Below are 57671 nucleotides of genomic sequence, written 5' to 3'. Positions count from 1 at the left end.
ATTGCATGCTTATATACCATTTGGCTTACTGTATTTTTCAAAAGGATAACAAACTGATCAAATGACTCCACCTGACCTTGCAGTTTGATGCCATTTACAAGGTAAATAGATACTGGGATACGTTCTTTTCTTAAAGCATTTAAGAATGGGTCTTGAAGTGATTGACCTTTAGCCATTTGTGATCCTTACTCTTATTATTATGTTTTTTATTCTTTAGGAATACTCTCACTATTTGACGAGTGTATACTATTCAAGCAAAAATATGTACCCAATTTTAACGAATATACGGCAAAATCAAATCGATATTTTTTGAATCGCCAGTTTCCAATGAAATAGCGCCTTCCCAGCCACGTAGCCATGTAATTTGACGTTTAGCAAGTTGCCTTGTAGCAATAATGCCCTTTTCTCGCATTTCGTCATAACTAAACACGCCATCGAGATATTGCCACATTTGACGATAGCCTACACTACGAATCGCTGGCAAATCTAAATGTAAGGCTTTATTTTTTCGCAAGTTCTTCACTTCTTGCTCAAAGTTGTTCTGTAGCATCAGATCGAAACGTTGCTCAATTCTCTTATGAAGCAATGCGCGATCCTCAGGCATCAAACTAAATTGCACAAAATCATAGGGCAATGGTTCTGGTTTTATGCCCTGCAAGGCTGTCATTGTTTTACCTGTTAATGCATATACTTCCAAGGCTCGCATTATTCGCTGAGGGTCGTTTTGATGTATTCGAGTGCCACTTTCGGGGTCTATTTCTTTTAATTGTTCGTGTGCCGCTTCCAAGCCATGCTCGTCGATGAATAATTGAATCTGAGCGCGCGTTTTCTCATCCGCATTTGGTAAGTTCGACAAACCTTTTATCAAACCATTGAAATACATCATTGTACCGCCGGTTAGGATCGGCACTTTTCCTCGGCTAAGAATATCTTCGATACAGGCGATTGTATCTTTGCAAAATTCAGCTACAGAGTATGATTGCTCAGGCTCAACAATATCTATTAGCCAATGTGGGATCCCCGCCTGCTCTTCCAAGCTGGGTTTAGCCGTGCCAATATCCATATGGCGGTAAATTAACGCAGAGTCGACACTGATAATCTCCCCATTTACAGCCTGAGCCAATTCAATAGCCAGTGCGGTTTTTCCTGAAGCGGTAGGGCCCATGATGGTTACCACCTTAGGCAATGCTTTGTCATTTTCAATTTGCGCCGCTATCGTTTCACTCATACTAGTTTGTGTCTGTCGAAAAATGTATCGCTGGGACCGCATTGCTCTGTGCAAATCGCTCTATTAATTCTAGCTGCTGAGTTTGTGACAAGGATTGTAAGCAATTTGCAAGCTCTGCATAGGTGAATTCATGAGATTGTGCCCAGCAAAAACAAATAAACTGTAGTAAATGCTCACCATTATTAAAAGCATGTTCAGAGTCCAGAAGCATAGGCAAAATGGAAACCCACGGTAATTGTCTTAGGCTTGCCGGCACTTGTTTTAATATCCACTTGCCAGCATGTAATTGAATATCAAAACCGAGTTCTTCCAATAGACTTAATCTCTTTTGGCGTGCTGACTCAAGCGTTTGACTCTCGGCGCTCTGCTGAATTCCGGCGACATCTCGTTTAACTGAAACTGGCATGAGTAATGGTTGCTGAACACCCGAAGACTGAATTTGCTCATAAAATACCTTAGCCGGTACATAAAAAGCAGGAAGGAAAACAACTGTTTCACCGCGCACAAATACCAATTGCTTTGACTCGGTGAGCAAAAATGAGAATGGCGTATTATCAAGACTAGCTTCACCTTGAGCATCAGAATGACTTGTGCTCATGAGGTTTTGATATTGCTTAGCCGCCCCCTTATTCACTTCACCATTGCCATGGAAGGCTCTACCCGCATATGAGCTAGTTTTATTCTCAAAGCCTTTGGCCTGAGGCGAGTAAGTTGAAGGTGAGGGGCTTCTTTGCAAAGGGGCAATGTAACTCGTGTCCGGTGCTCCCCCTTGTGGTTGCTGGTAAGCATGTTTTGGGACTTCGTATAAGGAAGTCACATTGCTGTTTTCCGTATCACTCTCGTCGCTTGGATCAAACTCAATAGCGTCTGTTGAAGCACTCATCAATAATGCATCAGAAATACTCTTATAGATAAGATCATGCACTTCTCGGCTGCGATGGAATCGAACTTCATGTTTCGCAGGGTGCACGTTAATATCCAACTCTTCTGGGGGCATCGTAATAAATAGAACAAATGCCGGATAGGTTTGCGAATCAATCATGCCTTCAAATGCTTGGCGAATCGCATGCAGAATTACTCTATCTTTCATCATGCGGCCATTAACAAAGCTATATTGCAAATCGTTAGTGCCACGCCCCTGACCAACAGAGTTACACCAGCCAGTGACCTTCACGTTTTGATATTCACCCTGCACACAGATACTTGATTGTACGAAAGCGTGACCACAAACTGCAGCTATTCGTTTATCTTTTAATTCAGGTGTGACGGCTGGAAAGCGATGCACAACTCTACCGTTATGCTTCAGAGTAAAACCCACTTCGAAATGACTTAAGGCGATACGTTTAAAAATTTCATCTACATGCTGAAATTCAGTTTTCTCTGCTTTTAAGAATTTGCGGCGCGCTGGTGTATTAAAAAACAAATCAAGTACTTCAACAGATGCACCTTTTGGATGCGCTGCTGGGTTGAGTTGAATTTCCATCTCCCTACCTTCGCAATGTGCCTGCCAAGCCTCGCCTTGTTCGTCTGTTTTTGATGTCAATGTTAATCGACTGACAGAACTAATACTGGCTAGCGCTTCGCCACGAAAGCCCAAACTAGTAATCGACTCTAAGTCGTCGATATCCTCAATTTTACTGGTTGCGTGTCGGCTTAACGCCAAGCTCAGTTCTTCTTTTGGAATGCCCTTGCCATTATCGCGAATCAGCATGCGTTTGTGGCCGCCTTTATCAATTTCGACCAAGATATCAGTGGCACCTGCGTCGATGCTGTTTTCTACTAATTCTTTTATGACAGATGCGGGTCGCTCAACCACTTCGCCAGCGGCAATCTGGTTCGCAAGTCGAGCGGGTAGTATTTTAATAGTCAATGCAAGATCTTCGCTTAGTTAATAGGCTGGAATAGTCAGTACTTGCCCTATTCTTACTAAATCGCCCTTAATACCATTTGCTTCTCGCAAACGGTCTAAATCGACATTATAGCGCTTCGCCAACAAAGAAAGCGATTCACCACTCTTAACTTTGTGCTGTTTCGGCTGATTATCGCGTTCAATGGACCACAAGGTACCCTCTGGCGGGGCGTTTCTGAAAAAGAGTTTAATAGACTTGAACAATGAATCGGCCAACTGCTGACGGTACGCTCGCCAATTTAAGTTTTTCTCTTCTTGAGGATTAGAAATAAACCCAACCTCAACCAGAATGGAAGGTGTTTCAGGTGCTGTTAACACGGCAAAACTCGCACTTTGCGGCGTCTTTTTATGCATTCTCGTTACTTTCTTCATTTCTTTTATGACTTTGTTACTCACGTCATAGCTTGAAGCCCGCGACAAATCCATCGACATGTTGAAAATTGTTTCTGCGAAATAACGCTCAGTATCTCGGTCACCGATCACGTTTGCCGCCGAGCCTAGCAATTCAGAGTTTCTTTCTGTTCTTTCTAATAGTCTACCCAATTCACTGTCTGCTCGCCCTTTGGACAAGACCCAAACTGAGCCGCCTCTTGGCTGCGGCGATGAATATGCGTCAGCGTGAATTGAAACGAGCAGGTCAGCACTTTCTTTTGTGGCAAAGTCAGGGCGATCGTTTGGGCTAATATAATAGTCACCGGTTCGCGTCATTACCGCTCTTAAACCTGGCTCATCATTAATGCGTTTCTCAAGCATTTTACTGATACTTAAAGTGATGTTTTTCTCGTAGGTACCCTGAGGTCCAATAGAGCCTGGGTCGACACCACCGTGCCCAGCATCGATGACAATCACAATATCTTTATCGCGTTTTGGCGCAGCTTTGTTTGTCGCAACAGCAATTGGATTGGGGTCCTTTAAATCAATTACGATTCGGTGACCAAAGTCAGCGCTGGGTTCTAAGGAAAACAGCTCGGAATTCACCTCTTTGTTTAACTCAATAACCATACGCATATCAGTTGCCAACTTAGGCCTTGAGTGACGCATTTTTTTAATCAGATTGCTGGTGTTGTCGACTGTTTTAAAGTTGAATTCACGATTGGTGTTTTTGAAATCAACCACAAGCCGCTCGGGGGACTGCAACGTAAAGAAGGAATATGCTGTTTGCTGGGAAACATCAATAACAATGCGAGTGTTCTCATTGTTCGGAGAAATTCTTATGTCAGTAATATTAGATTGTGCTTGAGCATACGAGGCCAGACTAACGAAAAACGCTAGGATGATACTCACTACTTTGCATGCAACTACATTTTTGTTCATTGTATTTTATTATTCTTATTGTACCAACATCCACAGCCTAAGGTTAACACAGTATCGAAACATACAGAATGACCTTACTGACTTCCTTTATCCATGCACTTGGGCTACTCATGCTCTTTTACCGTACACTCGTTCCATCCATGCAGTCCCTAGAGACTTAAACTAGCGGCCCTTGAAACAATAAAAGATCTTTTACGCCTCTTTCATCGAACTAATTATGCACTCACCAGCTTCAGACTTGGCGAGAAACTCAAATTGTCTACTTTCGTCACCTTGGCCACTTTCACTATCAATCTTTATATCTAACTCAATATCCGGCTTAGCAAGTAAGCCCCAACCTTTTTCTGCCCATTCAATTAGGCACATACTGTTTTTGCTGAAATAGTCCCTAATTCCCATAAACTCGAGCTCTTCAGCGTCCGCCAATCGATAGAGATCAAAATGAAATAGCTTAATATCGTCTATTTCATATGGCTCAACTAAAGCATAAGTTGGGCTTTTCACACTACCTACATGGCCTAAAGCTTGAATTAAATGGCGCGTAAAGGTCGTTTTACCCGCCCCCAAATCACCATTTAGGTAGACAGTAAGCCCTCCTAAACCCGTTTGCTTTAGTGTCGCTGCCATTTTTTGGGCAATACTTTTAGTATCATCTTCTGAATGAGCTACAAATTTGTTCTTGATCATAGTGCCGATAGACTCTTAACTACTCGTTAATTAACATGCGCACTGTATCAAATAAATCACTTGCTAGCATGCCTCTTTGCCCCTGACTTTCAGCAACTATATCGCCAGCCTTCGCGTGTAAAGATACACCATATTGGCAAGCCAAATGCGTTTCTACGCTTTGTGCCATTAATGAACCAATAATGCCGGTTAATACATCACCCATACCTGCTGTTGCCATGCCTGGGTTGCCATGCCTGCAAACCCAAGAGTTCTGCTCGTCGTCTATAATGGTTCCCGCCCCTTTTAGGACACAAGTTGTGTGATATCGTTCCGCAACTTGACGCGCAAATATGAACCGATTGTTTTCAACCTCTTCAATACTCACACTTAACAATCGAGCTGCTTCACCGCTGTGCGGGGTCATTACGCAATCATCAATGTTAATGAAAGCCGCTGTACTTGCCATGATATTTAATGCATCGGCGTCGATAACCATAGGTTTTGGATGAGTCTGACAATAGTGTAATACTGTATCGTAGGTAGCCTTCGCCCAATCATCCTGACCTAAACCAGGACCAATGACGATGCATGTTGCCCACTCCAAGGCTTCATCTAAACCCGAAGTTGTCACCATAATTTCAGGCCGGCCAGCGCTAATTTGTACTTTCGAACTTTCGTGTGCAAACACTTTAACTAAGCCAGTACCGCTGCGTAATGCTGCTTCAGCACTGAGTCGAATAGCGCCCGCCATACCTGCATTGCCACCTACACATAGTAAGCGCCCATACGTGCCTTTGTGGCTGTGCACAGGTCTAGGTGCTAATCCTTTAAAATGTGCAATATCCAATGCGTTTGCGTCACTGCGCGCCAGTTCTGCAAACGCTTTTCCTATACCGAGATCTTCAAATACAAGCTTCCCACAAGACTGTTTCCCTGCGCCAGTGGTTAAGCCCAACTTAATACCGATAAAGGTAATCGTCATATCCGCCTGAATACAACGACCTAATGATTCGCCGGTATCTGCATCTAAGCCACTTGGTAAATCGATACTAACCACCGGCACCTGAGAATTATTGATAGCGTCAATAACATCGGCAAACTCGTTGCGAATGATGCCCACAATGCCGATACCTAATAAAGCGTCGATGATCAAGTCACAGCGCTCTAGCATTTTGATATCAAAAGCTTCGACCTTGCCGCCATTATCGAGCCAAGCTTTTTGCGCTCGAGCGGCATCACCGACTACTTCACGACTTGGGTCAATTGCACACAAAACGACCGACTTACCTGCATTTACAGCATTTAAAGCGGTAATGTAGCCATCTCCAGCATTGTTCCCAACTCCGACTAATATAAGATAGTTGTGTGCAATGGGCATAAATGAAACGCAACGTTCAAATACAGCTTTTCCTGCTCTTTGCATGAGCTCAAATTTAGAGACCCCTACTTTTGCAGCTGCTTCTAATTCCAAATGCTTAACTTGGTCAGCACGATAGAGTTTCTGTGTTAGACTTGGGGCTGTATTTTTATGCAACATGTGAATGTGTCCGTAGAAAATGTCCGTTATTAATTCAATAGATTTAAACCAGCTCCGAGACAATATCAAGACTTGGGGTAAGGCGCTAGGTTTTCAGCAAATAGGAGTCAGTGATGTTGATCTGAATCAGCATGCGAAGGCGCTGAAAAATTGGCTTGAAAATGGGTATCACGGCAATATGTCTTTTCTTGAACGTAATATTGATAAACGCCTTTCACCTAGCGAACTTGTTCCTGGCACCTTGCGTATTATCAGCGTTCGCATGGACTACCTGCCGCCAGACGCTTCATTTGCGAGTAACTTAAAATCATCCTCAACTGCCTATATTAGCCGCTATGCTTTGGGTCGCGACTATCACAAAGTGATTCGTAAGAAGCTACAAAAATTAGCAGAACAAATACAAGAATATACTCAAGATCTGTCATTTCGCCCGTTTGTTGATTCAGCGCCTGTCCTAGAACACGCCATTGCAGAGAAGGCAGGCATCGGATGGACAGGTAAGCACTCACTTACCATCAATAAAGAAGCGGGATCCTATTTCTTTCTTGGTGAATTATTTATCAATTTGCCCTTACCGGTCGATAAAGCTGTTGAGGAAAATTGTGGTAAATGTACCGCCTGCATTTCCATCTGTCCTACTCAGGCCATTGTCGCTCCTTATATCGTTGATGGTCGTAAATGCATCTCATATTTAACCATAGAAAATGATGAAGCGATTCCAGTCGTTTACCGCAAGGCGATAGGAAATCGCGTCTATGGTTGCGACGATTGTCAACTAATATGCCCTTGGAATAAATATGCAGAAGTCACCAAAGAAAAAGATTTCTTTGCCCGTCAACACATGCACAATCGTTCCTTGTTAGATTTGTTTCGTTGGTCTGAAGAGGAGTTTTTAGTGAATACTGAAGGCTCCGCTATAAGGCGAATTGCTTATCACAGATGGAGACGTAATCTCGCTGTGGGTTTGGGAAATCAAATACCCCAAAGTTATGAAGAAGCGCAAGAGTTACGCTCGGAACTACGCAGGGCGCTTGAAATAATAGAAGCTTCTGAACAAGAAAACTCAAAAGATAAGAACGCGGAATTAATGGTCGCTGAGCATATCCAATGGGCTTTAGATGAACTTTCGATTTATGACGCAGACTATGCTTTTGAAGATAGTTTAAAAATAGCCGAGATAAATGTGGCTGAGAGAAATATAGCCGAGAGAAATAAAGCGGAGAATAAAAACGTTAAAACGTCTGTTGGAAAAACTGAGAGCTTAGTAGGCAGTCGTAAAACCGAAAGACTGATCCGCAGTATTGAAAAAGGCATGCCAAAACACAAATAAAAACGTCGACTACTTAGAAAAATAGTCGACGTTTTTGTAGCTCAGGTTTGATACCACCCTAGGCTGTTTTATTTGTGATATTGCGCACTGTATTTATGAACCGCATCAACAAACACACCGGCATTCTCAGGTGGTACGTCTAAGTGGATGCCGTGGCCTAAGTTAAATACGTGACCTTCACCTTCACCGAAGCCAGCAAGGATATCTTTCACTTCTTGCTCTATGCGCTCTGGTTGTGCATACAAAATTGAAGGGTCCATATTACCTTGAAGCGCTACTTTGTCACCTACACGAGCTTTTGCATCTGCAATATCAATCGTCCAATCTAAGCCCAAAGCATCACAACCTGTAGCCGCAATTGCTTCAAGCCACATACCGCCATTTTTGGTGAATAATGTGACCGGTATTTTCTCACCTTCGTAAACTCGGGTTAATCCAGCAACAATCTTCTCCATATACTGCAAAGAGAAAAGTTTATAATCGCGCGGACTTAACACGCCGCCCCAAGTATCGAAAATCATGACAGACTGAGCGCCTGCCGCGATTTGCGCGTTAAGATATAGAATGACAGAGTCGGCAAGTTTGTCTAGTAAGGCATGCAAAACTTGTGGTTCGGCAAAAGCCATTTTTTTAATCTTAGTGAACGCTTTGCTTGAACCGCCTTCCACCATATAGGTAGCTAAAGTCCACGGGCTTCCAGAAAATCCAATAAGCGGCACTTCGCCTTTTAAATTCTTGCGAATGGTGCGAACTGCATCCATTACGTATTTTAATTCAATTTCTGGATCGGGCACTGGTAATTTGTCCACACCGGCTTTATCCACTATCGGTGACTTGAACTTAGGGCCTTCGCCAGTTTCAAAATAAAGGCCTAAGCCCATTGCATCTGGAATCGTCAATATATCTGAAAACAGGATCGCTGCATCGAGAGGAAAACGGCGAAGCGGCTGCAAAGTCACTTCACACGCCAATTCGGGATTAGTGCACAATGCCATGAAGTCACCGGCTTCCGCACGAATTTCTTTATACTCAGGCAAGTAGCGCCCGGCTTGGCGCATCATCCACACAGGAGTGACGTCAACTGGTTGTTTTAAGAGCGCGCGTAAATATCTATCATTTTTTAATGGGGTCATGCTTTACTCATTGTGAAATTTGAAACTGACTCGATAAGAGATTAGTACTTCAGACTTAGGCGCTTGAGATCAGCCTTTGCCTACACTTTATCTATTCCAAGCAAACTTACATCCTATTATACCGACTTTTTTTGCATTCTTTTTCGCGTTTCTTCAATTAATCTTCCTGCAATCGAATATTTTGGTGGCACATTGGGTAGATTATCGATATCAAACCAATGCGCTTCAATAATTTCCTCACCATCCACTTGTATATCGCCGCTATCGAATTCCGCCAAGTAACCAACCATCAAAGAGTGCGGGAACGGCCATGGCTGGCTATTAAAGTACTCTACGTTTTTCACTTTTAGGCCAACTTCTTCAAACACTTCGCGATGCACAGCTTCTTCCAATGTTTCACCACTTTCTACAAAACCCGCTAAGGTAGAAAAGAACCCAGACTCTTTCTGGCGCTCGCCCTGTGCAAGCAAGATTTTATTCCCATTGCGGATTGCCACAATGATGCAAGGAGAAACACGCGGGTAGCAACGGTGATTACATGTGTGACAATGCATCGCCATTTCCCATGAAACACGGCTCATTCGTGAACCACATCGCCCACAGAACTGATGAGTTCTTAAAAAGACGGCGTATTGCCATGCCTGAGCAACATGTTGAAAGTCGGCTTTTGGCATTGTCATAACAACTTCACGCAAACTAATTGAACGCACAGATTCATGTTCAAGAATTTCTTTTTGCATATCGACAAGGTGATGCTCAACATCATCATTGCTGTGGATGTGCACTGCTTGCTTGGCGTATTCAGCAAATATTTCTTCGGCAAGATCGGCGAGTAAATGAATACCGGCGCTTAAGTCAGCTTCCGCTGGCACTAATAATCTGTCATTAGAAAAAATAAAATAGCGTTTGGTTTTTATCATGGACCGCATAGCTAACCTTCTTATTGCTCAGACAGTGTGATGAGCATTCGTTTAAGGGTGCTAAAACTATATTAATATCTGTGATTTTGCAAAGGTAAGTGCATCCTAAAAAAATGATTAATTAGATTGCAGAAATGCACAGTGTTCATAAAAGTTGTGTTAAATAAATGTCTCTTATTTACTATTGTCGAAGCGCACTCCGGTGTTATACTCTGCGCTGTAATTCAAATGTATTAAAAAATGCTCAAAACAGGAAAATAAACTTGGTCTTATCCAAACAAAATCAAGCACTTTTGGTTAAAGCAAAGTCATATTGCGAAGTGAAAGGGGCCCGTCTCACGCCGCTTCGTGAGCGTGTATATGAAATTCTTTTAAATCAAGAAAGTGCAATTGGTGCCTATGATTTATTAGACGAATTACGCAAAACTGAAGACAATGCTAAACCTCCTACGGTTTATCGAGCTTTAGATTTTTTCCTTGATTTGGGCCTTGTGCACAAAGTCGAATCCACTAATGCATTTATGGCCTGTCATCACTTCGGCTGCAGTCACCCGGTGCAGTTTCTTATTTGCGATACCTGTGGTGATGTTCAAGAAATTCAAAGCGCTGGTGTGAAGGAAACGCTCGAAGCTCAAGCCGAGCAGAACGATTTCATGATCGTCCGTCAAACCATTGAAGCGCATGGCGTTTGCCAAAAATGCCAATAGAAAAAGTGAGTGTCTCATTTTTGCGACTAAAGTCGGTAAAAAACCTACAATACCCTCCATTTGTTGCGAAATATCAATAAAATCCTTAAAGATCCGAAGCTTTGGTTGGAATCGCTTGTAATTTAAGCGATAATTACATCGCTATAACAACAATACTTATTTGGATAAAAAGGAAGTCATAAAATGAAACGCTCAATGCTTTTCACAGCAGTTGCAATTGCAACAATGTCTGCAAACACGCAAGCTCAAGAAGCTCCATCCTACGAAAACTGGGTTGGTGGTTTTGCTCAGTATTACGCTCCAGATTCAGATAAGCCTGAGCCTTTGGGTTATTTAGACGACGGTAAAACATTAGGTGGCGAATTAGGTTTTCGCTTCGATCCTAACTGGGGTATCCGTTTCGAACTTTCTCGCATATTTCTTGACATGGTAGGCCCTAACCGTCCAGGTTTTGGTGATGACGGTGTTATGTTGGGTGCTGATGCAATGTACTTCTTAGACAATGAAGCAGCCTATTTCTTCGGTGGTTTACGTGAACAGTCTATTGAAGATAACTATCGCATGATGAGCTACGGTGTTGGTAAACACTGGGAAGTTAGCGAAAACGTACGCGTTATCACTGAATTAGCGGGTTACCGTGATTTCGGTCAAGCTTACAACGAATATAGCGCTAAGCTTGGTTTAGCTTATATCTTCGGCCAAACTAGTTCTGCTCCAGTGCGCAAAGATTCAGACAACGATGGCGTTTATGACGCTGTAGACCGTTGCCCTGCTTCTCCTGCAGGTACAGTTGTTGATGCTACTGGTTGTAGCGTTGATATGGATAAAGACGGTGTTTTAAACTCTGTTGACCAATGTCCTAACACTCCTGCTGGCGCGAAAGTGTCTGCGAACGGTTGTGAAATCAAAGACGCTGATAACGATGGCGTTTTAGATATTAACGATTCATGCCCGAACACACCTGCTGGTACTGAAGTAAATGCCAAAGGCTGTGCAGTAGACTTAGATAAAGACTCTGATGGTGTGTTGGATAGTAAGGACAAGTGCCTTGATACACCAATGACTGACAAAGTTGATGCCGATGGTTGTAGTGTATTAGTAGAAAAAGAAGTGTCGATCGCAATTGACGTTCTATTCGCTAATAACAGCAGCAAAATCGAAAACCCAGATTCACAAGAGTTTGTAGAGTTTGTTGAATTCATGAACCGTTACGGTAATACAATCGCTGTTATTGAAGGTCATACTTCATCAGTAGGTCGTGCTGAATACAATCAGTTCCTTTCACAAAAACGTGCCGACGCTGTTAAGCAAATGCTCATCACCAAATATGGTCTTGACGGAACTCGCTTACAAGCACAAGGTTTCGGTGAAACACAATTGAAAGATCCTGCTAACACAGCAGAAGCACATAAAATTAACCGTCGCATTGAAATTAAAGTTTCAACTAAAGTAAAAACTAAAGCGGCTCGTTAATTTCGTAACAAATTACTTTAAGTAATACATGCAGACGCCAACTTTAATAGTTGGCGTTTTTTTTACCTTTAATAATAGCTCGTTAAATAATGGCTCATTAACGTCTTTTTCAATAAAAGCCCATCGCTCGTCACCCCTTCTCCGTTGAAACAGAATAATCCAAGCTCTAAATACTTTATGCCAGTCTAATACCTTAGTCACATTGTCGACAAAACAAGCCTTAAAACTTGACCAAAGCACCTATAACGTCTATATTGTCGACAATTAAGGCAGATAGACAAATTTAATGAGCTCATTTACCGAACAGGCTATCACTGGTGCAGACAAAACCTTTTTCCAACTGAGAAAAGACATTGTGGAAGGTGAGATTATTGCTGGTAGTAAATTGAGTGAGATGGAATTGTCGACAAAGTATGGTGTTAGTCGAGCTGTCGTTCGAGAAGCTATTAACCGCCTGGAAAGCTGTCATCTGGTTGAACGAAAACCGAATGTGGGTGCAAGAGTAGTTGCCTTAACGCCACAAGGACTTATTCAACTATACCAAGTGAGAGAATCCTTAGAAGGAATGGCTGCAAGATTAGCAGCCAAAAACATGAGCGACGATGAAATTAAAGATCTGAAGGGTTTGCTAAATAGTCACTTTGAAGAAGTGAAAGGAAGCGAAACTTATTATCAAGAAGCTGGTGATGTCGACTTTCATTATCGCATCATTGTTGGCAGCAAGAATGATCACCTTATATCGTTACTCATTAATGGCATCTATCACCTAATTCGCATGTACCGAGTGCAGCTAGGCATGACAGGGCCACGAGTCACCACGGCTTTTGATGAACACAAGAATATTGTGCAGGCCATCAGTAATCGCGATGAAGAACTAGCAGAGATGCTAATGCGTAGGCACATTCTTTATTCAAAGCAAAATATTGAAGCTAGGCTAAAATAAGATAGCTTGTCAGTTTTTAATTTTCATTTTCTTTATAAAGAAACTGATAAATAAACTTATAAATAAACTTATAAATAAACGAGGCAAACATGAGCGCAGGTAAAAAATTTCGTCAGGCACTTGCTGACAATACTCCCCTTCAAATAGTAGGTACTATTAATGCTTACTCAGCAATGATGGCAAAGAAAATCGGTCACCAAGCAATTTACCTTTCAGGCGGCGGCGTAGCGAATGCTTCTTACGGTTTGCCTGATCTAGGCATGACTTCTTTGAATGATGTACTCGTTGATGTTAACCGTATTACCTCTGCTTGCGACTTACCATTATTAGTAGATATAGACACTGGTTGGGGCGGCGCATTCAACATCGCAAAAACGATCCGCGATATGGAAAAAGCAGGCGCAGCTGCTGTGCATATGGAAGACCAAGTTGCTCAAAAACGTTGTGGTCACCGACCGAATAAAGCCATTGTTAGCACTGAAGAAATGGTAGACAGAATAAAAGCGGCCGTTGACGCTCGCATTGATCCTGACTTCTTCATCATGGCTCGTACTGACTCATTCGCTCAAGAAGGCCTTGAGGCTGCTATTGAGCGTGCAAAAGCTTACGTTGCCGCGGGTGCTGACGGTATTTTTGCAGAAGCTGTGAAAACAGAAGAACATTATCGCGCATTCGCCGACGCCTTAGACGTTCCTATTTTGGCTAACATAACCGAGTTTGGTCAAACTGAACTATGGAACAAAGAGCAATTGGGAGAATGGGGTGCTGCAATGGTCCTTTACCCACTGAGCGCTTTCAGAGCAATGAATAAAGCCGCAGAAATGGTGTACACATCCATTCTTGAAAAGGGCGATCAAAAAGCCGTAGTTGATGCGATGCAAACTCGTATGGATTTATATGACTACCTTGGCTACCACGATTATGAGCAAAAGCTAGACGCTTTGTTCGCAGAAAACAAAAATCTTTAATTTAGACCGATAGAATTTACGGAGACAAAAAAAATGGCAAAAGTACTTAGTGGCGCAGGATTACGCGGTCAAGTAGCTGGTAAAACAGCCTTATCAACAGTGGGTCAATCAGGTTCAGGACTCACTTACCGTGGTTATGACGTAAAAGATCTTGCTGAAAAATGTCAATTTGAAGAAGTTGCTTACCTAATTCTAAAGGGCAAATTACCGACACAGACTGAACTTGATGCATATAAAGTAACTCTGAAAGGTATGCGCGGACTACCAACAGCACTAAAAGAAGTGTTAGAACGCATTCCTGCTGACGCTCATCCAATGGACGTGTTAAGAACGGGTTGTTCTATGCTTGGTAACTTGGAGATGGAAGCTGACTTCACTCAGCAAGATCAAGTAACTGACCGCATGTTAGCTTGTTTCCCAAGCATCATTTGTTACTGGTACCGCTTCTCGCATGATGGTGTACGCATTGATGTTGAAACGGATGATGATTCAATCGGTGCGCATTTCCTACATATGTTGCATGGTGAAAAGCCAAACGAATTGCATGAGCAAGTGATGCATGTTTCTCTTATTCTATATGCAGAGCATGAGTTCAATGCATCTACATTTACAGCTCGCGTTTGTGCTTCTACCTTGTCTGATATGCATTCTTGCATTACAGGCGCTATCGGTTCACTTCGCGGACCATTGCATGGCGGCGCGAATGAAGCAGCAATGGAAATGATTGAAGGATTCACGTCTGCAGATCATGCAGAAAAAGAAATGATGGGCAAACTAGAACGCAAAGAGAAAATCATGGGCTTTGGCCACGCGATTTACTCTGATTCTGACCCACGCAACGATATCATCAAAGCATGGTCTGAAAAGTTGTCTAAAGATGTCGGCGATACAGTACTTTATGCAGCATCAGTAAGATGTGAAGAAGTAATGAAGCGCGAAAAGGGCTTATTCTGCAACGCAGATTTCTTCCATGCATCTGCTTACAACTTCATGAAAATACCAACGAAGTTGTTTACACCTATATTTGTAATGTCTCGCCTAACTGGTTGGGCAGCACACGTAATGGAGCAGCGTGCGGACAACCGCATTATTCGTCCATCGGCAGACTACACCGGTGAAGAATTGCGTCCTGTTGTTGCAATTGAAAACAGATAGTCGTTGCGCATAATTTATCTCATTAAAGGCTCTCGTAAGAGAGCCTTGCAAGCCAGACATTAGTTGTTAACAGCCAATGAACTCCTCTTCGAGGTATTATCAAAACGCACTCACCAGTGAGTTCATAAGCAAAAGATAACAAACCAACCATAGGATTTGTCATGAACTACGATTACAGAAAGCCCCTACCAAACAGTCAACTTGACTACTTTGATACACGACAAGCCGTGAACGATTTAAAAGCCGGTGCATACGAAACCTTACCTTATACATCAAGAGTATTGGCTGAAAACTTAGTCAGAAAATGCGATCCAGCAATGCTCAAAGATTGCCTTAATCAGATTATTGAACGTAAGCGTGATTTAGATTTTCCTTGGTTTCCAGCTCGCGTTGTATGTCATGACATACTAGGGCAAACCGCACTTGTCGACTTAGCTGGTTTACGTGACGCCATTGCTGCAAAAGGTGGCAATCCTGCACAAGTAAACCCAGTTGTGCCTACTCAACTCGTTGTTGACCACTCTTTAGCAGTAGAGTACGGCGGAAATGACAAAGATGCTTTTGCAAAAAATAGAGCAATCGAAGATCGTCGTAACGAAGACCGTTTCCATTTTATTAATTGGACTAAGACAGCATTTAAAAATGTTGACGTGATCCCTCAAGGTAACGGTATCTTACATCAGATTAACTTGGAACGTATGTCGCCAGTCATTCAAGCAAGAGACGGCGTCGCATTTCCCGACACTTTAGTAGGCACCGACAGCCATACACCGATGGTAGACGCACTTGGCGTTATTGCAGTCGGTGTTGGTGGTTTGGAAGCAGAAAGCGTGATGTTAGGTCGTGCTTCATACATGCGATTACCAGATATCATTGGCGTTGAATTAACTGGCAAACCACAACCTGGGATCACCGCAACCGATATTGTTTTAGCTTTGACTGAATACTTGCGTGCGCAAAAAGTGGTTTCTTCTTATTTGGAGTTTTACGGTGAAGGTACCAAACACCTAACTTTGGGTGATCGCGCGACTATTTCTAATATGACACCTGAATATGGCGCAACAGCGGCTATGTTCTACATTGACAGACAAACTATCGACTATTTAACACTGACTGGTCGTGAAGACGATCAAGTTAAGTTAGTTGAACAGTATGCGAAAGAAACAGGTTTATGGGCTGACGATTTAGAGACAGCTGAATACGAACGCGTACTCAGTTTTGATTTGTCGTCTGTGGGACGCAACATTGCTGGTCCGTCGAACCCTCACAGCCGCGTTTCTACCGCTGATTTAGCCTCAAAAGGCATCAGTGGTATCGTGGAAAATGAAGAAGGCAAAATGCCTGATGGTGCGGTTATAATCGCGGCAATTACCAGTTGCACGAACACCAGTAACCCACGCAATATGATTGCTGCCGGCCTCATTGCGCGCAATGCGAATAAGCTAGGTCTATTGCGTAAACCTTGGGTGAAGAGTTCATTGGCACCAGGTTCAAAAGCGGTACAACTGTACTTAGAAGAAGCTGGGCTATTACCTGAACTAGAGAATCTCGGTTTTGGCGTTGTTGCCTTTGCATGTACATCATGTAACGGCATGAGTGGTGCACTCGATCCAAAAATTGCTGAAGAAATTAAATCGCGTGATTTATACGCAACTGCTGTCTTATCGGGTAACCGTAACTTTGATGGCCGTATTCACCCACAAGCAAACCAAGCATTTTTAGCAAGTCCACCGTTAGTTGTCGCATATGCTATTGCTGGCACGATCCGCTTTGATATAGAAAAAGACGTACTTGGCAAAGATGCGGACGGAAACGATATTCGCCTTAAAGATATCTGGCCAACGGATGAAGAAATTGATTCGGTTATTAAAACGAGCGTGAAACCTGAACAATTCCGTAAAGTGTATAACCCAATGTTCGACCTGACTGTCGACTATGGGGAAGACAACGACCCATTATATGAATGGCGTCCACAAAGTACTTATATCCGCCGTCCTCCATATTGGGAAGGTGCTCTAGCGGGCGAGCGCAGCATGAAAGGCATGCGTGCATTGGCTGTGCTAGGTGACAACATCACAACTGATCACCTTTCTCCATCGAACGCTATTCAAATGGATAGTGCCGCGGGTGAATACTTACATAAAATGGGCTTGCCTGAAGTTGACTTCAACTCCTATGCAACTCACCGTGGTGATCATTTAACAGCGCAACGCGCAACTTTTGCCAACCCGCGTTTAAAGAACGAAATGGCAGTGGTTGACGGTAAAATGAAAGAAGGTTCACTCACATGGCTTGAGCCAGAAGGCAAAGTCACTCGCATGTGGGAAGCGATTGAAACTTACATGGAACGCAAGCAGCCACTTATCATTGTGGCAGGCGCCGACTATGGCCAAGGCTCTTCACGTGATTGGGCTGCAAAAGGTGTTCGCTTGGCAGGCGTTCAAGTTATCGCTGCTGAAGGTTTTGAGCGCATTCACCGTACTAACCTCATCGGTATGGGCGTATTGCCACTTGAATTCGAAGCAGGCACAACTAGAAAGACCTTGGAGATTGACGGTTCAGAAAGCTTTGACGTTGAAGGCACGCCGACTCCGGGTTCAAAACTAACGCTAGTTATCACTCGCAAGAATGGTGAAGTACTGAAAGTGCCAATGAAGTGTCGATTGGATACTGCTGAAGAAGTCTCTATTTACGAAGCTGGCGGTGTTTTACAGCGCTTTGCACAAGACTTTTTAGAAGCCACAGTTTAATACGGAGCTAAGCAATGAGCTTTAAACCACAAATGAAAGTACCTGCTACGTATATGCGTGGCGGTACTAGCAAAGGTGTCTTTTTCAAGGTGAGCGATTTACCTGAAAAAGCCCAAGTTGCTGGCGACTATCGTGATCAGCTATTGTTGCGCGTTATCGGTAGCCCCGATCCATATGCAAAACATACCGACGGTATGGGCGGTGCAACATCAAGCACGAGTAAAACTGTTTTACTCAGCAAAAGTGATAAAGCAGATCACGATGTTGATTACTTGTTTGGTCAAGTTGCTATTGATAAGCCCTTTGTTGATTGGAGCGGTAACTGCGGTAACTTAACTGCTGCTGTGGGCTCTTTTGCCATCAGCAATGGTTTAGTCGATGCAGCGCGCATCCCTGACAACGGAATTGCCGTTGTTAGGATCTGGCAAGCTAACATCAAGAAAACAATCATTGCGAATGTGCCTATTACCAATGGTGAAGTGCAAGAAACCGGTGATTTTGAACTGGATGGTGTTACTTTCCCTGCCGCTGAAGTAAAAATTGAATTTGTAGACCCAGCTGACGGTGAAGGTGATATTTTCCCTTCAGGAAACCTTATTGATACTTTAGATGTGCCGAATATTGGTTCATTCAAAGTCACGATGATTAATGCTGGTATTCCTACATTATTCTTAAATGCTGACGAACTTGGGTACACTGGTACAGAACTGCAAGATGCGATAAATAACGATGAAGCGGCGCTCGCTAAATTTGAAATGATTCGAGCTCACGGCGCAGTGAAAATGGGGCTAATTGTTCACCCTGATGAAGCAGTCGCAAGACAACATACGCCTAAAATAGCCTTCGTCTCAGAGCCAAAAAAGTATGTGTCTTCAAGCGGTAAAAACATTGAAGTATCCGATATTGATTTAAATGTGCGCGCTTTGTCGATGGGTAAGTTACATCATGCCATGATGGGCACTGCAGCTGTTGCTATCGGCACGGCTGCTGCTATTCCAGGTACATTGGTGAACTTAGCAGCGGGCGGCGGTGACCGTGAGTCAGTGACGTTTGGCCACCCTTCAGGTACGTTAAAAGTGGGCGCTAAAGCCGAAAATCAGGACGGTAATTGGGTTGTTGATCGCGTTAGCATGAGCCGCAGTGCTCGAGTGTTAATGGAAGGAAATGTTCGTCTACCGAGTATTGATTGATAGCTTTACCACTGGTCTCTTCCGAAGGCTCTGTGCTAGTTAGCAGGGAATGAGTCTTGATTTGAGCTATTCGCGTCCCGATATCGTATTAAGACTTCGCAAAAGAAAAGTCATGTGCGTTAAACCACATGACTTTTGCGTTTTTGAAATCTTTTTCGCGCAAGCAAGTTCTTATAAGCACATATTGAAATCTAAAAAGTAAACTCAGTCGACAACTTACGAAAAATTTGTCGTAGAAGCTTTTCAAATAAAAGGAAGATAACATGGCAGATCCAACATACACACCACCGAAAATATGGACATGGGATAGCGAAAGTGGCGGTAAGTTCGCAAATATCAATCGACCTGTTGCTGGCCCTACTTCAGAAAAAGAATTGCCTGTTGGCAAACATCCTTTGCAACTTTACTCACTTGCTACACCCAATGGTGTCAAAGTCACCATGATGCTCGAAGAATTATTAGCAAAAGGCGAAAAAGGCGCAGAGTACGACGCGTTCTTAGTCAATATTATGGAAGGCGAACAATTCACCAGCGGCTTTGTTGGTGCAAACCCAAACTCAAAGATTCCCGCTTTAGTTGACCATACTACCAAAACACCAACTCGTGTTTTTGAGTCGGGCTCAATTTTGCTTTATTTAGCAGATAAGTTTGATGCCTTCTTGTCTAAAGACCCAGTCAAACGAGCTGAAACAATGTCATGGCTAATGTGGCAAATGGGTGCAACACCAATGCTTGGTGGTGGCTTTGGTCACTTCTATGCGTACGCTCCGGAGAAGTATCAATATCCAATCGATCGCTATGCGATGGAAGTTAAGCGTCAGTTGGACGTATTAGACCGTCAGTTGGCAGATAATGAGTTCATAAGTGGAGATGAGTACACTATTGCCGATATGGCCATTTGGCCTTGGTACGGTGGTTTAGCTTTAGGTAAGTTGTATGAAGCTGGCGAGTTCTTGCAAGTCGAAGACTACAAAAACGTTCAAAGATGGACCAGAGCCATCGATGCTCGCCCTCAGGTAAAACGAGCTAAAATGGTCAACCGCACTTGGGGCGACCCATCAGGTCAATTGCATGAACGACATGATGCAAGTGACTTCGACACGAAGACACAGGATAAAGTCGAAGATAGTGAGTAGTTACTGCGCAGGCACAATACTGTTCGTTTAGCCTACCGTCATTACTGCGAAGGCATAGAACTGTTCATTTAGCCTACCGTCATTACTGCGAAGGCATAGAACTGTTCATTTAGCCTACCGTCATTACTGCGAAGGCAGTAATCTCCTTCTATCGACTACGATGCAAAAACTGATAAATTCAGTAAAAGGCTAAAACGAACAGTACATTGCGAAGGCAATAATGTCCTCAGTTTACCATCTGTGTTGAGGGCTGGAGGTCCTTGCCTTCGCAAGAATAACGGTGCTATTTTTAAAGCGGCCCCCTCACAAAGGCCGCACCTTTTTCGAATAGAACTCGCTTTTCAAATCACTCTATTTTCTTCGCCAAATGGTCACCATTTTGATGCAAGGTCAAGCTATCGACAACTCCATCCTCACTGCTATTCATCGTTATTTTGATATCTGTGTTCTTGAGCATCAATTTATTATCACCTATGGCTAGAAGTTCAACCTCTTCTTGGCCAGTAGCTACGACAAACATTTGGCCACTTTTACTGAAGATATTAATATGAAAATTGGGAGCTAATTCATACTTTCCTATATATGTTTTGAATACTTTCTCGTCCAAATCAACTACAGACACTGAAGGAAGAGGTTTGTCCGTTTTCATCCAAACTTGATCTTGTCCCGTGCTTTTTAAGGTGACTGAACTCAGCTCGCCATTACTATCTCGATTGAAGTTCAAACTTACTACACCGTCTTCAAAGAAGAATTGATCTTTGGCAAATGGATGAATCTTATAGCGCATTCCTCCGCTTCTCAAAGAATACAATTGTCCATCTTCAAACGTAAAAATTCGAACATCATCAGCGCTCTTTTCGTACACCCCTTGATACGATCTTAACTCGTCCTCTTTTAACTTAATCTTATCCCAACTGAAAGGCTTTCCAATAGCTATGGCCGCTATTTTATTGGCGGTTCCCGCGCCTGGCGAATTACAATTACAATTGGAGAATACCGCTACAAACACATCTTCTTTAGGCAGCAGCAATGAGGAAGTTAAATAGCCATTAATACCACCACCATGTTCAACCAAAGGTGAACCTTGAATGTTGCCAATGAACCAACCAAATCCATAGTCTATATTGTCGCCATTATTGAGAACGCCCATTTGATGTGCCATCTTTCGGCTTTCTTTACTAATGACTTGATCATTCATTATCGCCATATACCATGCGTATACATCATCGACCGTCGAAAGCAGTGAGCCTGCAGCATAAGGCTGAGTCATACTTAAAAAATCAGCGTTCTTATAGGTATCATCCGCCTTGTCATAACCTGATGCGCGGTTTTTGATTATTTTGGAGGTTGAACCGTAGTGCGAATTTTTAAGGCCCAAGGGTTTGAAAAGGTGGTTTTCAATGTAATTGGCATAAGTATCACCGGACACTAGTTCAATGATATGGCCCAACAAAACGTAACCTGAATTGTTGTACTTGAACTGCTCTCCGGGCGCAAAATCCATCGGCTCATTTTTAAAGTAATCAATCAGTTCAATTGGCGTAAAATCTCTTTTTCGTTCCTCAGCATCCCACTTCTGCATTCCTGTATAACTTTTGATGCCTGAAGTGTGGTTTAACAAATGCTTTATGGTGATTGAGTACCCGTGAGTTGGGTAATCCTTTACGTACTCAGTGATGTCGGCATTTAAATCAATCTTACCTTCTTCAGCTAACTTTAGAATCGCGACAGCAGTGAATTGTTTGCTTATAGATCCAATACGAAAAATATTGTCTGGCGTCATTTTGACATTTAATTCCAAGTCTGCCATGCCAAAAGCTTTGCGATAAATTGGCTTACCATCCTTGATCACTAAAGCAACTCCGCCGGGCCCACCTGGCTCAAATAACTTGTTTAGAAGCTCGTCAAACTGTTCGGAGGTATCGGCTGCTTGGCTTGAAAATGAGCACGCCAGTAAAAATAAAATAAAAATATAGTTTTTCATTAGTCCCTTATCCCTTGATCAACAAATTGTGATAAACCTTATTATCAAAATGAGTGTAGGAACTCATTGATAATTAATCAAGTTTCTGGGGCGTGAATGCGACTTAGTGTCACAATAGTTATCAGCGTTCGTTTAAGCCTTTATACTGAATTTATCAATTTTAGCATCGTGTAAATAGATGGCGATTACTGCCTTCGAAGTAAAGACAGAAAGCTTTTTAACCTTAAACGAACAGTATAATGCGCAGGCAAGAATACACCGGATTTACTACCAGTGTTAGGGCTGGAGGTCCTTGCCTTCGCAAGGATGACGAAGCTTTCGCAAGGATGACGAGGCTTTCGCAACGATGGCGGAGCTTTCGCAACGATGACTCAGTTTGCTAAATATTCTCGAACAAAGCCGAGTCTAAAGGACGCTCCATCAGCTTTGTTATTTCGTCCGCTGGTACGGGTCTACTGAAATAAAAACCTTGGATAACATCGCACTTAAAACCATTAAGTGATTTGAGTTGGCCGTGAGTCTCAACGCCCTCTGCAATAACCGTCAGTTTCAAAGTTGTAGCTAGAGCAATAATAGCTTCAACAATTGCTGCATCATCCGGATCGGAATCAATCGTTATAACAAACGAACGATCAATTTTTAGGGTATGAATCGGGAATTTCTTCAAGTAGCTAAGGGACGAATATCCTGTACCAAAATCGTCGATTGAGATAGCAACACCCATATCTCTTATTTGATTTAGTCGAATGATATTCTGTTCTACATCATTCATTATAGCGCTTTCAGTCAATTCTATTTCTAAGAGTGAAGCAGGTAAACCGCTATCATCCAAGGCGCGTTTAATCATTTTCAATAACGACGCGCGTTTGAATTGAATACTCGACAGGTTAACCGAGACTCTAAAGTTTTGCATGCCTAAGTCCTGCCATTCTTTGGCCTGCAAACAAGCCTTGCGCATTACCCATTCACCTAACTCATTAATAATGCCAGAGTCTTCTGCTACTGGAATGAACTCGCTCGGTGTAACACAGCCTAACTCGGGGCTATTCCAACGTAACAAGGCCTCTACGCTAATTATTTCGTTCTTCTTAAGGCAAACTTGCGGCTGATAGTGCAAAGTAAATTCATCGTTGTTTAAGGCATTTCGAAGACAACCTTCAATCTGCAAAAACTTCATCGCGTTTTCATTCAACGACTCAGCATAAAAACGATACCCGCTTCGGCCCATGCTTTTTGCATAGTACATTGCAACGTCAGCGTGCTTCTTAAGCTCACTGGCATTTGCACCGTCGCGGGGATACATGGCAATACCAATACTCGGAGTGAGCGCCACTTCATAATCATCAATAGAGACCAACTCAGAAATACAATTCACTAATGATTGAGCGACACGTTTAATATCTTCGTCTTTTTGGGTGTTATTGAGCAAAATCATAAACTCATCGCCACCTAGTCGGGATACTTCTATATTGCTGCTTTCTAAGATGGCGTTTGGCATAATATTTGTGTCTTTAACACACAAGCAAATTTTTTCGCTTATCTTCTTCAGCAGTTTGTCGCCGAATTCATGACCTAATGTATCATTAATGCGCTTAAAGTTGTCTAAATCAATGTACATGATGCAAAGGTTTTGTTGCTCTTTTGCGGCAAACCACACCGCTTCTTCTAAGCTATCGTCTAAGCTCTGTCTGTTTGGCAAACCTGTCAATGCATCGAAGTAAGCTAACTTCCGCATTTTCTCTTCGCTCTGTTTCAAGTTTAATAGGTTTTCACTCCCTTTGAGCATGTAACGAACTCTATGAGAAACCATTGGCCATTTAATTGGTTTTGGCAAAAAGTCCGTTGCACCATTCTTATAAGCATTCTCGATGGACGAAATGTCGTCGGCCCCTGTTACCATTAGTATGGGTGTATCTTTGCCCCTAGGGTGCTTTCTAATTTCTGCACACACTTCAAAACCACTAAGCATTGGCATGTGCACATCGAGTAAAACAATAGTTGGCTCGTGCTTTAAGAAGAGCTTCAGCGCATCCATACCGTTGGTTGCAGTCAAAACTTTCATATTGTCACTGCTTAAGGTTTCTTCCATCAGCAACAAATAAGTTGGGTCATCATCACATACCAATACAGTTGCGTCAGTGTCAATAGCGAGCGAGTTTTCAGTCATACATCTTCTCAATTAAAATTTCTAAACTTTCGAGTGACTTCTCGAAAACATGTTCAAGTTCTTCTAAGGTTTCAGTGTCATCGATAACTTGGTTTGATTTTGCCGCAGTTTCAATAGCCAATAGAAGCTGAGTTAGTGTCATCGTGCCGACATTACCAGAAAGTGATTTCATGGCATGTGCTAGCTCCATTGCACTTGTCCTATCATTGGCTTTGCAAGCCTCAACAAGCGCAGGCATTTGTTCGACCATGACCGTTTTAAAAGAGTCGGCGACACGTAAATAGAGTTTCTTGCCAGTTCTAGCCTCAATTTCGCGGATGCTTTCCACGGCAACAGCATCAATCCAATCGTCAACTTCTATGGTTAACTTCACTGGGGAGTTTTGTGGAATTTCTAATGGATTAATTTTGATCTGTTTTTCTGGGATGTGCTCAGCAATCATATTGAATAACTGAGATGCTGTGAATGGCTTCAACATAAAGTCGTTCATACCAATTTCAAGACATAGTCCTTTCTCTTCGTCAAAAACACCGGCGGTAAGAGCTATGATAGGTACTGGCTCTAACTGTGCTGATGACTTCTCGTTTTCACGAATAATACATGTAGCTGTTAAGCCATCCATTACCGGCATGTGTAAATCCATAAATATGAGATCGTAGCGATTCTTTTTACACAAATCGACAGCCACTTGTCCGTTGTCAGCAATATCGACTTCGCAACCAAACATCTCCATCATGGTGACAGCAACGTCTTGGTTTGCAACAACGTCTTCGACTAGTAGTATTTTTGCACTGAATCGAGAGTTGTTCTCGCTTAATTCATTCACTTCTGTGCTTGTTTCATGCTCTTGCGCGCTATCACCACTGGCATAAAGAATTTCCGAACGCACAGAGTCTAAACGAATCGGCTTTTCGATACGCCTCATACCAAACTCATTTACGGCATCGGCCTTTTCTGTTGTTCTTAGCAATACACAATATTCAGTATTTTCGAGAGTCGTCGAAATAAAAGCACGATTCATTAAGAAGTCTGGATGATCGATAAATATAAGTGCATTTTCAGCTGGAGTAAGATCGTCACGCAAAGCCTCTATTGAAGTTAGAACGGCATTAACATGCAACCTTTCAAAAGCATTTTGCATCATTTTCGAGACGGTATCATTCTCGCTGATTAACAAGACGGGACGTATATTCAGATTCTCGACTTTAGATACACTGCGATGCTGCTTGTTTGGCAGCACAACTGGCAAGCTCACGGTAAAGGTAGTGCCCTTTCCTAAGTTTGAGGCAACGTCTATCTTCGCTAGCATCTTCTCTACGATTTTGCGGGTAATTGACAATCCTAAGCCTGTTCCACCAAAATTTCTTGTGGTTGTAGAATCTGCTTGTTGAAACTCGTTGAATATTTTTTCGAAGTGTTCTTGCTCAATACCAATGCCGGTATCTTTCACCGCAATTTGTATCTGCTTATCGATATATTGAATATTTAAGTTGATACTGCCTGCGGATGTGAATTTAATCGCGTTGCTGAGTAAATTCGAAATGACCTGACGCAACCTATGAGCATCACCCATTATATGCCGCGGACAGTCTTCGGAAATGCTGTAACCGAGCTCTAACTCTTTTTCTGATGCTTTCACGGAAAATAAAAACAGTAGCTCTTCAATTAATGCATGTAAGTCAAACTCATGATTCTCAAGTTCAATTTGATCCGCTTCAATTTTTGAAAGGTCTAGTATGTCATTGATAAGTTGCAACAAACTTTCACCTGCACGACTTACCGCGTTGGCATAGCGTTTTTGATTCTCGTTGAGCTGTGATGTAAGTAAAAGTTCACTCATACCAATGATGCTATTCATTGGCGTTCTTATTTCGTGGCTTACAATCGCTAGAAAATTAGACTTCGCTTGTGCTGCTTTAATCGCGAGATCTTTGGCTTTATTAGTCTCTTCAACTGCAATAGCCAGTTGATTATTGGCTTGTTCCAACTCTGAGGTTCGCAAGTTAACTTCTTTCTCAAGTTCAAGGCTATAAGCGATTTGCTTTAATTTTTTACGCTGTGCCATCGTAAATAACCGGTAAGCAATGAAAACAGCGACCCAAAAGTAAGTTAAGTAAGCAACGGATGAGCGGTAGAAAGGTGGGTTTACCAGGATCGGGATTTCCAGGATTTCGTCAGACCAAATGCCATCATTGTTACTTCCCCTTACTTGGAAAACATAATATCCGTTTGCTAAATTGGAAAAGTTAACTTGATTGGAGTTGGTAAGATCTATCCATTCATTGTCACTTCCTTGAAAGCGATGCTGATATAGATTGTATTCAGGTTTGGTATAATCAAGCGCTGCGAAACTAAACCCAAAGTATGTTTGGTTTGCGTTGAGCTCGATTTGTCCTTCACTATTAAATGCTCTATGAATAGGAATCGACTCGTTCATTCGATTAAATTCTGTTAACACTACTCTTGGTTTGTGTAAGTTCATTGGCACATTAGTCGGAATAAAGGTGTTAAAGCCATTCGAACCACCAAAGAAGATGCGACCATCTTTACCTTGGAAAAAGGCACTACTATTAAAGTCCTTACTCTGCAGGCCATGGCTGGTGTCAAAATTAACAACTTTCTCATTCTCCAAGGATATAAAACTGATCCCCTTGGATGTGCTTACCCAAATATAACCATTACCAGAAGTCAGTAGCCCATAAGCGAAGTTGGTTTCTAAGCCCTGTTTTTCTCCAATATATTTAACTTTGTAAAGTTTATTGTTTAAATCTTTGACTGCAATTCGGCCAACACCCTTTTCGCTAGTGCTAAACCAGAGATTGTCTTCAGTAAATAGTAAACTCCATATATCTTGGTCGTCTATTGGAAGCCGCAAAAACTCCTTAGTGGCCAAATCAAATTGATTGATACCACCACCGTTTGTTGCAATCCAAATTGTATTATTCTGACCTGGAACCATGTGCGTAATTTTATCATTTGATAAACTTTTTGGATTATCACGCTCATTTCTGAACCGTTGAATTTCACCAGAACTACTCAGGATGTTAATGCCCCCACCATAAGTTCCGATGGCAAAATTACCATTGCCAATTTCCATTATTTTACTTATTAGGTTGGAACTTAGGCTTGCTTCATCGTCAGGGTCGTGCAGATATTGTGAGAAGTAATTTGAGCCTTTCTTACGAAAATGAAGGCCGCTTTGGTATGTTCCTACCCACAAATTTTGTTGTGAATCGACGAGTAAGGCCGTGATTCGATCATCCTGAAGAGCACCTTCAACGCCAGGCTGAGCTTTAATATGTGTAATTGTAGATTCATCAATATCAATAACATTAATGCCATCATCCCATGTACCTACATACATATCGCCATTTTCAGCTTCCGCAAACGAGTAAATGAGATCACTTGATAGATCACGACCAGTTGGCACTCGGCGATTAACCAATTGGAATGAGCTGAAAGAGCGGTTCCATTTGTTAATACCAACGTGTGTACCAACCCAAAGTACGCCACCGGCATCTTGAAATAAAGTTTCTACCCTATCGTCAACTAAGCTTAATCTGCTGGATTCGTTATGTACATGACGGAAGAATCTATTCGAATTATCATTCCACTCACATAAGCCACTCGAGGTAGCAAAATAAATATCGCCGTAACTATCTTCAAAAATATCATTTATTGAGTTTGAACAAATGCTGTAGGGATTTTCGGCTTCTGTTACAAAGTGCTGTTTTACACCTATATTTTTATCAAATAAAAATAAACCAGAGTTAACCGAACCAACCCAGAGCTGTTTATTTTTGTCTACCATGATTGAGCGTATTTTATTGGTAGGTAAAGGAATTTCTGAATCAGGGTTAAAGGCAACAAAATTGCTTGTTCCTGCAGCTCTGAAAAGCAAACCAGCGCCTTCAGTGGCTACCCATATATTGCTCTCATCGTCTGTCACAATATCCCAAACGTGATTGGAAGCAAGTCCAGACTCAGTATCTAGTAACTCTATGAATTTAGACTTAACAATATCGAAGACTGCGATACCACCATTCGATGTACCGAACCATATTCTATCTTCTGAGACTTGTGTAATAACACTAAACGATAGACCTTTGACTAATGGGTGTTCTTCTGGGTTTGTAAAATTATAAAAACCATCAATCTCGGGTATGTAGAGACTCACTCCGGATCTACTTGCAACCCATAATTGGCCTTCGCTATCCGACATTACATCAGTTATCCAACCTCCTGGGAGGCTGTTTTCGTTGTCAGCGTCTGGTTTATAAAATGTGACTTTCTGACCGTCATATTTGTTGAGGCCATCTTGGGTAGCTATCCAAATAAATCCTTGAACATCTTGTTCAATATCTTTCACTACAGGACCTGAAAGCGCATGGCGTTCATTCATTGTTGAGAAAGAGATGTCTCGAGCGAGCCGGTCATAAAAGAGTTTTGCTTGGAGAGAGGAGCTTAATAGTATCCCGCAGCAGAACAATGATATGAACAACAAACACTTTCGCATTGGTATCTTATTAATTATTAACGAAAACATGCAAGCAACTAGTCAGTATCTTAAAGTCATTATTGAGTCTAAAACATTTATCCATTCAAAACCAAAATAACTTTAGCAAGGAGAAACGAAAAAAGGCCTACGGATATCTTGGTAGGCCTTTAATATTGTTAAATAAATGATTTATATTCAGTTTATTATTTCGTTTCTTTGAAATCTACTGAAGCATAGGGAAGAAAAGTGATTTTATCATTGGGATATGACTGAGCACTTTTCAACCAAATATCTTAGTTACCGCTTATTGCAGGCAAGTAAGACCTTATGCTAGCTGGTCAGCTGAAGGCCAAATCACGCCTGCTACTGATTGATCAGCTGTAGGCCAAATGACACCTTTTGCTTTTGAATCAGTTGAAGGCCAAATCACGCCCTTTGCTTTTGAATCAGCCGAAGGCCAAATCACGCCTGCTACTGATTGATCCGCTGTAGGCCAAATGACACCTTTTGCTTTTGAATCAGTTGAAGGCCAAATCACGCCCTTTGCTTTTGAATCAGCCGAAGGCCAAATCACGCCTTTTGCTTTTGAGTCAGCAGAAGGCCAAATCACGCCTGCTACTAATTGGTCAGCAGAAGGCCAAATTACGCCTGCTACTGATTGATCAGCTGTAGGCCAAATGACACCTTTTGCTTTCGAATCAGCCGAAGGCCAAATCACGCCTTTTGCTTTTGAGTCAGCTGAGGGCCAAATCACGCCTTTTGCTTTTGAGTCAGCTGAAGGCCAAATCACGCCTGCTAATGACTGGTCAGCTACAGGCCAAATCACCCCTTTCGCTAGCTGGTCAGCAGATAGTGCAACTTGTTCGTCTTCATTGAAGAAGCGAATCATCGCATTCCTTGAAGCAATACCTTGAATCTGTTCAGCAGTAAGCTTCGCTGAAACGGCTTGGATATTTTTGAATTCGTGAATAATGACACCGTTTTCTGCTTGTACTGCAGAAACCAATGCTGAGCGGCTTGCACCCTGTAAGATATAATCTTCACCGCTTGAGAAATTTGATACACCCCAAGCTGCTGCGGTAAACGCGAGTGCACTACCTAAAATTGCGGTTTTTATCTTGTTGATTCTTCTCTGTTTTTTAATAATTTTGAGATTTTTCATAACTAAGTTCCAATTTTGACTGCGTTAATTGTTGAGTCGGGTACATCACCAAAAGATCAATCTAATCGTTGATTTGCATTAATGATGAACTCGAATCTCAGTATGCGTCAAAAATTTGGCGTGTAAACAAAATTATTAGTAAAAAACCTGAACTTTTGTGCTGTTTTTTAGAGAGATCGCTCACAGCCCCCGAAAACAAACATACCTATAGATGAAAATTTATACGTAAATAATTTCTAGACGTAATATTCCACACCTTAATAAGGTTAAATATTAGCCACTTTCGGTATAAATTTTGCACTCTCCAGCAAAAGTGAGTGTTCTCATGCGAATAAACCCAACACCTGTTTAACATTTTTTTAACGTTAAGTGGCTAGTTTCTGAACGAATGATCTAAGAATTTAAACGAACAAATTGACATGAGCGCTAATAACGCAAAATTATCAATATAAAACAGGTAGATACGCAAAAAGAAAATCTTGTTACACTGATATAAAGTGATCAACTACACACAGAAATTATAACGAACTTTAAGATAGAACCCGCATGTTTAGAGGGGGTGAAGTACACTTAGTTGAATTAAAAACCGCATCGAACCAGAATATAAACGAAAAGTGAAGTTTATCTGCAAATAAATCGAGATAATTTATGGGAATTTGAGGTTTTTTGAGAGAGTAACTAAGACAATTGAGGCATAAACAACAAAGTTATTAGAAAAGTGCTAGTGCTTTGAGAGGCTAATATTCATCATCAAATGCTGGGCCTGCATAATTATCAAATCGAGAAAATTGACCTTGAAAGGTAAGTCGACTTGTCCCGATTGGTCCATTCCTTTGCTTACCAATAATTATTTCAGCAATACCTTTTAACTCGGAAGCTTCGTTATAAACTTCATCGCGATAGATAAACATAATCAAATCGGCATCCTGCTCTATAGAGCCTGATTCACGCAAATCTGAATTGATAGGCCTTTTGTCCGCTCGTTGTTCTAGTGTTCGGTTTAGCTGCGATAACGCAACGACAGGCACTTCTAGCTCTTTCGCCAAAGCCTTCAATGAACGGGATATTTCCGCAATCTCTAATGTACGGTTCTCACTCAATGAAGGCACGCGCATTAATTGAAGGTAATCAATCATGATTAATGAAATCCCGCCTTTATCTCGCGCTATCTTTCTAGCTCTAGTACGCAACTCCATTGGAGTAAGACCGGATGAATCATCGATGAATAGATTATCTTTCTGCTTTAATGTTTTGATTGTGCCAGACATCCTAGCCCACTCTTCATCATCAAGCTGAGCGGTTCGAATATGTGTTTGGTTTACTCTACTTAAAGACGCGAGCATTCTCATCATGATTTGTTCTGCGGGCATTTCAAGACTGAAAACTAAAACAGGTTTGTCTTGCAACATCATTGCGTTTTCACATAAGTTCATCGCAAATGTGGTTTTACCCATAGAGGGTCGAGCTGCGACAATGATAAGATCGGAACGTTGTAAACCGCTTGTTTTGTCATCAAGGTCGGTATAGCCGGTTGATACGCCGGTAATATCTTTGCCTTGCTTAACTAACTCATCAAGTCTATTGACTGTTTTAGTCAGAACCGTTGTGACATCTTTAGGGCCTTCGTTCTCACCTGTGCGTTTCTCGGCGATCTCAAAAACTTTCGACTCTGCTAAATCAAGAATTTCAGCGCTGTCTCGCCCTTCTGGGTTGTAACCCACATCAGCAATGTCGTGCGCAACGCCGATGAGCTCTCTAACGACAGCGCGCTCGCGAATGACGTTTGCATAAGCAGTAACGTTAGCGGCACTGGGTGTATTCTTCGCCAATTCAATAAGGTAGGAAAAACCACCGGCCTCTTCTAACAGACCATTTTGAGCGAGATTATCTTTAACAGTAACGGTATCGACAGATTGGTTATTACTTAAAAGTTTGATAATCGCAGCAAAGATTGTTCGATGTGAACGGTTATAAAAATCACTTTCCACTACAATTTCAGCAACCTTGTCCCATGAATCGGGGGCGATCATCATACTGCCCAGCACTGATTGCTCCGCTTCAATAGAGTGCGGAGGTATCTTTAGCTGTTCGACATCGTCTTTTTTAGGTTTATCTTGAAAATTCAATTGCAGTGCACGGTTGATTTTTGGGTCGATTATTATGCGCGAAAAAAACCATCTTGTCTGTTAAAAATATGAAGAAAATGGGCAGTGATTTAAGACAAGCAAGCAAATTCGCCGCTATCAGGCTTTAGTATCAGGTTTATGCTTGTTAGTAAGCACTCAATAAAATTTATGACTTCTTCGACTCCGCTAATAACATGTCCCAAGCAGAGGTCTCTTTTTCATCCAATACCGTTTTAAGCATGTCCATTGGCTCGCCATGATTAGCATCTGCTTCAATGTAAAAGTCGCAATATGCCTGTAGACGCTTTCCATATTGCCCACCAACAATGGCAACGTAATCAGTTGGGTCTCGGTTTAAAGGCTTGGCAAAGATACAAACATACAGACTCGTTAATTGAGCGTTGTTATTTTTTGGAATGGTAAACTTATCAAGAGGGTTGGCCTTTACGGGATCAAGTAAAACAACAACATTCGCATTAATATTAAGTGAGGGAAGTATGTTTAAAGCTAACTCATTCGCAACGGCCCCGCCGCGACTGTGACCTACTAGATTTATTCGCACATCTGGCTTTGCTTGTTTAACTTGGACAATGCTTTCGGCAATAGCGTCCTTCTCTAAATAACCGTAATAGTGGGTTTCGCAGCTCGAACCTTTTTTCTGATCAAAAGCGGTTCGACACAAGCCCATTAAATTTGTGGGGCCCCACCTAACAAGTCCGAAGCTTTCTCGAGTCTTGTCAGCGGCGCCACCAATAAAATAAACAACATTTGAAATTTCTATTTTATTTCTCGCTTAATGCTTTAACTTAAAAGCTACCATTAATTTGTGAAGAAATAATATATGTATATAGCCTTACATTCAAAATGCTTTACTTCGTTGACACTTTTACACGTCCATGAACAGTAGATACTTCAACAGTCGCGGTAGGATTGGCTGTACTAAATTCTAACCAACGTCTAGGCCCATACTTAGCTTTGCTCTGTTCTTTGTCAGTGATTTTGTTTTTAATCGAGCCACCCGCATGTGCTTCAATATCAAATTTTGCTGCAACGTCCTTCTGAAACATTAAGTCAACTGAACCACCTACTGAGGAAGCTTCAACTCGACCATTTTTTTGCAAATCCATGACAACATCAATCGAACCATTAACTGTATTCATGATAACTTCAGTCACCTCTTGCAGCACCAATTCGATATCGCCATTAACGGTTTCCGCTCTCACTTCGGGACTATCGCTCTCAATTTCAATGTCGCCATTCACAGTGCTTAGTTTAAGTTCCTTTTTACCGCTGTGTTTTCCAATAATGTTGCCATTCACCGTCTCTATCGCGACATCACCATCTAAGCGACGTGCTTTGATATTGCCATTAACAGATTCAAGACGAATGCGACCTAGCAAGTCATCTACTTCGATGTCACCGTTTACTACATCAACATTAGCTCCACCATGAATGCCTTTCATTTCAAGTTGTGCATTTGTTGAGGTGTAATCAACCTGGCTATTCATTGGAACGTGTATCACAAGCTCATCGCCTTGTTCACTCCCCCAATTATTCCATCCCCTGCTAGTGCGTTTTTGTTTTACGTGAATGATGATTGACGAACCATCACGTTCGAATTTAAATTCATCGGTATATTCACCCAATACACCCGTAACGCTAACTTCTTTTTTGTCCCATCCAATGATTTTCGCTGAACCGCTAACATGTTCAATCTCTACTTTTCCTTTCGGATCTGCTTCCATTGATTCATTTACATTCTGTTTAGCGTTAACCATCAGTGCGAGCAAGCTAAAGCCAATTACGGCGGCTGTTCGGCCTATTAATGATTTCATAATTACCTCGTTAGTAAGTTTTTGACTCTTTGTCGTTGAAATGTTGCTGGGTCGTCATATTTATTGTTAGGCTTGATACAACGCTTAATGCGTATTTACAGTATCGAGAGCCGAAACTCTTAAATACGATCCCAGCGTGGTTCATGTACGCGCTCAATAATGGCCATTTGTTGCTCATATACATTCTTTAACATCTTCAGCAGTGCTGGATTATTCGGTTCTTGGGCAAGTGCTTTCTTAATCGCTTGCGCTGCTTCATCCAGCTCTTCAATTTGTTGTTGCCAGTTGTCCGTTGACGCAGGCTGATCTTTAAATCGGATCAAGAGGGATTGCTTTTGTAAATTATGTTGTTCTGACATCGCCGCAACTAGGTTTTCACCTTGCAAGTTTTTACCGCTTTCAAAAGACATCCATCCGACTACGACTAACACTAAGAAACTAGCAGCCATTGCAAACATCGGCTTCGGACTTCGAAACAGGTGCTTACCTTCAGTGTGTGACTTTTCGGCGCTCGCACTTTGCTTTGCGTCAAGCTCTAATGCTTGCTCAATTCCTTTCCATAAGTCTCTTTCTGGCTGTTTATCTAAAGCCATTTGTTCAATTCGCTTTTCGAGAGCTTCGTCCAGACGATTATCTTTACTCTTATTCATCATCCATCCACCCTTGTATTAAACTTTTCGCGCGATGAAATTGCGCTTTACTCGTGCCTACTGCCATATCTAATATTTTCGCGATTTCTTCGTGTCGATACCCTTCAATTGCATGCAGCACAAATACCCATCTAGCACGCTCTGGTAATTGATATATATAACGCTCTAAATTCGCATCAGCGATTGAGCCCTCAGCTTCGCTTTCCATTGCAATGGTGTGCTCAATGCTAAACATCTTTTGCCACCAGCCACGTTGTTTTCGTATATAGGAAATCGTGACGTTTGAGGTCACACTATGTAACCAAGTAGAAAACTGGCTCGTACCATCAAAGTTATCTAGCTTGCGCCATAACTGAATAAACACTTCTTGTGCCGCATCCTCAGCTAAGGATTTGTCCGCACACAATCGAAAACATAAGCCGTAAACCCGATTAATGTGCAATTCGTACAAACCCTTAAATGCCAATTTATCCCCTTGTTTCGAAGCGTCGATCAAGGACTTTTCCAACTGAGCTTTTTCAGCTAGTTCGATGTCCGTATTGTTCACTACGCTTAGTTTCGGGTTCATATTATTGTTATTCTTTTCAGTTTGTTTTTGCTTTGAGCATTAATTATGTTTCAAAGAGTATGTCGCAGTTCAGTTGAAAAAGGTTTAAATAGTGAAAATATTTTTGAAAATTTATTTAGATTAATAGATGCCAGAAATGCGTTTCCCAATATACGATTTGCATCTTAATCACTTTATTAATCCAACGCTTGTGCTACTTTATGCTGTAATGATTATCTTGATAACTGTTAAGGAAATGTCTGAATGTTAGTTGATGCGCTATTTGCAGGTAAACCAAAAGCGTTTGGACCTCGTCAATCTCCTAGCAGTATTATCAAACGGCCGTTTGAGCAACTACATATTGAAATTGACGGCGCTATTGAAGATGAGCAAGGTAACAAGAAGTTGCACGGCGGTCCTGAAATGGCATTGCACCAATTTTCCCAAGAAAGCTACGTCGTCTTGCAAAATGAATTTACTGCCATTGCTGAAAAGCTGGCCATCGGTAGCATTGGGGAAAACATTTCTGCTCCATTGATGAATGATCGTAACGTATTCATTGGGGACACTTACCGTATCGGTTCTGTGATCATACAAGTAAACTCTCCGCGCGCACCATGTGTCAAAATCAATCAACGCTATGGCTTTCAAAACATTGATTTGTTTATTGGTGAGCAAGGTATAACGGGTTGGTATTTCCGTGTAATCGAAACTGGAATAATGAACGTCGGCGATGAGATTAAGCTTGAGTATCGTTTACAAAACACGAAATCAATCGCGGAAATTATGCGCCTGGTGCGCGAAAAGGGTAGCCCAAGCAGTGAGAAACTTGATGCAGCTAAAATAAACGGCTTAGCGGCCGAGTGGCGTAGAAAGTTGACTAAATCAACGTGAGTAAATAAAGTCGAATAAATGTCGAATAAATAAAGCGGGAAAGGAAAGGTGATAAAGTAAATAGGCGGGCGCTCATGCACCGCACCTATTTTGATTTCAAGTGGCAAACAGCCGACTTAGTTGAACCAATGACGAGTTCGATTAGCAAACCACACCAAAGACAACATCACTGGCACCTCCACCAGCACACCTACTACAGTAGCAAGAGCAGCCCCTGAATGCAGTCCAAAGAGTGAAATAGCAACCGCGACGGCAAGCTCAAAAAAGTTTGAAGTACCAATCATACAAGCTGGCGCAGCAACGTTGTGAGGCAATTTCATGCGCTTCGCAAACCAATATGCGATGGCGAAGATGCCGTAAGTTTGGATCAGTAAGGGAATTGCGATCAGAACGATAGCTTCAGGTTTATTCATGATTGTTTCTGCCTGAAAGCCAAACAAAAGCGTCACCGTGGCGAGCAAGCCCATAATGGAAAAAGGCTTTATTGCTGCTAAGAATTGATCTAATTTTGAATGATCATTACCATTCTCAAGCTTTTTACGCGTTAAAGCACCAGCGATAAGTGGCACTAGCACATAGAGTACGACTGATAGCAAAAGCGTGTCCCAAGGCACTGTAATATCCGTGATCCCAAGCAAGAACCCAGCGATTGGAGCGAAGGCAAAGATCATTATGACATCGTTAATTGATACTTGTACTAAGGTGTAATTGGCATCACCTTTGGTTAACTGACTCCATACGAATACCATTGCAGTACAAGGCGCGACACCCAGCAATATCATACCTGCGATGTACTCTGTTGCCGTTTCAGGATCCACCCAATCAGCAAACAGAACTTTGAAGAATAACCAACCAAGGAAAGCCATTGTAAATGGTTTCACCAACCAGTTTATAACCAAGGTTAGTATGAGTCCTTTAGGCTTCTTTCCTACATCTTTTATTGATGAGAAGTCTATTTGCACCATCATTGGATAAATCATTAACCAAATTAGAATAGCAATGACAATATTCACATGCGCGTATTCTAACTCCGCAATAATGGCAAACACTTCTGGCATCATCGAGCCAGCGATAATCCCGACAATAATTGCCAGACCTACCCAAACTGATAAATAACGTTCAAACAATCCCATTTGAGTTTCCTTAAAGTGACTTTTGGTTTACGCGTTGACTGACTTGTTCTGCGCTTTCAACGCGCTCCGAATAACGGTCAACAAAATGCTCTTTATTATCTCTAAGCAATAAAGTGAATTTCATCAACTCCTCCATAACATCGACAATTCGATTATAATATGGCGAAGGTTTCATACGGCCATCCTCTTCAAATTCCAGAAAGGCTTTTGCCACAGATGACTGATTTGGAATAGTCACCATACGCATCCAACGGCCTAAAATACGCATTTGATTTACCGCATTGAAAGATTGGGAACCGCCACATACCTGCATTATTGCTAAGGTTTTGCCTTGGGTTGGGCGCACACCACCTAAACTTAATGGCACCCAATCGATCTGACTTTTGAAAATGCCTGTCATTGCGCCATGTCGTTCGGGCGAGCACCAAACTTGCCCCTCTGACCAAATCATCAATTCACGCAACTCTTTTACTTTGGGATGGAATTCATCTTCGGTGTCAGGTTGCGGCAATCCTTGAGGATTAAATATACGTGTTTCTGCACCAAACGCATTTAACAAACGAGCACTCTCTTCAACGACCAGTCGGCTAAACGAACGTTTTCTTAATGAGCCATACAAAAGCAGAATTCTAGGCTTATGTTGAGCAGCGATTTTTGCCATAGCTTGAATGCTTGGTACTTGAAGTTCATCGTTTATGATGTTTGGTAAGCTAGGATCGAGCACCGTCATTATTGCACTCCAATCGTGGCAAGCTCTGCCTTAAGTGCATCTTTATCTAAGTTTTTCGCAGCAATACTTTTTAGCTTGTTAACACGCTCGCTTATTTCGGTAATACAAGCTAAGAAGGCAGTCTCAATTTGCAAGTCGTCGCCTTCAATTTTGGAAGGATCACTTAAACCCCAATGCACTTTCAGGCTTTTACCAAAATAAACAGGGCAAGTTTCGCCAGCAGCAGAATCACAAACCGTCACGACTAAGTCGGGTTTGAAGTCTTCAAACTCATCCCAAGACTGACTTTGTAAACCTTCAGTTGAATAACCTTCTTGCTTCAAATATTTTAATGATAAGGGATGCACTTCTCCAACCGGCTGACTGCCCGCACTTTTAGCCTGAATAAGGCCGTTCGCCATTCCATTAGTAATAGCTTCTGACAAAATGCTTCTGCACCTGTTGTGTGTACATATATAGAGTATTTTCATGTTTAGTCGCCTTTAATTAACAACAAGAAAGTGAAGAGGATTGTGATGCCTGTAGTTTCTGTAAAGCAGAACTATAATAGTCATCGTTATTTTCAGCGGTATTATTTATGACGTCTTTCGTCCATTCCGGAAGTGCTGGGTGCAATTTGTAAAACACCCACTTACCGCGTCTTTCATCGACTAAAATGCCACATTTTCGTAACTGTGCTAAATGACGAGAAGCTTTGGGCTGGTCTAGGCTTAATGCAGCCATAAGATCGCATACACAAGCTTCTCCAGCTTTAACAATTAACAGAAGTGTTTTGAGTCGCGTTTCATCAGCGAGGCATTTAAAAAAGGTACACGGATTCATGCTCTACATATTCGAAATAACACATATGTGAAATTTCGCATATGAAAGCAATTTAATCAATAATTATTTTGATAGAGATAAAAAGAAAAAGCCCTAAAAGTCGAATTAACTTTTAGGGCTTTAAATAAATCTACGCTTTATTTACATATTTATATGTATGCTTTACGCGATTTCAAACAAACCCGCAGCACCCATACCACCACCAACACACATAGTGACGACCACATACTTAACACCACGACGCTTACCTTCTATTAAGGCGTGTCCTACCGCTCTTGCACCTGTCATACCATAAGGATGCCCTATAGAAATAGCGCCACCGTTGACGTTGTAAATTTCTGGGTCAATGCCTAACTTGTCTCGGCAGTACAATGCTTGACAGGCGAAGGCTTCATTAAGTTCCCACAAGCCAATATCATTAATGCTCAAGCCATGTAATTTAAGTAACTTAGGAATGGCATAAATTGGACCGATGCCCATTTCCTCTGGCTCATTTCCCGCAACAGTCATACCACGGTATATGCCTAAAGGTGCTAGACCACGCTTCTCTGCCATCTTAGCTTCCATAACAACACAGGCTGACGCACCATCGGAAAGCTGACTGGCATTACCCGCAGTTACACTTCCTCCTTCAACGACAGGCTTCAAGCCCTGCAAACTTTCTAATGTTGTTGATGGACGATTACCTTCATCTTTTTCTAAAGTTACATCTTTGAATGTAATCTCTTTTGTTTCTTTGTTCATAATGCCCATAGTTGAACTTAAAGGAACGATTTCATCATCGAACTTCCCAGCGGCTTGGGCAGCAGCGGTGCGTTGCTGAGACATCAAGGCATATTCATCTTGAGCTTCACGTGAAATATTAAATTTCTTAATAACGTTTTCAGCCGTATAAAGCATGGGCATGTAAGCATGCTCTGCTTTATCGGTTACGTTTTTATCCATGCTTTTACTTGCCCACTCATAATACTTAGCTTGGATTTCTGAAATGTTCTCTTGGCCACCAGCTACAACAACATCCATACCATCAACAATGATCTGCTTCGCTGCGTTTGCAATAGCCATAAGGCCCGATGAACATTGTCTATCAACCGTTTGCCCTGAAACCGAATAAGGTAAACCCGCGGCTAAACTCGCTAAACGAGCTATGTTGTTACCTGCACTCCCAGCATTCAACACCGAACCGATAATTACATCATCAATTTCTCCGCCTTCCACGCCAGAGCGCTCAACAGCATGTTTGATAGCATGCGCTGTCATAGTAGGTGATTTAATATTGTTGAATGCACCACGGTAAGCGCGACCAATGGGTGTACGTGCCGTCGAAACAATTACAGCTTCTTTCATAGCGAGATTCCTTATATTTGTAGTATCAGAGTGCGAGCTCAAAGCGCTTTGAATGACAACTCGACTTCAACCTTGCTCATAGACAATAATAGTGCGACTAAAGCAAATTGATATCAAGCCAATAGCTATTTTGCTTTTTTATGTGAATCAATACTTAATAGTGATAGTAATGGCACTCAAAGTTCTCAAAACAACGAACAAAAAATCCATAACTAGCCATTGCCAGTTGGTTTACAGGTACATATTTCAATACAATTAATATGTTTAATTTCTTGTTTTACACATACTAATGATTGACAGCAAGTGTTGCTAAAGGTAGTTTCAGTAACTTATATTCAAGCAATTCAGAAGCCATAATGGAGCTTCAGCTAACGCTTTAAACACTTAAATGGAACGCCATCAGATAAGGATCTTCAGTGGACAACTTCTTAGAGTACATTTTTAGTCTACCCATTATTGCTTTCACCATTCCATTGATGATCATGATCGTGTTTTGGCTTTTTGCCCTACTCGGCGCGATTGATATTGAAATACTCGACCCTGATGTCGATACAGATGCTGCTGACGGCACAGGCTCGTCCTTTTTAGAATCCTTAGGTTTAGATGGCGTCCCATTAACTGTCGCTATTACTCTTGTCGAGATATATGGCTTTGTATTTATTTACATGGCGAGAAAGTATATTGCGCCACTATTCGATGGTATTTTATCAGCAACTGCTTCTGGTTTCGTTCTGGCCGTATTCGCTCTCTTGTTAGCAATTCCATTCGCTGCATATACGAGCAAACCTCTTAGAAGTGTATTCAAAACTCACGAAGGCGTTAAAAAATCAGATTTAATAGGTACTTATTGCATCGTTACGACACAAACCGTAACAGAAAACTTCGGACAAGCACGCGCTGAAGATGGCATGATTTATAGTGTTAGAACCGCACCAGACAACCAAATTGCTGGCGGCTCAAGAGTTGTATTGATTGACTTTAACAAAGACGATGACACTTATATTGTAGTAACGGAAGCGGAATTAATGGCAATGTCCTCTACCCAACATATTTAATTTACACCCCCTTTTTTTAATCAATCCCTATTACCCAATTTTAGTAGTTTAAGGAGTAAACTTATGAGTGAAACACTTATTTTCTGGGCATCGGTCTCTGTGGCCGTTGTCGTCACCTTTCTAGCCATCGTTTTTATGCTGGCAAGATTGTACAAGAAAGTAGAACAAGGTCGAGCCATGATAGTCAATACCATGCGCTCCGAGCCAAAAGTAACCTTTACTGGTGGTGTCGTACTTCCTGTATTCCATAAACTCGAAGTGATGGATATTTCACTAAAAACCATCGAAGTTGATAGAAGCGGGACCGATGGCCTCATATGTAAGGACAATATCCGCGCAGACATCAAAGTTGCCTTCTTTGTAAAAGTGAATAAAAACCGTGATGACGTTCTTAAAGTTGCTCAAGCCATTGGATGTGAGCGCGCGTCAAACATTGCAACACTAGAAGATCTATTCAGTGCGAAATTCTCAGAAGCCTTAAAAACGGTTGGTAAGTCACTTGAATTCGAAGACTTGTATGCAAAACGCGATAACTTCCGCGATATGATCATTGATAATATTGGCACCGATCTGAATGGCTATGTGCTTGAAGACGTCGCAATTGATTATCTTGAACAAACGCCTATCGAGAAACTTGACCCAAATAACATTTTGGATTCACAAGGTATTCGAAAAATCACTCAACTTACAGCGGATCAACACATTCAAACCAACGTGTTCCAACGTGATGAAGAGATGAAAATTAAGCGCAAAGATGTTGAAACTCGTGAAGCGATTTTAGAACTAGAACGCCAAGAAGCCGATGCGGTAGCCAAGCAAGAACGTGAAGTTGCGACGGTTCGCTCAAGAGAAAAAGCTGAAACCGAGCGTGTTCAACATGAAGAACACTTGAAAGCTGAGCAAGCACGCGTATTGGCAGAGCAAGAAATTCAAGTTCAAGAGCAAAACAAACAGCGTGAAATTGAAGTTGCTGAGAACAATCGTTTACGCGCTATTGGCATCGAAGAAGAACGCGTTATTCGTGCTAGAGAGCTAGAGCAAATCGACCGTGAAAAAGAAGCATCATTGCAGCGTATTGCCAATGAGAAACTGATTGAACATGAGAAGCGTGAAATTGCAGAAGTTATCCGTTCGCGTATTGAAGTGGATAAGACAGTCGCGGAACGTGAAGAAGAAATTAACGAACTTAGAGTTGTTTCTGAAGCTGATCGCAATAAGAAATCTCGCGTTATTCAAGCGGAAGCTGAAGCTGAAGAAGCCCTGGTGAAAGATATCAAAGCAGCTGAAGCTGCTGAGAAATCAGCTGAATATCTTGCAAAAGAAAAATCTATCACGGCAACCGCCGACCTAGAGGTAGCTGAAAAACGCGCGCAGTCACAACGCCAAGATGCCGCTGGTCGTGAAGCACTTAGCGCCGCTGATGGCCTAGCCGAAGCGAAGGTAATGGAAGCCCAAGCATTAGCCAAAGAGAAAGAAGGAATGGCTGATGTACGTGTGAAAGAAGCGATGGCTGATGCAATTGAGAAAAGCGGTGTTGCCGAAGCTGAAGTGTTAGCGAAGAAAGCCGAAGCCGAAGCTGAAGGCATGACGAAGAAATTCGCGGCGATGGCCACTATGTCACCAGAGCAAAAAGCGCACGAAGAATTTAGAATGCGCCTTGATAAACAGCATGAGCAAATTATCAAGTCAATTGATACGAATGTCGATATCGCTCAGCAGCAAGCTATCGTATTAGCCGAAGCGCTGAAACAAGCAAACATCGATATCGTTGGTGGTGATACAGCTTACTTTGATAGCTTTGTTAAATCTTTGTCTGTCGGTAAATCGATAGATGGCACTATTGGTAAATCAGAGACTTTAGGCACAGCTTTTGCTCCACACTTTAAAGGTGATGCAAGTTTTGTTGAAGATGCGAAAGAGCTAGTTGCTGGATTTGGCGGCGCCAGTGGCAATGCCAAGGACACTGCCGTCACTGCACTAATTGCTAAATTCTTGAAAGAGAGCGGCGACAATCCGCAAGTGATGGAAATGGTAATGAACGCACTGAATAAAAAGACGAGTGGTGAAGGCGAACAAAGCCCTAGCTAAGACCGTTTGGCGATTACCAGCGCTGCACGCAAGCAGCGCTAACTTTTTATCGCCAAAGCTAGTAAGGTAAGGAGCAGGAATACGCATGGCAACGGAACAAGAACAGCTCGATCAAGCAGTCGCTGATGGTGGCGCTTACGAAGTGATTCGTGCGCGTTTGGTCGAGCAAGCCGCCGCGCTAAAAAGCAAAGTAGATAATCTAAACAACGCCCGCATCACCGAGTTTGGCCAAGCTAAACTTGACGTTTCTGGTCGCGTGAGAGTGCGCACCGAGAATAACTGCATAGCCCGGGATATCGTGCCTGTTGGTAACGATCTCTTATTTGCTTACAACGTGTTTATTGGTTTAAAAAAAGAAACACAAGTTGCCGATGTATTTAGCCTTTACCATCTAGTTGAAAAGGAAGGCACTTACGAGCTCGAACAAAAGGAATTATCTGGTAGTTTCTTAGATAACCCTACTTTCGTTAAAGAATTTAATGAGCTTTACACTTACTATAAAGAAGCCCGCTTAATACAATTAAAAGTACAAAATCAAACCTTATTCGCAGTGTTTCAAATTGGACAAAAACTAGAAGATATCCGTGTTTTCCAATGGCGAATAGAGAAGGACGGTAGCGCGAACTATATTGATAATCGCGGCGAACGCGCAATCAAAAAAGCCCCTTCACATGACTTTGAATGGCAAAACGTAGGGCGTGAACAACACGAAGAAGGAAGCCATCCCCACATCAACATTCTCGATGTTGTCTTTGTCGAAACCACTAACGGTCAACTGACAATAAAAGTTGAGAATAATACAGAAGACGGTCTCGGTATTTACAACGAAGAAGTAGAAGACAGAACGCAAAGTTTAGCTGACGCTGATGTGCAGTTTGCACGTGTCGGTTCACTGGTTCTTCTTAAAATTAAGCCTTATCGCGAAAAGAATTACCGCTATTTAGTCTTCAATACTCGAACAAAGCAAGTAAACCGCATTGACGAGATTGGTTTGGCCTGCGTTTCTTTACCTGAAGATCATGGCATTATTTTCCCTGGCGGATATTATCTTCAAAATGGCGAAACGAAAAAGTTTCCCGATGATATTCCTGGTTTAACATTCAGGCGCATGCTCCGCTCACCGAATGGTGAAGACGTTCTATTTATTTTTTATGAGCCCGAGTCTGGATTAGCAGGTTTATATTCTTATAACCTCATTCGTAAAGAGCTGCAAAACCCGATATACGCTCATGGTTACAGTATTTTTGAAGATGGCAAAATGGTCATCTTTAGTTCTGAAGATGAAGCCACTCGCGTGCATCCGATGCAGGTTTGGGAAACACCTTATTACAGTGATGAATTTGCAGCAAAGCAACCGAGCACCGACAGCTTCTTTAGCAGGATCGGTAATAAGGAATTGGTCCGAGGTATCTCCGATTTAGTATCCATTCACCGTATTGTGAATACCAATAACCCTACTCGCGCTTCTTACGAGGACTTGATTAAGACTGCCAAGTCTATGTTCGATACGTATTACTGGATGAGCGATGCCGAAGTTGACGGACTCGGCGATATCATCAAAGAGATTAATACCACAGCAGAACTGGTCATTGACGAATTTGAAAAAGTGGAACAAATTCGTGAACAAGCAACAACGGCATTATCTGAAGCTGAGGAAAAACAACAAGAAGTTATTAGCGCAATTCGCATTTCTAGTTGGAAGACGCCGCAGGAGTTCGTCGATTGTCTAATGTCCTTGCGCAAACAGCGCGGATTTTTAGTGACTCTAAAAGACCAACGGTATATTGACCGCGAGCGCCTAGAGCAACTCGATGAAGCTGCCAACGAGGCTTTTGATGAGGTAAGCAATGCCACTGTGCAATTCCTGTCGCATGATACCGCTCTTCAACCTTACATCGACAGTATCGAAACTCTCGATAAGCGAATTGCGAGCGCTGAAATTGTCGTCGTCATTGATGAAGTTAACGATGAACTAGAAAAGCTATCGTTAGGTTTGGACCTGCTTACTGAAGTCCTCAATGGCCTTAAAATTGATGATGCGACTAAACGCACAAAAATCCTAGATGATATCTCTGAAATCTACAGTAAATTAAATAAAATAAAAGCTCAGGGAAGAAACCGTCGCAAACAACTAGGTTCCAGCGAAGCCACTGCAGAATTTGCAGCACAATTTCGTCTCTTCTCACAAAGTATCAATAGTGCGTTAGTGATGGCAGATACGCCTGATAAAGCGGAAGAGCAGTTATCTCGATTGCTAATCCAGCTAGAAGAGCTTGAATCAAAATTCAGTGAATTTGACCAATTCCTCGCTGACATAATGGAGAAACGCGAAGAGTTGCATAGCGCATTTGAAAGCCGCAAACAAAGCTTAATGGAAGAACAGCAAAGGCGCGCACAAAATATTTTTAGCGCCGCAGAAAGAATCCTAAAAGGCGTTAGTCGACGCGCAATGGGCTTTAATGATGCGACCGATTTAAATACCTATTTCGCTTCAGATCCTATGATCATGAAGATTGCAGATTTAGTTGCGCAACTGCGTGACATCAACGACGCCATTAAAGCGGATGAACTTGAAGCCCAACTCAAGAGCGTAAAAGAACAAGGGATACGTTCACTGCGCGACAAGCAAGATATATTTGAAGATGGTGGCTCTGTCATTAAGCTGGGCAAACATAAGTTCAGCGTGAATAAACAGGCCCTTGATTTAACCTTGATACCTAGAGACGATGGACTCTATCGTCATTTAGTAGGGACTGACTACTTCGAAGCAATTCACAATGAAGAATTAAATTCCCTGCGCCCTTATTGGCAACAAAACTTAATTTCCGAAAACCAAGAAGTGACTCGCGCTGAATTTTTAGTATCGGTAATTTTAAAAGATGCGGAAACACAGCAAAACGGCTTATCTTTAAACAGACTCTACGAATTAGCAGAGGATGATAAAGCCCTTTCGAAACTGATTCGAGAGTATATGACCGCTCGTTATCAAGAGGGTTATGAAAAAGGCATACACGATTCTGATGCTTTGCAGATTTTGCAGGCCTTACTGCCAATTCATGCAAAAGCTGACTTGCTTAGGTATGCGCCGGAAGCAAGAGCTTTAGCTATGCTCTTTTGGACTCATAGCACAGCATCAGAAAATCAGAAGCGGATATGGCAAAGCCATGCAAAAAGTGCGTACTTACTATCATCCTCATTTCATACAATACAGGGATTTGTTCAATTACGGGAGCAATTGAAGGAAGAGTTCAGTGCGTTTGTAACACGCTACCAATTACATTTTGCACCCTCGGTGCAAATTCAAAGCGCCGAGTATTTAAGCTTAGAGCTTGCACAAAGCAAACTTGCTTTTATCAGCAGTCAATCGGCTGTTAATATTCAAAAGCAGTTTAGCGAAGAGCTTAAAAAGCTCGGTCACAGTAGTGATTTTAACAATGCAATGCTGCAGTTTAATGAGCTCATTAAACAAGACATAAAACCAAATGCTGTAGTAAATGGATTAGAAGAGCAATGGACGCTAACGAATGCATGGATATTTGCAACCTTGGCAGGCAAAGCCGATCTAGAACAACAAAAGCATTATGTAGATGAAGCAACGGCCTTGGTTCTTGTCGGTACTGAGCTTCCATTGCGAAGTAGTAGTATTAATTTGAATGCGAAGGTCACCGATTTATTAAGCGACCACCTTCGAATTAAAGACTCAAGCATGTCGATTGCTTTGGACGAATTTAATCAAAGACTGTCTCGCTACCATAGTGTCGATGTCCCTAACTATAAGCGTTATCACGAACTGCGCAGCAAGCTAATGAAACAGAGCCAGAAAGAGCTGCAATTAGATGCCTACAACGCTAAGCCCTTAAGCTCGTTTGTGCGTAACCGCTTAATCAACGAAGTTTACTTGCCCATTATTGGTGATAACCTTGCAAAACAGATGGGTACCGTTGGTGAAAATAAACGTACCGACTTGATGGGTTTACTCTTACTCATCTCTCCGCCAGGTTATGGTAAGACGACCTTGATGGAATATACCGCCGCTCGTCTTGGCTTGGTGTTCATGAAAATAAACTGCCCGTCGCTAGGTCATGATGTCACATCAATTGATCCTGAAAACGCACCGAATGCGACAGCTAAGCAAGAATTAGAGAAGTTAAATTTAGGTTTGGAAATGGGTAATAACGTTATGTTGTATCTTGATGATATACAACATACGCACCCTGAGTTTTTACAGAAATTCATTTCACTTTGTGACGGAACGCGCCGTATAGAGGGCGTATGGAAAGGAGAAAGTAAAACCTATGATATGCGCGGCAAGAAATTTTGCGTAGTCATGGCCGGAAACCCATACACCGAATCAGGTGATGTATTTAAAGTCCCTGACATGCTGGCAAACCGCGCGGACATCTATAACTTAGGTGACGTCCTTGGTGGTAAAGAAGAGCAGTTTGCGTTGAGTTATATTGAAAATGCACTCACTTCTAACCCTGTTCTAGCTCCACTTGCGTTAAGAGATATGAAAGATGTATACAAGTTTGTCGCAATGGCTGAAGGTGAAGAAGTAGCTACAAGTGATTTAAGCCATCAATATAGCGCTGCCGAGGTAAACGAAATTGTAGCTGTTCTGAAGCATTTAAAAGTGATTCAAGAAGTCATTTTGAAAGTGAATTTACAATATATCGAATCGGCTGCTACGGCTGAGGATTATCGCCAGGAACCGCCATTCAAATTGCAAGGCAGTTATCGCAACATGAATAAGATGACAGAGAAAGTGTCTGCCGTAATGAATCAGGCTGAGCTTATGCGATTAATTGGTGACCACTATACTGGCGAAGCGCAAACTCTGACATCAGGGGCGGAAGAGAACCTGTTAAAACTTGCTTTATTACGCGGTGTAATGAGCCCAGAACAAGAGGCTAGATGGCAGCATATTTGTTCTGCTTTTGATAGCAAGCAGTCTCAAAATATTGATGGCGACCCGCAGTTACAAGCTGTGAGACAGTTGTCTAGTATGGCCAGCGCCCTTGAAGCGATTAAAGTAGACATGGAACAGTCAGATACCAGTGACCTTATTCGTCCTATTAACCGGGTTGCTGCGGCCATGCAATTATTGAGTAAAGCTTGGTCAGGGGAACCAAAAACAAGTACCAAAAAGAAAACGACTAAAAGTAAGAGTGAAGATAAAAAGTAGTCAGCTTGATCATGAGCCAAGTAAACTCGAAAGGCAGGTGAAATTAAGTGATTTATAAAAAACAGACAACTCGCCAACGAAGCTTAGAATATGGAAAGGTAAGCCTTTTTCATATTGTTGTGGCGAGCCTGTTTATTGTTATGGTCGTCGTTGCATTGTTGCTATATCTTCCATCCAACACTTACATTGAGCAGTATGTAGAGCCTCAAAATGACAGTGAATATTCATTGCCCGCATTAGAGCTAACTGAAGAAAAAGCAACGATAAACAAACCTACGAGAATTGAATCTGCAGCGCCTTTAAACTCGACTCTCGGTTATTGTGCAGACAAAGACATCGAGATTATTGGTTACGATTGGGAACAGAATATCGCTAGAGCCAAAACGTACAGCGCGAACCGCAAAAGCATTGATTCAAGTAATTTAAAGCATAGCCCTTCTTATCATCAATACTCGATGAATAATCGACAGAGTCAGTATGGTGATCTGCAAACACTATATGACGAATCAGATAGTTTAATGATGCCGATGGGTCAGGATATTATCTCGGAAATATCCAACACTAAAAACGATGATTTTGAATCGCTTAACCTTAAATATGCAGGCAACAAAGAGTACCTAACAGCAATTTTAGCCGTATTTAGTAGACAAATTAGTATTGAGTCTTTCAAACAAATTCTTGATACGCACGACGATATCGACAATGACTTTGTATTTAAGTTATTTAGTTCCAGCTTCCAAATATCAACCAGTTTTTTGGAGGTGCTCCTTGAAAAAGCGTCAGGATCATCGCCTTTATCAAAGAGCTATGTTGATAGGGGCAACGATCTATTATTTCTTGCCCTATCCAATGGCAACTTCGAGTACCTGCCTTACATACTCAATATGGATATTAACTTCTACCCAAATCAAGATGCGTCACTTTATTACGCATTGAAAAACGGTGCCCAACGCACTTCCATGAGTAAGTTAGCTTTTATTCAAATGCAACAACAGCTTGAAATTATTGTCGGACCACCCAGCTTCAACGACTTAATTGCCATCAGTCTATTTACAAAAGACAATGTGATGGACAAGTTTATCGACTATGGACTAAATATTGAGGACTACATAAGATACACGCCAAACTTGGATATCCTTGATCTCAGTGATAAGGAAATTGCTGAAAAACTCAACGCCGCTCGCAGAAAATGGCCTTTGTACATCTTGCGAGTTAACCCCAATTCTGATTGCATGAATGCAACCGAATTTCATTGGACTCAAGAAGAATTATTAAGCTGGTATAACACTCGAATTAAGTCTGATGAAGACTTTGCAGAAGTCGATAAAGAGCTCGCCGAAATATCTAGGCTATATGTTGCTAGAGCAAACGTGATGTATTACTCAGGGACTTTGGATTTAAAGCCTCAAGAATTCAGAGTTGATGAACATAGGGCTTTTTTCGATAATGTTGTAGGTGCCATTTTTGAACCTGCTCCGAACATGGATACCAGTGAACAATTGGCATTGCTGTCGGCAGAAATAAATACTTTAGAAAAGCAGGAGATCCTTCGTTTTTATATAATTTCATTAGTCCGCAGTATTCGAACTCTCGACGCATCAACCAATCTCGGCTTTGTATACAATGATAGTGATATGCTCGCTGCGGTTCGCGCTAAAAACAAAAATGCCATTAATTGGCTGTTGAAAAACGGCGTAGGCCTCAGTGGTGCCGACCACTTAAATAATGGCGTATTGAAATGGCTTTTACTGACTAAAAGTGAAAACTTTTTTAATCCAAGTCAATTGGAAAACATGCCAACAATATACAATCCGTCTTCACTCAATCCACACGAATTACATTATTTGCAATGTGAAAACTATGGCTCAGTAGACCCCGCATTCCGCCGCTCCGAAATAGGCAAAGACGTAAAGCAACAAGTTCGAACTGATCTCTGCGAAAAATTATCTGGATATAAACAAGCAATTTCTTCACCGCTGTAGTTTCACCCTTCGGCCTAAGTTGTTTTAGCGGTTCACCACATCGCTCCTGCTAAAAGCCCATCATTCCTGCCAAAAGCCCGTCACTCTAGCTAAAAGCCCGTCGTTCCTGCGCAGGCATAATACTGTTCGTTTAAGACATCGACCGTCATTCCTGAGGCGTCAGGAATCTCCTTGGAACCCAGAAAATTAGGTTTAAGGCTTGTTTTTAAAGCAAATCATCGTGTTCCAAGGAGATTCCGTCCTTCGACGGAATGACGAAGTTTATGCTTAACCGAACATAATTGTGCCCTCGCAAGTACTAAGGGGCATTTATTACGGCGTTTAAAACGCCACCTAGCTAGTGACTTCTTCTAGCTCAAGTAAGTCGCCTGGCTCGCACTCTAAGGCCTCACAAATAGCCAACAAGGTAGTAAAGCGAATCGCTTTTGCTTTCCCTCTTTTCAATGTTGAAAGGTTAGCCATCGTAATGCCTACTTTTTCTGATAATTCAGTTAATGACATTTTTCGCTGAACCAAGAGTAAGTCGAGATTTACTTTAATTATCTTGTCCATTTATATAGTCAGCGATTGTTCATACTGAATTCGCGCTGCCTCCTTGATAACTTGTGCGATTACTAGAATAGTCACACCGGTGAACAGGCCTAACATATTGATACTGAAAGCGGGGCTTAGCTCCACGTCAGCTGCCAATTGGCCCACATCGGAAATGATCACCATACCACCAAGGTAGACTGCAAACGGGTTGAGAATATTCCAGATAATAAACACGAGTCCCAAATTACGTATGAGCCCTGGGTTTTCATCATGGAACGGTTGCTTAAGTGCCAAGTTCGTTAGTATCTTGCGCCCCAGCCAAATGCCCACAAGGCTAACAAGGCCCATCACTACAATGATAAAGTTGGATACGTACCACGCTTTATGACTCTGCGTGTTATTCAATTTTACCTCGCCTTGGCCATGCATAATCTCACTGATAGCGGCTTCATCACTAAGTGATATCGGTTCTGAACTAGTATGTACTTTAAATGCTATGGGGAAGGTAATATCCGTATGACGCTCACTTGCTGCGTCTGGAATATTTAGGCCTATTACCAATATCGCAACTGACCAAGCGGAAAGCGATAAAATGGAAAGGTACCAAAAGAAGTCCATAAATTTCTTTACGATTTGAGTGAGACGCATGTACTGCTTGTCGTCCATTGTTGTGTTTGAATCTTGCATGTTAATGTCCTGTGGTTTTAATCAACTCACAAACACTATAGACACAAAAATACCGTTTATCAATTATTTTTTATCGTTATTCGATATATAAATATTGATATTAGATAACTAACAGTTGATATAATACAAGTAATCTACTGATAACACGTCATTTTCTTATCATTATTTTGCCACCGCAACTTTATACAAAGTTGCGGTGTTTCTAATTTCTAAACGCCACTCTTAAACAGAGTGTTGCCTTAGCAATTAAGCTTCTTGGATAATTACCAATTTAACTGAAGACATTACTTCTGAGTGCAATTGAATATCGATTTCGAATTCGCCTGTCTCACGTAAAGTACCAGTAGGTAATTTAACTTCTGCTTTAGTAATCTCAACGCCAGCTGCAGTAACTGCATCTGCGATATCGCGAGTACCAACAGAACCGAACAACTTACCTTCGTCGCCAGCAGGAGATGCGATAGTAACTGCTTCAAGAGCAGAAAGTTTATCAGCACGTGCTTGCGCAGCAGCTAGTTGCTCAGCAATTTTAGCTTCCAACTCAGCGCGACGTTGTTCAAACTTTTCAACGTTAGCTTTAGTTGCTGGAACAGCTTTTTGCTGTGGGAATAAAAAGTTACGTGCGTAACCTGATTTTACTGTGACCTTGTCACCTAGACCGCCTAAGTTGGCGACTTTGTCTAGTAGTATGATTTCCATCTTGCTACCTCTTTGCCAATCTTATTTGTGTGAGTCTGTATATGGTAACAATGCTAAGAAGCGCGCACGCTTAATTGCAGTTGCCAACTGACGCTGATATTTAGCGCTAGTACCAGTAATACGGCTAGGAACAATCTTACCGCTTTCAGTTACGTAGTTTTTCAACATAGGGATGTCTTTATAGTCAATAACTTCTGCGCCTTCAGCTGAAAAGCGGCAAAATTTACGACGTCTGAAAAAACGAGCCATTATGCGTCTCCTTCTTCTGATTTAACTTCTTCCGTTGCAGCAGGAGCAGTTGTTTCTGCAGGTGCATCGTAAGATTTTTCATCACGTGGTGGTCTACGATCGTCGCGACGCTCTTCTTTAGCCATTGGAGACTGTTCAGTAACAGCGTCTTTAAGGCGCATAACTAGGTTACGTAGAATGATGTCGTTAAAACGGAAAGCAGTTTCTAATTCTTCAACAGCTTCTGCAGTTGCTTCAGCGTTAATAAGAACGTAATGAGCTTTATGAAGTTTTTCGATTGGATAAGCCAATTGACGGCGACCCCAATCTTCCATACGGTGGATTTTTCCGCCGTCTTGCTCAAGAATACCAGTGTATTTTTCAATCATGCCTGGCACTTGTTCACTCTGATCAGGGTGAACCATGAATACGATTTCGTAATGTCGCATTATTGCTCCTTACGGTTGTAGTCTCGCGTAGTGAAGTCGTCTACATGGAGACAAGGAACTGAGATGTTGACTTCAAGGGCGCGCATTGTACACATTGATGTCTTTATATACAAGCTATAAATGCGCTGTTCGAAGGACTTTGGATATTAACGTAGCCAAGCGTAACTAAACTTCATGAACACCGACTGCTGATTGGTTTTGAGCTTATTTAAGGAATCGTTGTCATACGCACTATCGGCATAACCAACAAAGAACTTGGTTAAGGGGTTTAGCTTATAAGAATACAATAGCTGGAATCCCACATTTTTTGAGTCTTCATCCACATCAAAATCATAGTTATCTTGATTTCTGCTGATGTCTGAATACGCAAGTGTCACTCTAAAAAATTGTTTTTGATCAAACTGATACGTCATTCTTATATCGGTGAGATTAGCATTAAAGAGTGGCTTGTCATTTGAATCGAGTTTGCTATAGGTGTGCTGCATATTCAGCTTTATATGTCTGCCAAGATTCAAGTTAATGAAGGGTTCGATATAAACTTGTTCGCCAAGTCTGTTGTTCACAAAATCGACTTCATCACCTACACGTTGGAATACGCCAAAATTTAGATGCTGATTCGGACTCGTTCTAAAGAACATTTTGTAGGAGTATTCTTGGAATAAATTCGAATTACCATCTATTGCGAGAATACTAGGATCGATGCGAAGGCCTACACGATCTCTTTTGCGCGCACCTACTTCAAATCTTGTTTGATAGTCGCCTGAAATTCGAATTCGCCCCTCTAACTCCTTTTCAATTAACTCTCCCTCGCCGTTGTGTGAAATATCCCAATCACCATCTATATTAATGTTGTTCCACCAAGAGTTTTCATTCCACCAGTTATAGCCACCACCAATGACGGATACCCGTCTATCCACTTGCGATTGAAAACCTAAATCTGCACGATAGCCTTCGTCAGCATATTGATGTCTTGCTCGAATGTAATAGTTACTGGTTTCTTTTCGATAATCGAGAATGTAAGAAAGGCCCGTGAAACTCCCCTCCTTATTGGTACGTAAAGTAGATTCGTTATAATCAGATGGGTTTAAGCACTCTTCATCACAAAAGCCTTTGTAGAGTTCATCTGGATATTCCGTTTCCGTCGCAATTATTTGCGCTGATATCGTATCTTGATCGGACAAACGGTACTTAAGATCAATCGAACTTAAATAGTTGTGATAATGATCCGCTTCTCTTAAAGTCAATACAGTACCAATGGCTAAATCATCGGAGTAGTCAAAACGGTATCTCCCACCCAAATTAAGTGAGGCCTCTTCAAAGGAGGCGACGCTTGAACCTAAGTTACCTGGCACTAGGAATGTAGTTTGCTCATCATTTGCGACAAACAGACCTAGGGAATGTTTGTCCTTGCGACCAGTAATCTTCAAACCATAATCTGGTGCGTTGATGTTTCTGGTGTAAATTAAATTTTGGAAAGATGAGAAATAGTCTGCATTTTTAACGAAGAAAGGGCGACGTTCGCCGAAGAAGAGCGCAAATGTGTTATTGATACTAAGTTGAGCGACATCCGCCTCAACCTGAGAAAAATCTGGATTCAATGTTCCTTGCAGGCTGATTTCTGGAGTAATCGACCAATTAACGTTAAGTCCAACTTCTTGGTTATTTTGATAATCCCAATCATTACTCTGCTCGGGATCCCGAGTTCTCGCAGCACCTAAAACCGCAGTAGGAACAATAGCTAAACTCTCGCCTTGTCGCGCATTTTTGAAGCCCCTCGCGCCGCCCATTTGGCACAAATTACAAGCGTTATCGCGATCGGTCGGCAGATGAGAGATTCTGAGTTCATCAGCGCGTGGATAAAAACGAACAAACTCAATACCCCAATGCTTTTCCTCTTCTGACTCTTCGAAGTTCATAAGACGTAATGGAATAGCAAACTCAACAACATATCCCTTATCAGTAATGCGTCCTTCAGATAGCCAAATACCGTTCCAGCTGGCACTTTCATTACCCGTCATTTCATTTTCGATGCTGTCGGTTTGCACGCCCAATGGGTTAACAAAGTACTGATAAGCTAATCTACCATCGCCGTATGTATCAATTTTGACTCCAACCATGTCTTGGCCCCATGTATCATCACGGTCACGCAAAAACACTCGGATATCGTCTGGCTTGAAATCATGAGCAATATACGCAACGTAAAGGTTGGCACCATCTTCATAGTAGAAAACATCAGTATTAACGGGGGGAATTGTGTTTTCGAAAGGCCTGACAACATAATTCAAATGTGCTTTGCCCGCCTTTTGCCAAACCGCTTCGTCAAGAACACCATCGATAGTCGGCTTTTCATTGTGAAAAGGAATGCTAATTGTATCGAATTTAGATTTAAGTAACTGAGGTGGGTTTTGTATATCTTGAGCATTGGCAGAAGAAATGAGAGTAATAAAGACAAACAGCAAAGCTGCGGAGAAGGATAAACGGCCTGTTCTGAGTTTCAACATATACTTCCTAATCTTTTACAACACAGATATTCTGAACAAAACAATCCCAATGTTCTAAAGAGGCAATTATTGCTCCTTTCACACCTTACAATGCGAGTTAAGTCAGTGAAACGCGGAGTTTACTGGTTTATCTGACAAGTTACCATGCGTCAAAGCGGATGATTTGGATTAACATTTGTAACAAGATATAAACTTTAGTTTATAAAATACCCACCATTCATAATAGTCAGCTAATTTCTAAGCAACAGAGTCTAATTGGCAGATTTTAGAGTGTTAGTCGTAACTGACGTCGAAAAGGTTGCTATATTCCTGAAAAAACGCCAAAGAAATAAAGCGATATTCATGTAATAAAAAGTGAATTTCACTGGCATTTATTATAATGTCTTTCGGCAAGTAACACTTTTGTATTTTTGCAGTCATTAATCAAAAAGGAGTTTGAAGGAAAATGACATCCCGAATTCAAAGCTTAGATGTATTGCGAGGTATTGCAGTTTTAGGCTTACCCACAATGAATATCATCTCGTTTTCAATGCCGTCAGCTGCATATTTAAATCCCACAGTGTTCGACAATACAAGTGCTATGAACCATTTTCTTTTTTCGTTATTTCAGATCTTCGCCGATCAAAAATTCATGGGATTATTCTCGATTCTTTTCGGTGCAGGTATAATTCTATTGGCGGAAAAGCGCAAAGAACGAGGACAATGCACATTCTGTGGTCACTTCTCGAGGATGTTTTGGTTATTGGTCTTTGGTATTTTACATTACTGGTTCCTCTGGTACGGCGATATACTTTCAATCTATGCGCTCATTGCGCTTTTTGTTTTTCCTTTTTATAAATCTTCCACCAAGTTTTTATTAAGCATTACGATCATAAGTCTAAGCTTGAGCGTCATTCTTAGCTCCAACGCCTATGTCACTGAGGCCGTTATGGGAAGAACTGCCAAGCTTGAGTTAATGCAGGATTATTCGCCCAGTCAGGAGCATGTAGATAAGATCAAAGAGCAACGTTTATCTCCTTCCTATCAGGACAACATGCTCGAATATAGAGAAATATTCTTCCAAGACTTAGATGAGGATATGCAAGACGATCAAAATGAGAATGAAGCAGACTCCTATGTGACCGATCAACTTTTCTATCAGGCTGTATGCAAAGTTTTTGGCTTAATGACATTAGGCATGTTGTTATATCGAACAGGCTATTTAAGCGGACAACGCTCTAGAACCGAATATCAATTGATGGCGCAATTTGGTTTTATAATTGGTATGAGTTTTACTTTCTCTGCTTTATTTTGGAACTACACCCACAACTGGGATGCCCAAGCATACTTTGAATACGGCATGCTTCTCTCGAATATCGGCTCAATTGCAATGACCATCGCCTATATTGGCTTATTCGTATTGCTTCAAATAAATGGCTATTTTGGCAGAGCAACCGAATACGTTGCTAGCGTGGGCAGAATGGCCTTAACGAACTACCTGATGCAATCATTCATTTGCATCGTTATTTTCTATGGCTTTGGGTTGGGCTTATATGGCTCACTAACACGATTAGGTCTTATCCCTATTATCGTTTTGATATGTGGTTTTCAGCTACTATTTTCAAAGTATTGGCTGAGCTATTTTATGCAAGGGCCGTTTGAATTTCTCTTGAGAACATTAGCTACGTTTAAGATTCAAGGTATTCTAAAGCCAAGTACAAGTGCTTGAGTGGCGTTGTTTATGTTGGCGTTTTTTGATGCTTCTTGCCTTTTGCTGCTGTGTAGGTAGGCAGTGGCCTCCTTAGAGGCAGATTTTTGCTCGTCACCACCGCGCAGGCGGTGGTCTCATTAGAGCCTAAACCAGACCGTACCTGATACATCCAACGCGTCATTCCTGCGAAGGCACTGAGGGCTCCCCAAAAATTTGAAAAACATAGTGGATTGTGATCTTATTATTTTCGCCAAAAAACAAATAAGAGATCCACTATGTTTAAGACACAATATTGCCATACTTTATTAAAATCGTC

At 41.8% G+C, this 57671-nt stretch carries 43 protein-coding genes (1 of these 43 running past the window's edge); 15 read left to right on the top strand and 28 right to left on the bottom strand.

What is annotated here, in order from left to right; genetic code table 11:
* From hfq to ACKLNX_RS06750, 6 genes are all read right to left on the bottom strand, one after another.
* Positions 1-176, bottom strand: the 5' portion of a protein-coding gene (gene hfq, locus ACKLNX_RS06775) for an RNA chaperone Hfq (protein ID WP_411694508.1). Its footprint begins 64 nt before the window's first position; only the first 176 of its 240 coding nucleotides appear in the window; the start codon lies at positions 174-176; the stop codon falls past the left edge of the window.
* A 98-nt stretch (positions 177-274) separates the two neighbouring features.
* Positions 275-1228, bottom strand: coding sequence for a tRNA (adenosine(37)-N6)-dimethylallyltransferase MiaA (miaA, locus tag ACKLNX_RS06770; RefSeq protein ID WP_412971750.1), 954 nt, complete (start codon positions 1226-1228; stop codon positions 275-277).
* 1 nt (position 1229) lies between these two features.
* Complete coding sequence (gene mutL / locus ACKLNX_RS06765) at positions 1230-3098, bottom strand: DNA mismatch repair endonuclease MutL (RefSeq protein WP_412971749.1); 1869 nt, start codon at positions 3096-3098, stop codon at positions 1230-1232.
* Between the two features lie 18 nt (positions 3099-3116).
* The gene (locus tag ACKLNX_RS06760) at positions 3117-4451 is read right to left on the bottom strand and encodes an N-acetylmuramoyl-L-alanine amidase (protein ID WP_411694505.1); all 1335 of its coding nucleotides are present in this window, start codon (positions 4449-4451) and stop codon (positions 3117-3119) included.
* 192 nt (positions 4452-4643) lie between these two features.
* The gene (tsaE, locus tag ACKLNX_RS06755) at positions 4644-5138 is read right to left on the bottom strand and encodes a tRNA (adenosine(37)-N6)-threonylcarbamoyltransferase complex ATPase subunit type 1 TsaE (protein WP_412971748.1); all 495 of its coding nucleotides are present in this window, start codon (positions 5136-5138) and stop codon (positions 4644-4646) included.
* A gap of 19 nt (positions 5139-5157) precedes the next feature.
* Positions 5158-6657 carry an NAD(P)H-hydrate dehydratase gene (locus ACKLNX_RS06750; RefSeq protein ID WP_412971747.1) on the bottom strand — a complete coding sequence of 500 codons (1500 nt, stop codon included), beginning with the start codon at positions 6655-6657 and terminating at the stop codon, positions 5158-5160.
* A gap of 19 nt (positions 6658-6676) precedes the next feature.
* Here ACKLNX_RS06750 and queG point away from each other — a divergent pair, with 19 nt between their 5' ends.
* Positions 6677-7987, top strand: a complete 1311-nt coding sequence (gene queG, locus ACKLNX_RS06745; protein ID WP_412971746.1) for a tRNA epoxyqueuosine(34) reductase QueG — start codon at positions 6677-6679, stop codon at positions 7985-7987.
* Between the two features lie 68 nt (positions 7988-8055).
* Here the strand turns inward: queG and hemE are convergent, their stop codons facing one another.
* Both hemE and nudC read right to left on the bottom strand, forming a co-directional pair.
* Positions 8056-9120 carry a uroporphyrinogen decarboxylase gene (hemE, locus tag ACKLNX_RS06740; protein ID WP_411694501.1) on the bottom strand — a complete coding sequence of 355 codons (1065 nt, stop codon included), beginning with the start codon at positions 9118-9120 and terminating at the stop codon, positions 8056-8058.
* Positions 9121-9236: 116 nt separating this feature from the next.
* Positions 9237-10049 (bottom strand): NAD(+) diphosphatase, encoded by an 813-nt coding sequence (nudC, locus tag ACKLNX_RS06735; RefSeq protein WP_412971745.1) that lies wholly within the window; start codon positions 10047-10049, stop codon positions 9237-9239.
* A gap of 254 nt (positions 10050-10303) precedes the next feature.
* Between nudC and ACKLNX_RS06730 the strand changes: the two genes are divergently transcribed.
* The 8 genes from ACKLNX_RS06730 to yghU all read left to right on the top strand — a co-directional run bounded on the left by ACKLNX_RS06730 (position 10304) and on the right by yghU (position 20362).
* Positions 10304-10747 (top strand): transcriptional repressor, encoded by a 444-nt coding sequence (locus ACKLNX_RS06730; RefSeq protein ID WP_411694499.1) that lies wholly within the window; start codon positions 10304-10306, stop codon positions 10745-10747.
* 183 nt (positions 10748-10930) lie between these two features.
* Entirely contained in the window at positions 10931-12220 is a 1290-nt protein-coding gene (locus ACKLNX_RS06725; protein WP_412971744.1) for an OmpA family protein, read from the top strand.
* Between the two features lie 286 nt (positions 12221-12506).
* Positions 12507-13163, top strand: coding sequence for a GntR family transcriptional regulator (locus tag ACKLNX_RS06720; RefSeq protein ID WP_412971743.1), 657 nt, complete (start codon positions 12507-12509; stop codon positions 13161-13163).
* A gap of 89 nt (positions 13164-13252) precedes the next feature.
* The gene (gene prpB / locus ACKLNX_RS06715; protein WP_411694496.1) at positions 13253-14131 is read left to right on the top strand and encodes a methylisocitrate lyase; all 879 of its coding nucleotides are present in this window, start codon (positions 13253-13255) and stop codon (positions 14129-14131) included.
* A 33-nt stretch (positions 14132-14164) separates the two neighbouring features.
* The gene (gene prpC / locus ACKLNX_RS06710; RefSeq protein WP_412971742.1) at positions 14165-15286 is read left to right on the top strand and encodes a 2-methylcitrate synthase; all 1122 of its coding nucleotides are present in this window, start codon (positions 14165-14167) and stop codon (positions 15284-15286) included.
* A 161-nt stretch (positions 15287-15447) separates the two neighbouring features.
* Complete coding sequence (gene acnD / locus ACKLNX_RS06705) at positions 15448-18036, top strand: Fe/S-dependent 2-methylisocitrate dehydratase AcnD (protein ID WP_412971741.1); 2589 nt, start codon at positions 15448-15450, stop codon at positions 18034-18036.
* A 14-nt stretch (positions 18037-18050) separates the two neighbouring features.
* Positions 18051-19226 carry a 2-methylaconitate cis-trans isomerase PrpF gene (gene prpF / locus ACKLNX_RS06700; protein ID WP_412971740.1) on the top strand — a complete coding sequence of 392 codons (1176 nt, stop codon included), beginning with the start codon at positions 18051-18053 and terminating at the stop codon, positions 19224-19226.
* Positions 19227-19489: 263 nt separating this feature from the next.
* A complete protein-coding gene (yghU, locus tag ACKLNX_RS06695; protein ID WP_412971739.1) occupies positions 19490-20362 on the top strand; it encodes a glutathione-dependent disulfide-bond oxidoreductase in 873 nt (290 codons plus the stop codon).
* 346 nt (positions 20363-20708) lie between these two features.
* On the opposite strand, the gene ACKLNX_RS06690 is transcribed toward yghU, so the two are convergent.
* The 9 genes from ACKLNX_RS06690 to ACKLNX_RS06650 all read right to left on the bottom strand — a co-directional run bounded on the left by ACKLNX_RS06690 (position 20709) and on the right by ACKLNX_RS06650 (position 35352).
* A complete protein-coding gene (locus ACKLNX_RS06690; protein WP_412971738.1) occupies positions 20709-22346 on the bottom strand; it encodes a serine hydrolase in 1638 nt (545 codons plus the stop codon).
* Between the two features lie 379 nt (positions 22347-22725).
* On the bottom strand, positions 22726-24513 hold the full coding sequence (locus tag ACKLNX_RS06685) for an EAL domain-containing protein (RefSeq protein WP_412971737.1): 1788 nt from the start codon (positions 24511-24513) through the stop codon (positions 22726-22728).
* Complete coding sequence (locus tag ACKLNX_RS06680; protein ID WP_412971736.1) at positions 24506-28882, bottom strand: two-component regulator propeller domain-containing protein; 4377 nt, start codon at positions 28880-28882, stop codon at positions 24506-24508. The genes ACKLNX_RS06685 and ACKLNX_RS06680 overlap by 8 nt, the downstream gene beginning before the upstream one ends.
* Positions 28883-29336: 454 nt before the next feature.
* Positions 29337-30173, bottom strand: coding sequence for a hypothetical protein (locus tag ACKLNX_RS06675; RefSeq protein WP_412971735.1), 837 nt, complete (start codon positions 30171-30173; stop codon positions 29337-29339).
* Positions 30174-30910: 737 nt separating this feature from the next.
* Positions 30911-32299, bottom strand: a complete 1389-nt coding sequence (gene dnaB, locus ACKLNX_RS06670) for a replicative DNA helicase (protein WP_411694487.1) — start codon at positions 32297-32299, stop codon at positions 30911-30913.
* Between the two features lie 166 nt (positions 32300-32465).
* A complete protein-coding gene (locus tag ACKLNX_RS06665; RefSeq protein WP_412971734.1) occupies positions 32466-32987 on the bottom strand; it encodes an alpha/beta fold hydrolase in 522 nt (173 codons plus the stop codon).
* Positions 32988-33168: 181 nt separating this feature from the next.
* Positions 33169-34134: a DUF4097 family beta strand repeat-containing protein gene (locus ACKLNX_RS06660; RefSeq protein ID WP_412971733.1), complete on the bottom strand. Its 966-nt coding sequence runs from the start codon at positions 34132-34134 to the stop codon at positions 33169-33171.
* A 119-nt stretch (positions 34135-34253) separates the two neighbouring features.
* Positions 34254-34787 (bottom strand): hypothetical protein, encoded by a 534-nt coding sequence (locus tag ACKLNX_RS06655; protein ID WP_412971732.1) that lies wholly within the window; start codon positions 34785-34787, stop codon positions 34254-34256.
* A complete protein-coding gene (locus ACKLNX_RS06650; protein WP_412971731.1) occupies positions 34777-35352 on the bottom strand; it encodes an RNA polymerase sigma factor in 576 nt (191 codons plus the stop codon). Before ACKLNX_RS06650 ends, ACKLNX_RS06655 begins: the two co-directional genes overlap by 11 nt.
* A gap of 243 nt (positions 35353-35595) precedes the next feature.
* On the opposite strand from ACKLNX_RS06650, the gene ACKLNX_RS06645 reads away from it, so the two are divergent.
* The gene (locus tag ACKLNX_RS06645) at positions 35596-36225 is read left to right on the top strand and encodes an MOSC domain-containing protein (protein WP_412971730.1); all 630 of its coding nucleotides are present in this window, start codon (positions 35596-35598) and stop codon (positions 36223-36225) included.
* Between the two features lie 116 nt (positions 36226-36341).
* Here the strand turns inward: ACKLNX_RS06645 and arsB are convergent, their stop codons facing one another.
* The 5 genes from arsB to ACKLNX_RS06620 form a co-directional block, all read right to left on the bottom strand.
* The gene (gene arsB / locus ACKLNX_RS06640; RefSeq protein WP_412971729.1) at positions 36342-37358 is read right to left on the bottom strand and encodes an ACR3 family arsenite efflux transporter; all 1017 of its coding nucleotides are present in this window, start codon (positions 37356-37358) and stop codon (positions 36342-36344) included.
* Positions 37359-37368: 10 nt separating this feature from the next.
* Positions 37369-38088, bottom strand: coding sequence for an arsenical resistance protein ArsH (gene arsH / locus ACKLNX_RS06635; protein WP_412971728.1), 720 nt, complete (start codon positions 38086-38088; stop codon positions 37369-37371).
* Entirely contained in the window at positions 38088-38558 is a 471-nt protein-coding gene (locus tag ACKLNX_RS06630) for an arsenate reductase ArsC (protein ID WP_412971727.1), read from the bottom strand. The genes arsH and ACKLNX_RS06630 overlap by 1 nt, the downstream gene beginning before the upstream one ends.
* A 16-nt stretch (positions 38559-38574) precedes the next feature.
* Entirely contained in the window at positions 38575-38910 is a 336-nt protein-coding gene (locus tag ACKLNX_RS06625; protein WP_411694478.1) for a metalloregulator ArsR/SmtB family transcription factor, read from the bottom strand.
* 162 nt (positions 38911-39072) lie between these two features.
* Positions 39073-40257 (bottom strand): acetyl-CoA C-acyltransferase, encoded by a 1185-nt coding sequence (locus tag ACKLNX_RS06620; protein WP_412971726.1) that lies wholly within the window; start codon positions 40255-40257, stop codon positions 39073-39075.
* A 416-nt stretch (positions 40258-40673) separates the two neighbouring features.
* Between ACKLNX_RS06620 and ACKLNX_RS06615 the strand changes: the two genes are divergently transcribed.
* From ACKLNX_RS06615 to ACKLNX_RS06600, 4 genes are all read left to right on the top strand, one after another.
* Positions 40674-41312 carry a hypothetical protein gene (locus ACKLNX_RS06615; RefSeq protein WP_411694476.1) on the top strand — a complete coding sequence of 213 codons (639 nt, stop codon included), beginning with the start codon at positions 40674-40676 and terminating at the stop codon, positions 41310-41312.
* A 63-nt stretch (positions 41313-41375) separates the two neighbouring features.
* On the top strand, positions 41376-43400 hold the full coding sequence (locus ACKLNX_RS06610) for an SPFH domain-containing protein (protein WP_412971725.1): 2025 nt from the start codon (positions 41376-41378) through the stop codon (positions 43398-43400).
* Positions 43401-43485: 85 nt separating this feature from the next.
* Positions 43486-48585 (top strand): DNA repair ATPase, encoded by a 5100-nt coding sequence (locus ACKLNX_RS06605; protein ID WP_412971724.1) that lies wholly within the window; start codon positions 43486-43488, stop codon positions 48583-48585.
* A 47-nt stretch (positions 48586-48632) separates the two neighbouring features.
* Entirely contained in the window at positions 48633-50567 is a 1935-nt protein-coding gene (locus ACKLNX_RS06600) for a hypothetical protein (protein ID WP_412971723.1), read from the top strand.
* Between the two features lie 333 nt (positions 50568-50900).
* Here the strand turns inward: ACKLNX_RS06600 and ACKLNX_RS06595 are convergent, their stop codons facing one another.
* From ACKLNX_RS06595 to ACKLNX_RS06570, 6 genes are all read right to left on the bottom strand, one after another.
* On the bottom strand, positions 50901-51119 hold the full coding sequence (locus ACKLNX_RS06595; protein WP_411694472.1) for a helix-turn-helix domain-containing protein: 219 nt from the start codon (positions 51117-51119) through the stop codon (positions 50901-50903).
* Positions 51120-51788, bottom strand: coding sequence for a DUF2975 domain-containing protein (locus ACKLNX_RS06590; RefSeq protein WP_412971722.1), 669 nt, complete (start codon positions 51786-51788; stop codon positions 51120-51122).
* Between the two features lie 246 nt (positions 51789-52034).
* Entirely contained in the window at positions 52035-52487 is a 453-nt protein-coding gene (rplI, locus tag ACKLNX_RS06585) for a 50S ribosomal protein L9 (protein WP_411694470.1), read from the bottom strand.
* Between the two features lie 21 nt (positions 52488-52508).
* Positions 52509-52736, bottom strand: a complete 228-nt coding sequence (gene rpsR, locus ACKLNX_RS06580; protein ID WP_297349894.1) for a 30S ribosomal protein S18 — start codon at positions 52734-52736, stop codon at positions 52509-52511.
* Positions 52736-53164 carry a 30S ribosomal protein S6 gene (gene rpsF / locus ACKLNX_RS06575; RefSeq protein ID WP_411694469.1) on the bottom strand — a complete coding sequence of 143 codons (429 nt, stop codon included), beginning with the start codon at positions 53162-53164 and terminating at the stop codon, positions 52736-52738. Before rpsF ends, rpsR begins: the two co-directional genes overlap by 1 nt.
* Positions 53165-53310: 146 nt before the next feature.
* A complete protein-coding gene (locus ACKLNX_RS06570) occupies positions 53311-55665 on the bottom strand; it encodes a DUF5916 domain-containing protein (RefSeq protein WP_412971721.1) in 2355 nt (784 codons plus the stop codon).
* A gap of 445 nt (positions 55666-56110) precedes the next feature.
* On the opposite strand from ACKLNX_RS06570, the gene ACKLNX_RS06565 reads away from it, so the two are divergent.
* The gene (locus tag ACKLNX_RS06565) at positions 56111-57373 is read left to right on the top strand and encodes a DUF418 domain-containing protein (RefSeq protein WP_412971720.1); all 1263 of its coding nucleotides are present in this window, start codon (positions 56111-56113) and stop codon (positions 57371-57373) included.
* Positions 57374-57671: the final 298 nt, after the last annotated feature.

Source organism: Glaciecola sp. MF2-115 (genome assembly GCF_047250385.1).
Lineage (GTDB): Bacteria > Pseudomonadota > Gammaproteobacteria > Enterobacterales > Alteromonadaceae > Glaciecola.
The sequence above is the reverse complement of the archived record's forward strand: the minus strand, read 5'-3'. Positions and strand labels throughout refer to the sequence as shown.

Excerpts from the sequence above, each read along its gene's own strand:
- ACKLNX_RS06595 (WP_411694472.1), bottom strand. The coding sequence starts at position 51,119 with ATGGACAAGATAATTAAAGTAAATCTCGACTTACTCTTGGTTCAGCGA.
- ACKLNX_RS06650 (WP_412971731.1), bottom strand. The coding sequence starts at position 35,352 with ATGAACCCGAAACTAAGCGTAGTGAACAATACGGACATCGAACTAGCT.
- hemE (WP_411694501.1), bottom strand. The coding sequence starts at position 9,120 with ATGACCCCATTAAAAAATGATAGATATTTACGCGCGCTCTTAAAACAA.
- ACKLNX_RS06605 (WP_412971724.1), top strand. The coding sequence starts at position 43,486 with ATGGCAACGGAACAAGAACAGCTCGATCAAGCAGTCGCTGATGGTGGC.
- ACKLNX_RS06565 (WP_412971720.1), top strand. The coding sequence starts at position 56,111 with ATGACATCCCGAATTCAAAGCTTAGATGTATTGCGAGGTATTGCAGTT.
- ACKLNX_RS06725 (WP_412971744.1), top strand. The coding sequence starts at position 10,931 with ATGAAACGCTCAATGCTTTTCACAGCAGTTGCAATTGCAACAATGTCT.
- ACKLNX_RS06610 (WP_412971725.1), top strand. The coding sequence starts at position 41,376 with ATGAGTGAAACACTTATTTTCTGGGCATCGGTCTCTGTGGCCGTTGTC.
- ACKLNX_RS06690 (WP_412971738.1), bottom strand. The coding sequence starts at position 22,346 with ATGAAAAACTATATTTTTATTTTATTTTTACTGGCGTGCTCATTTTCA.
- ACKLNX_RS06750 (WP_412971747.1), bottom strand. The coding sequence starts at position 6,657 with ATGTTGCATAAAAATACAGCCCCAAGTCTAACACAGAAACTCTATCGT.
- acnD (WP_412971741.1), top strand. The coding sequence starts at position 15,448 with ATGAACTACGATTACAGAAAGCCCCTACCAAACAGTCAACTTGACTAC.
- miaA (WP_412971750.1), bottom strand. The coding sequence starts at position 1,228 with ATGAGTGAAACGATAGCGGCGCAAATTGAAAATGACAAAGCATTGCCT.
- ACKLNX_RS06665 (WP_412971734.1), bottom strand. The coding sequence starts at position 32,987 with ATGGGCTTGTGTCGAACCGCTTTTGATCAGAAAAAAGGTTCGAGCTGC.
- prpF (WP_412971740.1), top strand. The coding sequence starts at position 18,051 with ATGAGCTTTAAACCACAAATGAAAGTACCTGCTACGTATATGCGTGGC.
- ACKLNX_RS06655 (WP_412971732.1), bottom strand. The coding sequence starts at position 34,787 with ATGATGAATAAGAGTAAAGATAATCGTCTGGACGAAGCTCTCGAAAAG.
- ACKLNX_RS06760 (WP_411694505.1), bottom strand. The coding sequence starts at position 4,451 with ATGAACAAAAATGTAGTTGCATGCAAAGTAGTGAGTATCATCCTAGCG.
- ACKLNX_RS06570 (WP_412971721.1), bottom strand. The coding sequence starts at position 55,665 with ATGTTGAAACTCAGAACAGGCCGTTTATCCTTCTCCGCAGCTTTGCTG.
- rpsR (WP_297349894.1), bottom strand. The coding sequence starts at position 52,736 with ATGGCTCGTTTTTTCAGACGTCGTAAATTTTGCCGCTTTTCAGCTGAA.
- ACKLNX_RS06590 (WP_412971722.1), bottom strand. The coding sequence starts at position 51,788 with ATGCAAGATTCAAACACAACAATGGACGACAAGCAGTACATGCGTCTC.
- ACKLNX_RS06625 (WP_411694478.1), bottom strand. The coding sequence starts at position 38,910 with ATGAATCCGTGTACCTTTTTTAAATGCCTCGCTGATGAAACGCGACTC.
- arsH (WP_412971728.1), bottom strand. The coding sequence starts at position 38,088 with ATGACGGTGCTCGATCCTAGCTTACCAAACATCATAAACGATGAACTT.
- ACKLNX_RS06685 (WP_412971737.1), bottom strand. The coding sequence starts at position 24,513 with ATGACTGAAAACTCGCTCGCTATTGACACTGACGCAACTGTATTGGTA.
- nudC (WP_412971745.1), bottom strand. The coding sequence starts at position 10,049 with ATGCGGTCCATGATAAAAACCAAACGCTATTTTATTTTTTCTAATGAC.
- ACKLNX_RS06660 (WP_412971733.1), bottom strand. The coding sequence starts at position 34,134 with ATGAAATCATTAATAGGCCGAACAGCCGCCGTAATTGGCTTTAGCTTG.
- ACKLNX_RS06645 (WP_412971730.1), top strand. The coding sequence starts at position 35,596 with ATGTTAGTTGATGCGCTATTTGCAGGTAAACCAAAAGCGTTTGGACCT.
- rplI (WP_411694470.1), bottom strand. The coding sequence starts at position 52,487 with ATGGAAATCATACTACTAGACAAAGTCGCCAACTTAGGCGGTCTAGGT.
- queG (WP_412971746.1), top strand. The coding sequence starts at position 6,677 with ATGTCCGTTATTAATTCAATAGATTTAAACCAGCTCCGAGACAATATC.
- prpB (WP_411694496.1), top strand. The coding sequence starts at position 13,253 with ATGAGCGCAGGTAAAAAATTTCGTCAGGCACTTGCTGACAATACTCCC.
- yghU (WP_412971739.1), top strand. The coding sequence starts at position 19,490 with ATGGCAGATCCAACATACACACCACCGAAAATATGGACATGGGATAGC.
- prpC (WP_412971742.1), top strand. The coding sequence starts at position 14,165 with ATGGCAAAAGTACTTAGTGGCGCAGGATTACGCGGTCAAGTAGCTGGT.
- ACKLNX_RS06620 (WP_412971726.1), bottom strand. The coding sequence starts at position 40,257 with ATGAAAGAAGCTGTAATTGTTTCGACGGCACGTACACCCATTGGTCGC.
- ACKLNX_RS06720 (WP_412971743.1), top strand. The coding sequence starts at position 12,507 with ATGAGCTCATTTACCGAACAGGCTATCACTGGTGCAGACAAAACCTTT.
- ACKLNX_RS06675 (WP_412971735.1), bottom strand. The coding sequence starts at position 30,173 with ATGAAAAATCTCAAAATTATTAAAAAACAGAGAAGAATCAACAAGATA.
- rpsF (WP_411694469.1), bottom strand. The coding sequence starts at position 53,164 with ATGCGACATTACGAAATCGTATTCATGGTTCACCCTGATCAGAGTGAA.
- arsB (WP_412971729.1), bottom strand. The coding sequence starts at position 37,358 with ATGGGATTGTTTGAACGTTATTTATCAGTTTGGGTAGGTCTGGCAATT.
- tsaE (WP_412971748.1), bottom strand. The coding sequence starts at position 5,138 with ATGATCAAGAACAAATTTGTAGCTCATTCAGAAGATGATACTAAAAGT.
- ACKLNX_RS06630 (WP_412971727.1), bottom strand. The coding sequence starts at position 38,558 with ATGAAAATACTCTATATATGTACACACAACAGGTGCAGAAGCATTTTG.